At 60.4% G+C, this 52,625-nt stretch carries 40 protein-coding genes, 4 tRNA genes and 1 pseudogene (1 of these 45 only partly in view); 17 read left to right on the plus strand and 28 right to left on the minus strand.

Translation table 11 applies throughout. The annotated features are described in order from the left end of the window. From ACQQCD_RS06000 to ACQQCD_RS06045, 10 genes are all read right to left on the minus strand, one after another. Positions 1-1,927, minus strand: the 5' portion of a protein-coding gene (locus ACQQCD_RS06000) for a YhgE/Pip family protein (protein WP_430267498.1). 125 nt of this gene lie to the left of the window's left edge; 1,927 of the gene's 2,052 nt are visible here — the first part of the coding sequence; its start codon is at positions 1,925-1,927; its stop codon lies beyond the left edge, outside the window. Then, positions 1,927-2,733 (minus strand): ABC transporter ATP-binding protein, encoded by an 807-nt coding sequence (locus ACQQCD_RS06005; RefSeq protein WP_430267499.1) that lies wholly within the window; start codon positions 2,731-2,733, stop codon positions 1,927-1,929. The genes ACQQCD_RS06000 and ACQQCD_RS06005 overlap by 1 nt, the downstream gene beginning before the upstream one ends. 96 nt (positions 2,734-2,829) lie before the next feature. Then, complete coding sequence (locus tag ACQQCD_RS06010) at positions 2,830-4,293, minus strand: dihydrolipoyl dehydrogenase family protein (protein WP_430267500.1); 1,464 nt, start codon at positions 4,291-4,293, stop codon at positions 2,830-2,832. A 49-nt stretch (positions 4,294-4,342) separates the two neighbouring features. Beyond that, on the minus strand, positions 4,343-5,029 hold the full coding sequence (locus tag ACQQCD_RS06015; protein ID WP_430267501.1) for an N-acetylmannosamine-6-phosphate 2-epimerase: 687 nt from the start codon (positions 5,027-5,029) through the stop codon (positions 4,343-4,345). Next, positions 5,013-6,029 (minus strand): ROK family protein, encoded by a 1,017-nt coding sequence (locus ACQQCD_RS06020; RefSeq protein ID WP_430267502.1) that lies wholly within the window; start codon positions 6,027-6,029, stop codon positions 5,013-5,015. Before ACQQCD_RS06020 ends, ACQQCD_RS06015 begins: the two co-directional genes overlap by 17 nt. Before the next feature lies 1 nt (position 6,030). Beyond that, positions 6,031-6,960 (minus strand): dihydrodipicolinate synthase family protein, encoded by a 930-nt coding sequence (locus ACQQCD_RS06025; protein WP_430267503.1) that lies wholly within the window; start codon positions 6,958-6,960, stop codon positions 6,031-6,033. 65 nt (positions 6,961-7,025) lie between these two features. After that, a complete protein-coding gene (locus tag ACQQCD_RS06030) occupies positions 7,026-7,832 on the minus strand; it encodes an ATP-binding cassette domain-containing protein (protein ID WP_430267504.1) in 807 nt (268 codons plus the stop codon). Further along, positions 7,829-9,931 (minus strand): dipeptide/oligopeptide/nickel ABC transporter permease/ATP-binding protein, encoded by a 2,103-nt coding sequence (locus tag ACQQCD_RS06035; RefSeq protein ID WP_430267505.1) that lies wholly within the window; start codon positions 9,929-9,931, stop codon positions 7,829-7,831. Before ACQQCD_RS06035 ends, ACQQCD_RS06030 begins: the two co-directional genes overlap by 4 nt. Before the next feature lie 3 nt (positions 9,932-9,934). Next, a complete protein-coding gene (locus tag ACQQCD_RS06040) occupies positions 9,935-10,891 on the minus strand; it encodes an ABC transporter permease (protein WP_430267506.1) in 957 nt (318 codons plus the stop codon). Positions 10,892-11,007: 116 nt separating this feature from the next. Continuing rightward, positions 11,008-12,633, minus strand: a complete 1,626-nt coding sequence (locus ACQQCD_RS06045; protein ID WP_430267507.1) for an ABC transporter substrate-binding protein — start codon at positions 12,631-12,633, stop codon at positions 11,008-11,010. A 447-nt stretch (positions 12,634-13,080) separates the two neighbouring features. On the opposite strand from ACQQCD_RS06045, the gene ACQQCD_RS06050 reads away from it, so the two are divergent. After that, positions 13,081-13,815, plus strand: a complete 735-nt coding sequence (locus ACQQCD_RS06050; protein ID WP_430267508.1) for a FadR/GntR family transcriptional regulator — start codon at positions 13,081-13,083, stop codon at positions 13,813-13,815. A 165-nt stretch (positions 13,816-13,980) separates the two neighbouring features. Here ACQQCD_RS06050 and ACQQCD_RS06055 read toward each other — a convergent pair. Next, positions 13,981-14,057, minus strand: a tRNA-Arg gene (locus tag ACQQCD_RS06055). 293 nt (positions 14,058-14,350) lie between these two features. Between ACQQCD_RS06055 and ACQQCD_RS06060 the strand changes: the two genes are divergently transcribed. Both ACQQCD_RS06060 and ACQQCD_RS06065 read left to right on the plus strand, forming a co-directional pair. Further along, entirely contained in the window at positions 14,351-16,183 is a 1,833-nt protein-coding gene (locus ACQQCD_RS06060; RefSeq protein ID WP_430267550.1) for a phosphoenolpyruvate carboxykinase (GTP), read from the plus strand. A 263-nt stretch (positions 16,184-16,446) separates the two neighbouring features. Next, positions 16,447-17,832 (plus strand): FAD-binding oxidoreductase, encoded by a 1,386-nt coding sequence (locus tag ACQQCD_RS06065; protein WP_430267509.1) that lies wholly within the window; start codon positions 16,447-16,449, stop codon positions 17,830-17,832. Between the two features lie 72 nt (positions 17,833-17,904). Here the strand turns inward: ACQQCD_RS06065 and ACQQCD_RS06070 are convergent, their stop codons facing one another. From ACQQCD_RS06070 to ACQQCD_RS06085, 4 genes are all read right to left on the minus strand, one after another. Next, on the minus strand, positions 17,905-19,065 hold the full coding sequence (locus ACQQCD_RS06070) for a globin domain-containing protein (protein WP_430267510.1): 1,161 nt from the start codon (positions 19,063-19,065) through the stop codon (positions 17,905-17,907). 268 nt (positions 19,066-19,333) lie between these two features. After that, on the minus strand, positions 19,334-19,795 hold the full coding sequence (locus ACQQCD_RS06075; RefSeq protein WP_430267511.1) for an RrF2 family transcriptional regulator: 462 nt from the start codon (positions 19,793-19,795) through the stop codon (positions 19,334-19,336). A 14-nt stretch (positions 19,796-19,809) separates the two neighbouring features. Continuing rightward, positions 19,810-20,319: a hypothetical protein gene (locus ACQQCD_RS06080; RefSeq protein WP_430267512.1), complete on the minus strand. Its 510-nt coding sequence runs from the start codon at positions 20,317-20,319 to the stop codon at positions 19,810-19,812. 5 nt (positions 20,320-20,324) lie between these two features. Next, positions 20,325-21,743, minus strand: a complete 1,419-nt coding sequence (locus tag ACQQCD_RS06085; RefSeq protein WP_430267513.1) for a phosphomannomutase/phosphoglucomutase — start codon at positions 21,741-21,743, stop codon at positions 20,325-20,327. A gap of 123 nt (positions 21,744-21,866) precedes the next feature. Here ACQQCD_RS06085 and ACQQCD_RS06090 point away from each other — a divergent pair, with 123 nt between their 5' ends. Next, entirely contained in the window at positions 21,867-24,056 is a 2,190-nt protein-coding gene (locus ACQQCD_RS06090; protein ID WP_430267514.1) for a RecQ family ATP-dependent DNA helicase, read from the plus strand. Between the two features lie 106 nt (positions 24,057-24,162). Here ACQQCD_RS06090 and ACQQCD_RS06095 read toward each other — a convergent pair whose 3' ends face one another. Together ACQQCD_RS06095 and ACQQCD_RS06100 are read right to left on the minus strand one after the other, a co-directional pair. Beyond that, on the minus strand, positions 24,163-24,465 hold the full coding sequence (locus ACQQCD_RS06095) for a hypothetical protein (RefSeq protein WP_430267515.1): 303 nt from the start codon (positions 24,463-24,465) through the stop codon (positions 24,163-24,165). Between the two features lie 50 nt (positions 24,466-24,515). Beyond that, positions 24,516-24,911, minus strand: a complete 396-nt coding sequence (locus ACQQCD_RS06100) for an SRPBCC family protein (protein ID WP_430267516.1) — start codon at positions 24,909-24,911, stop codon at positions 24,516-24,518. A 482-nt stretch (positions 24,912-25,393) separates the two neighbouring features. Here ACQQCD_RS06100 and ACQQCD_RS06105 point away from each other — a divergent pair, with 482 nt between their 5' ends. Further along, the gene (locus ACQQCD_RS06105; protein ID WP_430267517.1) at positions 25,394-26,584 is read left to right on the plus strand and encodes an IS481 family transposase; all 1,191 of its coding nucleotides are present in this window, start codon (positions 25,394-25,396) and stop codon (positions 26,582-26,584) included. 47 nt (positions 26,585-26,631) lie between these two features. Here the strand turns inward: ACQQCD_RS06105 and ACQQCD_RS06110 are convergent. Continuing rightward, positions 26,632-26,719, minus strand: a tRNA-Ser gene (locus ACQQCD_RS06110). 89 nt (positions 26,720-26,808) lie between these two features. Next, positions 26,809-28,992, minus strand: a complete 2,184-nt coding sequence (locus ACQQCD_RS06115) for a prolyl oligopeptidase family serine peptidase (RefSeq protein ID WP_430267518.1) — start codon at positions 28,990-28,992, stop codon at positions 26,809-26,811. 101 nt (positions 28,993-29,093) lie between these two features. On the opposite strand from ACQQCD_RS06115, the gene ACQQCD_RS06120 reads away from it, so the two are divergent. Continuing rightward, a complete protein-coding gene (locus ACQQCD_RS06120; protein WP_430267519.1) occupies positions 29,094-31,115 on the plus strand; it encodes an FAD/NAD(P)-binding protein in 2,022 nt (673 codons plus the stop codon). Positions 31,116-31,191: 76 nt separating this feature from the next. Here the strand turns inward: ACQQCD_RS06120 and ACQQCD_RS06125 are convergent, their stop codons facing one another. From ACQQCD_RS06125 to ACQQCD_RS06135, 3 genes are all read right to left on the minus strand, one after another. Beyond that, the gene (locus tag ACQQCD_RS06125; RefSeq protein WP_430267520.1) at positions 31,192-35,733 is read right to left on the minus strand and encodes an ExeM/NucH family extracellular endonuclease; all 4,542 of its coding nucleotides are present in this window, start codon (positions 35,731-35,733) and stop codon (positions 31,192-31,194) included. A gap of 353 nt (positions 35,734-36,086) precedes the next feature. Next, positions 36,087-36,869: a VOC family protein gene (locus tag ACQQCD_RS06130; RefSeq protein ID WP_430267521.1), complete on the minus strand. Its 783-nt coding sequence runs from the start codon at positions 36,867-36,869 to the stop codon at positions 36,087-36,089. Positions 36,870-37,047: 178 nt separating this feature from the next. Continuing rightward, a tRNA-Ser gene (locus ACQQCD_RS06135) sits at positions 37,048-37,135 on the minus strand. A 197-nt stretch (positions 37,136-37,332) separates the two neighbouring features. On the opposite strand from ACQQCD_RS06135, the gene ACQQCD_RS06140 reads away from it, so the two are divergent. The 8 genes from ACQQCD_RS06140 to ACQQCD_RS06175 all read left to right on the plus strand — a co-directional run bounded on the left by ACQQCD_RS06140 (position 37,333) and on the right by ACQQCD_RS06175 (position 44,318). After that, positions 37,333-38,316 carry an NAD(P)H-quinone oxidoreductase gene (locus ACQQCD_RS06140; RefSeq protein WP_430267522.1) on the plus strand — a complete coding sequence of 328 codons (984 nt, stop codon included), beginning with the start codon at positions 37,333-37,335 and terminating at the stop codon, positions 38,314-38,316. 145 nt (positions 38,317-38,461) lie between these two features. Further along, positions 38,462-39,076 (plus strand): PadR family transcriptional regulator, encoded by a 615-nt coding sequence (locus tag ACQQCD_RS06145; protein ID WP_430267523.1) that lies wholly within the window; start codon positions 38,462-38,464, stop codon positions 39,074-39,076. 248 nt (positions 39,077-39,324) lie between these two features. Beyond that, positions 39,325-41,667: a carbon starvation CstA family protein gene (locus ACQQCD_RS06150; RefSeq protein WP_430267524.1), complete on the plus strand. Its 2,343-nt coding sequence runs from the start codon at positions 39,325-39,327 to the stop codon at positions 41,665-41,667. After that, on the plus strand, positions 41,667-41,885 hold the full coding sequence (locus tag ACQQCD_RS06155; protein ID WP_430267525.1) for a YbdD/YjiX family protein: 219 nt from the start codon (positions 41,667-41,669) through the stop codon (positions 41,883-41,885). The genes ACQQCD_RS06150 and ACQQCD_RS06155 overlap by 1 nt, the downstream gene beginning before the upstream one ends. A gap of 46 nt (positions 41,886-41,931) precedes the next feature. Then, positions 41,932-42,543, plus strand: coding sequence for a bacterial proteasome activator family protein (locus tag ACQQCD_RS06160; protein WP_430267526.1), 612 nt, complete (start codon positions 41,932-41,934; stop codon positions 42,541-42,543). A 9-nt stretch (positions 42,544-42,552) separates the two neighbouring features. Then, entirely contained in the window at positions 42,553-43,017 is a 465-nt protein-coding gene (locus ACQQCD_RS06165; RefSeq protein ID WP_430267527.1) for a hypothetical protein, read from the plus strand. 111 nt (positions 43,018-43,128) lie between these two features. Continuing rightward, on the plus strand, positions 43,129-43,374 hold the full coding sequence (locus ACQQCD_RS06170; RefSeq protein ID WP_430267528.1) for a hypothetical protein: 246 nt from the start codon (positions 43,129-43,131) through the stop codon (positions 43,372-43,374). Between the two features lie 104 nt (positions 43,375-43,478). After that, positions 43,479-44,318, plus strand: coding sequence for an aldo/keto reductase (locus ACQQCD_RS06175; protein ID WP_430267529.1), 840 nt, complete (start codon positions 43,479-43,481; stop codon positions 44,316-44,318). A gap of 134 nt (positions 44,319-44,452) precedes the next feature. On the opposite strand, the gene ACQQCD_RS06180 is transcribed toward ACQQCD_RS06175, so the two are convergent. Continuing rightward, positions 44,453-44,525, minus strand: a tRNA-Thr gene (locus ACQQCD_RS06180). A gap of 382 nt (positions 44,526-44,907) precedes the next feature. Here ACQQCD_RS06180 and ACQQCD_RS06185 point away from each other — a divergent pair. Further along, positions 44,908-45,639 carry an HAD-IA family hydrolase gene (locus ACQQCD_RS06185; RefSeq protein WP_430267530.1) on the plus strand — a complete coding sequence of 244 codons (732 nt, stop codon included), beginning with the start codon at positions 44,908-44,910 and terminating at the stop codon, positions 45,637-45,639. Between the two features lie 4 nt (positions 45,640-45,643). On the opposite strand, the gene ACQQCD_RS06190 is transcribed toward ACQQCD_RS06185, so the two are convergent. From ACQQCD_RS06190 to tmk, 3 genes are all read right to left on the minus strand, one after another. Continuing rightward, a complete protein-coding gene (locus ACQQCD_RS06190) occupies positions 45,644-47,197 on the minus strand; it encodes an alpha/beta fold hydrolase (protein WP_430267531.1) in 1,554 nt (517 codons plus the stop codon). A 73-nt stretch (positions 47,198-47,270) separates the two neighbouring features. Next, positions 47,271-48,413, minus strand: coding sequence for a DNA polymerase III subunit delta' (locus ACQQCD_RS06195; RefSeq protein WP_430267532.1), 1,143 nt, complete (start codon positions 48,411-48,413; stop codon positions 47,271-47,273). Next, positions 48,410-49,111 (minus strand): dTMP kinase, encoded by a 702-nt coding sequence (gene tmk, locus ACQQCD_RS06200; protein ID WP_430267533.1) that lies wholly within the window; start codon positions 49,109-49,111, stop codon positions 48,410-48,412. Before tmk ends, ACQQCD_RS06195 begins: the two co-directional genes overlap by 4 nt. 81 nt (positions 49,112-49,192) lie before the next feature. Here tmk and ACQQCD_RS06205 point away from each other — a divergent pair, with 81 nt between their 5' ends. Then, complete coding sequence (locus ACQQCD_RS06205; protein WP_430267534.1) at positions 49,193-50,431, plus strand: trans-sulfuration enzyme family protein; 1,239 nt, start codon at positions 49,193-49,195, stop codon at positions 50,429-50,431. Between the two features lie 27 nt (positions 50,432-50,458). Further along, positions 50,459-50,800 carry a DUF2516 family protein gene (locus ACQQCD_RS06210; RefSeq protein WP_430267535.1) on the plus strand — a complete coding sequence of 114 codons (342 nt, stop codon included), beginning with the start codon at positions 50,459-50,461 and terminating at the stop codon, positions 50,798-50,800. Between the two features lie 19 nt (positions 50,801-50,819). Here ACQQCD_RS06210 and ACQQCD_RS06215 read toward each other — a convergent pair. Further along, a pseudogene (locus tag ACQQCD_RS06215) lies at positions 50,820-51,215 on the minus strand (class I SAM-dependent methyltransferase); the annotation flags it as partial. After that, entirely contained in the window at positions 51,212-52,513 is a 1,302-nt protein-coding gene (locus tag ACQQCD_RS06220) for an ISL3 family transposase (protein WP_364275828.1), read from the minus strand. The pseudogene ACQQCD_RS06215 and the gene ACQQCD_RS06220, both read right to left, overlap by 4 nt. Positions 52,514-52,625 lie beyond the last annotated feature (112 nt).

Raw genomic sequence — 52,625 nt, forward strand, 5'->3', positions numbered from 1 at the left:
TGGAAAGGTCACCACCGTAGATCAGGTGCCTCATCCCGGTGACTACGTAGCCCATGGGCAGAATTTCATGGATCACGTGGAACGGTTGGGGTGTGGTTTGCCAAGGGAATGTTCCTCCGGAGGACACCAATTGCAGAACCAAAAGTATCAGGACCACAAATTTTCCGGGTGTGCCCAAGAGGGCGCAGATTCCTTGAATGATGGCGGTAAAGGCCATCGCGGCAAACAACAAGAACAGTATGGTGAGCCAGGGGTTGGCGGATTCAAGCTTGAGCCCAAAGGTCACTACGGCCCACAAGATTGCTGTTTGAACTGCGGAAACCACAAAGAACGGCAACCAGCCACCCATGGCGATTTTCCAACTAGGTGCATTCGAGGCCAATGCGCGGGTGGTCATAGGCCGCATGGCTTGAACCAGCATAAAAGCGCCGATCCACAAGGAAAGCGTCAAGAAGAACGGCGCCAAGCCTGCACCGTAGGAGGTGGCCTTAGCCTGGGAGACATCATTGACTGCCACCGGATCAGAGATCACCTTGGACAGGGAGGACTTCTGCTTGTCATTCGGGTTGGGGATCTCGCCAGCGCCCTTTTTGAGTTCGGTGGCTAAGGTGTGCGCACCGTCGCTGGCCTGTTTGGCGCCGTTCTGCAGGCTGGCCGCCCCGTCGTCGAGCTTCACAGCACCATCGCGCAAACTCACGGCACCGTTGAGCGCTGTTTGTTGGCCCGTAGCCAGGGTGGAGGCACCACTAGCGAGCTGGGATGAACCATCAGCGGCTCGCGAAATTCCGTCCGTCAGCGCCGGTGTTGCTGCAGCGAGTTGGCCGGCACCAGCGGATACCGCGGCGGAACCATCGGCGAGCTTTTGAATACTAGCGGCATCAGTACTGATGGTGTTTTTGATGTCCGCAACCGGGCTCGAAGCCGCGGTGGAATCAAAATCAGCAATGATTTTGTCCGCCTGAGTCTGGTCGATGACCTTTGCAGTGACCAGCCGTGCGGTTGAATCCACAACACGCTGACGCACCCCCGCATCCACGGTTTGCAACTGGCTGACGACGTTTTGAACCTTGGTGTTCAGTGTGGCGTTACCGGCAGCAACCTGGGCAGCGCCATTGGCTAGTGCAGCTGTGTCTGCCGGTAAGGTTGCGGTCTTGTTTTTGAGTTCTGTGAGCCCGCTATTCAACGAGTTTGCGCCAGCGGAGAGCTGATTGGCACCGTCGCGCAATTGGACCTGTCCATCAACAAGTTGCTGGGCACCGTTGCGCAGTTGGGTGGTTCCCGAATGTAATGTCACAGTGCCATCGGCAAGTGTGCCAACGCCGTCGGCCAATGTGCCAGCACCGTCCGCCGCCTTAACAATCTGGGTGTGAATAGTGCCGTAACCGGTGAGGAGCTGGTTGGCTGTCTCCTCACCAACCTCCTTGGCTACCGATTCGTGGACAGCCGTGGTCAACTTGCTCACAATAGTGCTCAGCAAATAGTTGTTGGCGTCATTGGTGGTGACGTTCAACATGGCCTGGTTGGCGGAATCAAAGCTCGAGGGGGAGAGCAGGTTTTTTGAGAAGTCCTTTGGGATTTTCAAGGCGAATGCGTACTCGCCGGAACGGACGCCTTGGTCTGCCTCCTCGGCAGAGCTGACCTTCTTCCAGTCGAAGACATGGCCCTCTATGAGGCTGTCCGCTACCTTCTGCCCGGCGTGAAGGGTGGTGGCTTTCTCACCATTGCTAGGGGTGCTGGTAGCGCCTTCATCTTCAACAACAAGGGCTGCTTGGATGCCATCAAGATTGCCGTAAGGATCCCAGTTCGCGTAGAGGTACACGGCGCCGTAGAGCAGCGGCACCAGGGTTAGGGCGATGATGGTGAGTTTGGGCAGGATCCCACCGGTCATGCGCTTGAGCTCGGAGCCTGCTAGTCGTAAAACAGTCACTACAGTTCCTCTAACGCTTGTGTTCTGGTTGATTCATCGGCGTGTTTCCCGTGATGCGGCGGCTCGGTGGCGGCAGTAGCCTGAGCCCCAGCGGGCGCGTCAGTCGGTGCTTCGTCGCTGGCAGCACTTTCAGCCGGGTGCTCTGATGGAGCCTCGGCCTCCGGTTCAAGGTTCGGCTCAGTCTCTGCTGCGTTTCCGATCTCCACCGAGGGGCCGTCCCACGTGCTGGGAACGGCAGAAACTGTCGCAACAATCGCTAGTGGCCGTCCGGCGTCGTACGCCAATTGCTCCAAGCGAGGGAGCCAATCCGCGGGGTGGGCGCTGTGCCGATCCGGGGAATCAACAATCAGCAAGTCAGTTGCCGGGTTGGCCAACGCAAGGGCTGTGAGTAGTTCGAGGCGCCGGGCCGGGGCCAATTGTTCAACCCACAAGCTTTCAATGTCCTCGAAGCGATTGATTTTGAGCCATGGTTTGCTCAGCAGCGCGCCACGGTAGCGGCGGGGGATGAGCGCAAGGTCTTCGGTGACGAGGTCCCGAACGCTCAGGTGCTGTTCGGGTTCGTTGATGGTGGGGGAGTCAACCAATGCGCTTGCGAGCCGGAGGGCTTTGATTTTGGGGTGACCATCCCATTGGGCGGTCCCGTTGCTGGGTTTCATCCGTCCGCTGAGTGTGAGGGCAAGCGCCGTACGTTCCTCTTGGTTGTTGCCATAGGCCAGGAGAAGTTGGCCGCGTTGGACGTCAAGTGTGGTGGCACGCAACAAATCGGTGCGGCGGCCTTTCACTTGGAGGTCAGAAGCAGAGAGCACGGCGGCCCTTTCGTTGGGGGGACACCTCAAGTCTATTCAAACTGACCGGTCAGTACAAATAGAAGGAATGTGTTGTTGCGCTCAATGCCTTCTGAGCTACAGGCCGTACTTCTCCAAGAGCCGCAACCACACTTCACTCACCGTGGGATAAGCAGGGACGGCGTGCCACAAACGGTCCAAGGGAACCTCGCCCACCACAGCTATGGTGGCGGCGTGCAGTAACTCGGCTACGTCCGGCCCGGCGAACCTAGCGCCCAGAATCACCTTCCGGTCCTCATCGATGACCAATTGAGCCCAGCCCTTGTAGTTTTCGGCGTGCAGAGCAGAGCCAGCCACTGCAATGGGCAGCTCCACGGTGGAGACCGTGAATCCCTGCTTTTTGGCGTTCTCCTCACTGAGCCCAACGCTGGCCAACTCCGGATCCGTGAACACCACACTGGGAACAGCCAGATCATTGGCAGTGTGCGCGAGCTTGGACCACGCTTTGTTCTCTGTGGGAAAATCGCCCTTGGCGCGAGCCACAATCGCATCCCCAGAGATCCGCGCCTGATACTTGCCTTGGTGAGTCAGCATGGGACCGCCGGAAGCGTCGCCCACGGCATAGAGCCACGGGGTACTAGAGGCAGCGGATTCTTCAAGAACGACGGCGCCACTAGTGTCAGTGCCTAGGCGCCACATATCGTTTTGAGGCGCAGCCAGACCCGCCACGTGCTCCAAGCCCACCCCTTCCAAAGCGGGGTGCCTACCCATGGCGACCAAAACTTTGTCTGCCGTGAGCGAGGTGCCGTCCAGCTCAACGGTGATAGTGCCGTCGTCGTTCTCTGTGATCTTTTTCGCGGCAGTACCTAGGTGAACGTCCACTCCGTCCGCGCGCAGACCAGCGGTGACCAAATCCGCCGCTGGCTTGGCGAAGCTAGTGAGCAAACCACTGCGGGCCACCAGGCTCACGCTTGAGCCGAGGCGCGCGTATGCCTGAGCGAGTTCGGAGCCTGCCACACCGCCGCCTAGGACAATGAGGCGGCGCGGGATCTCGCTGCTTGAGGTTGCCTCACGGGTAGTCCAGTAGGGGACGTCCTCAATGCCTTCAAGGTCAGGAATATTGGGGTGTGATCCGGTAGCGATCACCACTGCGTGGTTGGCGGTGATCTGGTGCTCAACGCCGTCAGTCCCGCTCACGTGAACTTCGCGCTCGCCGGTGATCCAACCATGGCCGCGGATAAAGTCAATGTTGGCGCTTTTGACCCATTCAACTTGGGAATCGTCTTGCCAATGTGAGGCGAAGGCATCCCGGCTGCGCAAAACTGCCGCTGCATCCAGGGTTTTGGTGACGGCCGCTGCGGCGCCGGGCACTGACTGCGCCGCATGCAATGCCGTGCCCGGGCGAAGCAGAGCTTTGGACGGCATACACGCCCAGTAGGAGCACTCACCACCCACTAATTCGGCCTCGACCAGCACAGCGGTCAAGCCGCCTTGGACGGCACGGTCAGCTACGTTCTCGCCCACCGCACCGGCGCCGATGACTACAACATCAAAGCTTGATTGTTCTGCATGATCGCTCATTTCCCCACACTACCCCGCGGCCTTCAACCACGGGAGAGGGGGTAGCGGGCTAGGCGTGCATAGCTCCCTTAAACCAGCCGGTAATGCTTGCGGGGTGGGTGATGGCAGTACCCACAACCACGGCGAACGCCCCGGCGTCGAGCGCCTGGCGCGCATGCGCGGGAGTGTGAATCCGGCCTTCAGCGATCAGCGGTTTGCCGAGATTCGCTTGGGCAATCTGGTTCAAAAGCTCTAGGTCAGGCCCATCAGTTTTAGGGCGCTCACCCGTGTAACCGGAGAGGGTGGTGCCAATCAGGTCAGCACCGGCCTCAACTGCTGCCACAGCATCGTCAAAGGACCCACAATCGGCCATCACCAGGGCATGGGAATCGGAGTGAATGCCCGCCACCGTCTGCGCGAACGATAGCCCGTCAGGCCGCTCCCGGCGGGTGCCGTCGATGGCCACAATGTGCGCGCCAGCATTAGCTACGGCAAGAGCGTGGCGGAGCGTGGGGGTGATAAAAACGCCGCTGTGCCCGTCCTTCCATAAACCGATGACCGGAACCTCCACGGCCGTACGGGTGAACTGAACATCCGCTATGCCTTGAACGCGGATGGCTGCCGCGCCACCTATAACAGCCGACGCCGCCACTTGAGCCATGGTGCGTGGGTCACGCATGGGCTCGCCCGGGTAAGCCTGGGCTGAGACGATCAGTTGATGGCGCAGAGCTTCAAGAGCGTCAGAGGTCAGTAGCACGGTCAGGTCCTTCGTTTTTCTTCTCAGTGATGGTGAACTGGGATGTTGTTTGCGGGGCCAGACGAGTGAACACCAAGCTGGCGGCACCCACTAGGGCTGCGGCATTACCCAAACTAGCGCGGACCACCGGAATCTGGGCCACCGGAGCTAATAATTCCGCGCGCAGTGCTCGTTCCATGGGCAGCCACCAGCGATCTCCAGCATCAGCTAAACCGCCCGAAATCACCACAACCTCGGGATCCAAGACGTTGACCAAACCGCCAATGGCCTGACCGGCAGCCCCGGCGCCCACACCGATTGCCATGTTCGCTACCGGGTCTTCGCTTGCTGCAAGTTCAAAAACTGCTTTGGTGTCAGGAAGGTCGCTATGGCCTCCAAGGCGGCGGTAGGACTCCAAGATTGCAGGTCCGGAAGCGACGGCTTCCACATGACCGGAATGGCCGCATACACACGGGATGGGGGCACCATTGTGGAAGGCATAGGGGGAAGCGAAGTGGCCTACATGCCCGCCCACAAAGTGGTGCCCCAAAAGCGGCTGGCCGTTGAGCACAAAACTGCCACCTACGCCGGTGCCAAACGCCACCATGAGTGAACTACGAGTATTGGCTGCCGCCCCGCGCCACGCCTCACCCAGGGCATGTGCGTGAACATCGTTCACCGCTAGAACGTTCGCCGGGTCAATCGCCAGCCGGCCTGCCAGGCCAGCCGTGATCTCAGTGCCGGCCCAGCCCAGAATCGCATCGGTGGCCGAAAGCACCGAGCCATTCTCGGCGTCGATCACTCCCGCGGAACCAATACCAACGCCGGAAACCTCAAGCCCTTGACCCGCAGCCTTGACCCGCAGTGAGGAGATGAGCGCCGCTGTCGCGTTGAGGATCGCTTCTCCACCACTGCGGTTCAAGGTTGGGATGACATCGGTGAACAGAACTTCACCCGCGCCAGAGATCAGCCCGGCGGCAGTTTTGGTGCCGCCTAAGTCCACTCCGATTACGTAGGTCAAACTAGACCAGGCCGTTGCGCTGCAGGATCCCCTTGATGGCAGCCGTTTCCTCGGCGTTCAAGGAGAGCATCGGGGTGCTCATGGTGTTGGACTCGATGATCCCCATCACCTGCAGAGCGGTTTTGAAGGCGCCCAAACCTGCAGCACCACCAGAAACACGACCGTTCGGGGTGTAAACGATCTCAAAGACGTCAGCAAGACGGTCCTGCTCGGCTGCAGCCTTGGCCCAGTCGCCGGCCTGTGCTGCCTCATAAAGGTTTTTGTAACCGCGCGGGTCAACGTTGCCCAAGCCCGGAACAACACCCTGAGCGCCGCCCAGAAGCGCGCCGTCCACAACTACTTCGTGACCCGTGAAGATATCAAAGTTCGGTACGTCCTTGGCAGCCAACAACAACTGACGGAAGGAAACATCATCACCGGAAGAGTCCTTCACACCGGCAATCACACCCTCTTTACCGAGCTTGACCAACAAATCGGTGGGGAGCTTGAAGTGAGTCCGGACCGGCACGTCATAAGCGAAGATCGGCTTATCGATGGCCTCGTGGATAGCCCGGTAGTGGGTTTCAGTTTCTTGGACGTTGCCGATCGCGTAGTACATCGAGGTCACCACAATTGCCTCAGCACCAAGATCAATAACTCGCTTGGCTTCTTCGATCACACGGTTGGTGGTCTGCTCGTTGGCGCCCACAATCAGCGGCACCCGTGCGTCGCCAGCGGCGTTGTTGGCCTCGGCAATGGTGGAGACCACCAAATCACGCTCGGCGTTGGTCATGTACGGAACCTCGGCGGAAGAACCTAGAACAAATAGACCGTCCACGCCGCCGTCGAGCAAGTGTTTGGTGAGGTTGGTTAGCGAGGCGGTATCGATGCTGCCATCAGGGTGGCGGGGTGTAACTACGGGAGGGATAACACCGTGGAACTGGGAAGACACAAGAAACTCCAATTGACTAGTAATGAAATCTAAAAAATGTTGTGAGCGTTAGAAGGGCAAAAGCCCTAGATGTGCAAAAGGCTCGGGGCAGCGCCCAAAAGCTTTTTGGTGTAGTCGTTGCTCGGGTTGTCGAAAACTTGCTCCGCGGGGCCCTGCTCAACAATTTCGCCGAAGTACATCACGCAAATGCGGTCAGAAACGTAGCGAACGGTTTGGATGTCGTGGGAGATAAACACCATGCCGAGGTTGAGCTGTTTTTTCAGGTCAGAAAGCAAGTTCAACACCTGGGCGCGCACTGAGACATCCAAAGCAGAGGTGGGTTCGTCGGCCACAATGATGTCCGGGGCCAACGCCAATGCTCGGGCAATCGCCACACGCTGACGTTGGCCACCGGAAACTTGCGACGGCGTGACCTCGGCTGCCGATTGCGGCAAACCAACCAGCGCCAAAAGGTCCTTAACCTTGGCGGCGCGAGAAGCCGGGGTCCCAATGCCATGAATCTGGAGTGGGTCCGTGAGGATGTCCTGGATGGTCATGCGCGGGTTCAACGCCGTTGCGGGGTCCTGGAATACCACTGAGACGGAGCGGCCAAATTCTTTGCGCATGGCTGCGTTGCGCTTAATTGCTGGGCGCCCATGGAAGAGAACTTCGCCGGAGGTTGGCGTCTGCAAACCCACCAGGACGGATGCCAAAGTGGACTTGCCACAACCGGATTCGCCCACAATTCCTACGGTCTCGCCGCGGCTGATCGTAAAGTCCACACCGTTGACCGCTTTGACGATGCCCGGTTTGAACAATCCGCCCGAACGGGTTTTGTGGAAGACCTTAACGTCCTTGAGCTCAATAACGGGCTTGCCAGTTGACTCGCTCACTTTGCGTCCTCCTTCAGGTGGCTGGCCCAGTAGTGATCCGTGCCTTCGCTGATTTTGGTAAAGACCAATTTCTGGTCCGGGTTTGCGTCCTCACGCAAGGAGCGCGGGGCAAAGCGGTCGCCGGTGGCAAAATCCCGGGGCGAGGGCACGGTGCCTGGAATCTGGTGCAGACGCACGGCATCGGCCTCGATGGAGAGCACAGCGCCAAGTAACCCGCGAGTGTATTCGTGCTTGGGATTCTGCAAGAGCTCGGAAGCCTGCGCGGACTCCACCACCTGGCCCGCGTACATCACGGTGATGCGGTGTGCCAAGGAGGCCACCAAAGCAAGGTCGTGGCTGACGAACACCATGGCAAAGCCCAGCTGTTCGCGCAGTTCGTTGAGCAGATCCACAACCTGCTTCTGAACGGTGACGTCCAAGGCCGTGGTGGGCTCATCGGCCACCACAATCTTGGGAGAACGGGAGAGTGCCATGGCAATCAGCACACGTTGGCGTTGGCCGCCGGATAGCTCATGCGGGTAACTTGCCAGGGTACGGACGGGGTCCAGCTTGACCATTTCCAGAAGCTCGGTGGGGGTTTTACGGCCGCCACGCTTGGTGAGCTGCTCCATCTGTTCCTTGATTTTCATCGAGGGGTTCAAGGAGCTCAGAGCATCTTGGTAGACCATGGCGATCTGCTCGCCGCGTAGACCTTCGTAGGCTTTGACGTCAGCTTGATTCGTGGACTGGTCCAGTAGCTCTTTGCCATCAAACTTGATGGAGCCAAAGATCTGCGCGGTTTTGGGCAGCAAACCCATAACCGCCAGGGAGGTGATGGACTTTCCGCAACCGGATTCACCCACCAAACCCATCGTTTCGCCTTCACGGACGGTGAAGGAGACATTGTCCACAATCGGGACATCACCAAAGCGGCCCGGGAAGTGGATAGAGAGGTTTTTGACCTCAAGGACGTTGCGGGCTTCGGCGCCAACCTGTGGGAGCCGGTCCGTGCGGGTGGCCTCAACAGTGGCCAAGTGCGCCAGTTCGGCGTCCAAGAGAGCGTGCGGGTTAACCAAAGCGGTCTTTACATCCTTGAGGATGTCAGTGCTTGGTGCCTCGGCCAAGGGATTCTCTACGGCTGGTAGCGCTGCGTCGAGTTCGTGAGTCTCAACCACGGAAGGCGCGGTAGGCGTCGTCGCAACTGTTTCATCCACCAAAGTGGCTGTAACAGCGGCGGCGGAACCGTCGTCGTCGTTCACTACCGGAGCCCTGCGAAGCTTGGGATTGACCATCGCATCGGTGAGGCCCTCGGCAAGAATGTTCAGCGCCAAAACGGTCAAGAGGATGATCAGACCAGCGAAGGTAGTGGCCCACCATCCGCCGGAGAGAACCAAGTTGCGGCCGTAGGAGATCACGTTGCCCCATGACGGTGCGGGGTCCTGGATTCCGGCTCCCAAGAAGGAGAGTGAGGCTTCGAGGATGATCGCATCTGCCACCATCACCGTGGCGAAAACCAGCACGGGAGCGGCGGTGTTCCGCACAATGTGCTTGAGCAAAATGTAGGTGCGGCCTGCGCCAATCACGCGCTCTGCCCGGACGTAGTCTTCGCCGTACTGGGAGAGAACGTTGGCCCTGACCACACGGGCAATCTGGGGCGAGTAAACAATCGCGATCGCCACAATAATCGTGGGGACGGAGTTACCAAAGGACGCCAACAGCACTGCTGCCAAGGCGATACCCGGGAACGCCATAAGGATGTCCATAATGCGCATGATGATCTCGTTCACGGCTTTGGACGAGGTCGCTGCGAGGGAACCAAGCGTTGCGCCGATGATAATCGCCAGGGCAACGGAGCCCAAGCCGATCATGAGTGAGGTTTGTGCGCCCCAAATGAGGCGGGCCAAAACGTCACGGCCAATGCGGTCGGTACCAAAGGGGTGATCCCCGCTTGGTGCTTGCGCGGGGATGTCATTGGCCAGCGGGTCGCGCCCCAAGAGCGGGGCGATGATGGCCATAACGGCAATAAATACCAAAAAAACCAGGGCGATCTTGGAGCCCAGGGGGAGAGCTTTAAAACGTACGCCGGGTTCGCTCAGACGTGTGGCAAGTTTGCTACGCATGACTTAGACCGTCCTGATTCGGGGGTTGATGAGCAGGTACAGCAGGTCCACCAGGATGTTCACCAAAACGAACGTCACGGAGATCACCAGAACCACACCCTGAACCAGGTTCGTGTCCTTGTTGGTGATGCCGTTGAGGATTAGCTGTCCCATTCCGGGGAGGGAGAAGATCATTTCAATCACGACGGCGCCGCCCAGCAAATAGCCAATGCGCAGTCCCAGCACGGTCACCGGAGTGACCAGTGCGTTGCGCAGTACGTTGCGGGAGACCACTTCGCGGTAGGGCACGCCGTTACCGATGGCGGTGCGGACATAGTCGCGGTCCAGTTCCTCCACCATCGAGGTGCGGACCACTCGAATCAGGGAAGCAGAAACCGGGATAGCCAGTGCCAAGGCCGGCAGTGCGATGGAACGCAACCAACCGCCAAAGCCTTCAGACGGATCAGCCATACCACCGGAGGGGAAGATTGAATCGGTTCCAAGGGCGAACCACTGGATCAGCAAAATACCCAACCAGAACGACGGCGTTGCGATGGCTGCGATGGAGAAAACACGGACGATTTGGTCAACCCACGTGTCCCGGTAGAGTGCGGCAAGCACACCAAAGACGAGTGACAAGATGACGGCGATGATCACACCAACGAAGGTCAGCTGGAGTGTCAGCGGGAAGGCTTGGCTGATCACTTCGGTGATGGGCCGGGCCGGGGGCAAAGTGTTGCCAAAGTTCAAGGTCAGCATTTTGCCCAAGTAAGCAAAGTACTGGATAAAGAGTGGGTCGTTGAGGCCATTGTCTTGGCGGTACTTGTCCAAGGCTTCGGGCGAGGCGCCTTCACCAAGGGCCGCAACCGCGCGGTCACCTGGTGCGAACTGCAGCACCACAAAGACCAACAGGGTTACACCCAGGATCATTAAGGGGAGTGCTGCGAGCCGGCGTCCCAGCAGTCGCAATAACATTGCCATTTACATCTCCGGTTTATCCGCGCGGTGTGAGCCACGTCATGATGTTGGGATTCACGTGCCGGAGGGGCCGTGGCCATCGGGCCACAGCCCCTCCGGTCTGTGAAAATTTCTAGCTGCTAGGACGTGCGGCCTACGCCCACAAAGCTCACGCCTGTGGTCGGCAGTGCCTGGAAGTCCTTGAGCTTCTTGGCATCCCACGCGGTGGGGAGCTTGCGGTGGAAGATCGGGTACAGGGGGGCTTCCTCGGCAATGATGTCGATGACCTTCTTGTACTCAGCCTTAGCCTCAGCCTCGGTGCCCTTGGTTGCAGCATCCATAGCGGCAGTGACCTTGGCGTATTCCGGGGTGGTGTTCCAGCCGAAGCGGTTCTTAGCCCAGACGTCGCCGCGGTACCACCAAGAGAGCAGGATGTCAGCGTCGTTACCGAATACCGAAGGGTCACCGGGTGCTGCGAGGACGTCGTACTTGAGTCCACCCACCTTTTCCGGCGCGTACACAGCTGCCGAAGCCAAAGACTCCAGAGTGGTGTTGACGCCGATTGAATCCCAGTACTTCTTGATCAACGGTGCAACGTCCTTGACCCACGCGGTGTCCGTGGTGGTCAACGTCAGTGAAAGGTTGGAGACGCCCGCGTCAGCGAGCAGCTTCTTTGCCTTGTCGGCGTCGAAGTTGTAGACAGTCGAGGCTTCTTGGTAAGCCGAGTGGCCTTCAGGGAAGAAGGACTTCGCTGCTGCGGCGTTACCCAAAAGTGCCGTCTTGATAATGGCATCGGTGTCCAAGGCGAAGTGCAGTGCCTGGCGGACTTCCTTCTTGTTGAACGGTGCCTTGGTGCAGTTGAACGCGAGGAACAACAGGCCGAAGGACTGCTTAGATTCAACGTTGACCTTGGACTTGAGGCTGTCAACGTCCAAGTAGGGAACGTCTTCAATTGCTTGAACGCGGCCGGACTGAACAGCTGTCACACGAGCAGCTGCGTCATTGAGCAAGAACCAGGTCATTCCCTTGGCCAGTGCTGGCTTAGGGCCGTTGTAGGCGTCAAAGCGCTCGAAGACGATCTTGTCGTCCTTAGCGGCGGAGACAAACTTGTACGGGCCGGTACCAATCGGCTTAGCGTCGAATGCGGTCTGGTCCTTGGAAGCGATTGCCTTGGGGACAATCTTTACCACTGAGATACGAGGACCAAATCCGGCGAAAGGCTGGTTGAGAGTGAACTCGACAGTCTTGGCATCGGTGGCCTTGACGCTCTTGATAAAGAAGATGAACTGAGCGAACAGGGCTTTGTTGGCCGGGTCCAGCACGCGTTCGAAGGAGTAAACAACGTCCTCGGCGGTGACCGGGGTGCCGTCGTGGAAAGTTGCGCCATCACGCAAGGTGACGGTGTAGCTGGTGTCAGAAACCTTCTTGGGGTCCGCAGCGGCGAGCGCGTTGTACGGTTCGCGAGTAGCCGGGTGCAGCTCAACGAGGCCCTCGAAGATGTGCAGGTTGGCAGCCAAAGGAGTCGCGCCTGAGGAAGACATCGGGTCAAAGCCAGTGGAAAGCGAGTAGGAGATACCAGCTTCGATGGTGAGGTCCTTGTTGACCTCGCCGGAGTTGTTGGCGCTAGGGGCGGTGCTGGAGCTGGAACCGCAAGCGGCCAGTGTGGTGGTGAAAGCTGCAGCGGCGCCCACGGCACCGGTCAGCTTCAGGAAGTTGCGGCGGCTGGCGTCTTTGACCAGCGGCAGATTCGCAAGAGTCTTGCTCATGTGGTGCCTCACCATTCAATGTAGTTATCGGACGTAGGACATCCGATGCTCGTAGTGAAACTGTAAGGGGCGTCACACATGAACGTCAAGCAAGAATTTGGTCACAAGTGGGTTACGCGGGGGTGGAGGCGAAGTGCTCGCAGGTTTGCTGGGTGGTTTGTTGCCGGCTGGTGCGCGACTGTTGCTGGGGTTCTTGCGCGTTGCTACTCGCGCGCAGGGAATAAATTCGGCCGGCTACTTTTGTGAAGGTCGGACATCCGATATCATATGACAAAGTCACGATGGCACACGGCGCCTGCGCCTGCGCTCAATATAACACCGTGCACCGTGTGGCGCAGGAACAATTGTGGGGGAGTAAAGCTTCAGAAATGAGCATTCTCGCCCCACAAAATCGCCGATCTGGCGGTGACTACCCTCGCGCTTGGGTGCTTTGGCAAGGAGTCCGGCATGAAAACCAGCGCAGTTCCGCAAGCACGATTTAGCGCCCAAGCAAGGCTCCGCGCCCTCCAAGCGGACATTATGGATCTCATCCTTGATCGTGAACTCGAAGCTGGGGATCCACTTCCCACCGAGAATGAACTGTCCATTGCCCTCGGTGTTGGCCGCAACACCCTCCGTGAATCCCTCAAAGTCCTTCAGGCGCTAGGCGTGATTGAGATCCGGCATGGCTTTGGAATGTTTGTTGCACCCAGTAACTTCGATGCGCTCGCCGATGGACTGACTTTCCGCGGCCGGCTCTCACTGCGTCACCAGGGTTTGGAAGCGCTGCAGCTCGTTGATGTGCGCCAAGCGCTTGAGTCCGGTCTGATTGGCAGCTCCATGGACGTGATGGACAAGGAGCAGTTGGCTGCCATCGAAGCAGCTGTGATCCAAATGGAAGAACAAGCCGCAGCTGGCGAGAACTTTGTTGAGGCCGACGCCGAATTTCACCACCGACTCTTTGAGCCGCTCAACAACGAACTGCTGATCAATCTGATGGGTGTTTTCTGGAAGGTGTACCGGAAAATTCACACGGAAGTTGGTGCCGGCAAGTCCGGGCGCGAGGATCTGAAAGAAACCGCCAAGATCCACCGTGAGATTTATGTAGCGGTAGCCGAGGGGGACAAGGCGCTTGCCTCAGAGCGGCTCAACCGTCACTTCGACGGCATTCGTTTGCGGATCACCGAGGCTGTTGCTGAATAAACGCAGCATCTTCTCAACGCTGTTGTGGCCCTGCCTGGCTTTCGGGTGGGGCCACGCTCGTTTTCCTCGGCCCTGTGTGAGTGATCAACGCTTGGGATGGGGAAGTGTGGGGCACTGCGCCCGGTAACGAAAAAGTCCCGCACAGTTTCCTGTGCGGGACTTGATTGGTGCGCCCAAAGGGATTCGAACCCCTGACCTTCTGTTCCGTAGACAGACGCTCTATCCAGCTGAGCTATGGGCGCATTTTGACTCGGTTGGGCTCTTCATTTCTGAAGCGTTGTTCCCGCTCGAACCTTGAAATACTTTACGCGAGATTTGCCCAGAGTTCCAAATCGGCCGCATGGTGATCTCCCTAACTAGACCGGTCTAGGTGAGCTTAGTCACAAAAATGGACCTTGCGATGGACGCTTGATCGCTAGAATCCGCGGAATTGCCACCCGCCGAGTGAAGAGGTCCCATGTCTGATCTCAAAGTTGCAAAGGTTCCCGCGCCTAGCATTTATCACACACCACTGAACCCGAAGAAGGGAACCGTAATGGGCGATCTGGCGAACCTGCCGCTGCTTGAGAAAGCACCCACCACACATGCCGGCCTGCTGGCATGGGTTGAAGAGGTCGCGGAACTGACCCAGCCGGACCAGATTCACTGGGTGGATGGCTCGGAAGAGGAGAACACCCGGCTCACGGACGAGCTCGTGGCGGCCGGAACCCTGATCCGGCTGAACGAGAAGCTGTTCCCGAACTCCTTCGCGGCATTCTCCGATCCCGCCGACGTCGCCCGCGTCGAAGAACGGACCTTCATCTGCTCCGAGAACGAGCGGGATGCGGGCTTCACCAATAACTGGATGGCGCCGGCCGAGATGAAGGAAAAGCTGCGCGGCCTGTTCAACGGCTCGATGCGCGGCCGCACCATGTACGTCATCCCCTTCGTCATGGGACACCTGGACGCCGAGGACCCGAAGTTCGGCGTCGAGATCACGGACAGCGCCTACGTTGTCGCCTCCATGCGCATCATGGCCACGATCGGCACCGAGGTCCTGGACAAGATCACCGCCACCAACGCTTTCTTCGTCCCGGCCCTGCACTCCCTGGGCGCCCCGCTGGCACCGGGCCAGGCTGACGTTGCCTGGCCCTGCAACCCGGACAAGTGGATCGTGCACTTCCCGGAGGAGCGCTCCATCTGGTCCTTCGGCTCCGGCTACGGCGGCAACGCCCTCCTCGGCAAGAAGTGCTACGCCCTGCGCATCGCCTCGGTCATGGCCCGCGACGAGGGCTGGCTGGCCGAGCACATGCTCATCCTCAAGCTGACATCGCCGGAAAAGAAGAACTACTACGTCTCCGCGGCGTTCCCTTCCGCCTGCGGCAAGACCAACCTCGCCCTGCTCGACCCGACCATCGAGGGCTGGGAGGTCGAGACCCTCGGCGATGACATCACCTGGATGCGGATCGGCAAGGAAGGCGAACTGCGCGCCACCAACCCGGAGGCCGGCCTGTTCGGTGTCGCCCCCGGCACCGGCTGGGGCACCAACCCCAACGCCATGCGCGCCATTGCCAAGGGCCACAGCATCTTCACCAACGTCGCCCTTACCGACGACGGCGGCGTGTGGTGGGAAGGCATGACCGACGAGGTCCCGGCGCACCTGATCGACTGGCAGGGCAACGACTGGACCCCGGCGTCGGACAAGCCGGCCGCGCACCCGAACTCCCGCTTCTGCACCCCGATCTCGCAAGTCGACATGCTGGCCGAGGAGTACTACAGCCCCGAAGGCGTGGAGGTTTCCGCTATCCTCTTCGGCGGCCGGCGCAAGACCACGGTTCCGCTGGTGACCCAGGCCCGCAGCTGGACCAACGGCATCTTCATGGGTTCCACGCTCTCATCGGAAACGACCGCTGCTGCCGCGGGCCAGGTCGGCGTGCTCCGCCGCGACCCGATGGCCATGCTTCCGTTCATCGGCTACGACGCTGGCGACTACCTGAAGCACTGGATCAGCGTCTCGGGCAAGGCCAACCCGGAGCGGCTGCCGCACATCTTCCTGGTCAACTGGTTCCGCCGCACGGCCGACGGTGACTTCGCCTGGCCCGGCTTCGGCGACAACGCCCGCGTCCTCAAGTGGGCCATCGAGCGCATTGAAGGCAAGGCTGACGCCGTCGAGACGCCCATCGGCTTCGTCCCGACCGGGCACTCGCTGGACATTAGCGGCCTGGACCTGACCCACGCCCACGTGGAGGACGCCGTCCGCGTTGACCGCGAGGAATGGGACGCCGAGCTGGCCTCCATCGAGGAGTGGTACGCGAAGTTCGGCGATTCGCTGCCGGACGCGCTGCGCTCCGAGCTCGATTCGCTCAAGGAACGGATGTCCGCGCACTAGCGGCTGTTGATGCAACGACGGCGGCCCCGCACCTTCGATAAGGTGCGGGCCGCCGTCGTATTCTCAACGATCGTTGTCATCGCTTGGCAGGGAGGCGGCGGCTGCCGGGACTTAGGCCCCTAGCCCGCGGTCCGGAGGTGCCCATAGGCTCATCCCATTCATCAGCCGGGCCGGCCGCTGGCGCTCGGGGATGCGGAGACATTCCGGGCGCACGCTGACGCGCCCTCCGCCTGCCGCTGCGGGCGAGATCCCAGGAGCACACCATGCTTGTCACTGACGATATTCAGGCCCTGTCCGATGTTGTCCGCGGCCCGGTCGCTTTGCCGGACAGTCCCGAATTCGCGGCCGAGACCTTCGCCTTCAATGCCGCTACCGTGCACCGGCCCGACGTCGTCCTGGGCGCCAGCACCGCCCAGGATGTCGCGGCGGGGGTCAAATGGGCGGCAGAACGCCGGCTACCGGTAGCGGTCCAGTCCACCGGACACGGCGCCGACTCTGTGGTCGAGGGCGGTCTGCTGATTAACACCAGGCGGCTGCAGGGGCTGCACATCGATCCGGTGGAACGCACCGCGAGGGTGGGGGCCGGGGTGAAATGGCGCAGCGTCCTGGAAGCCAGTGTTCCGCTCGGGCTGGTCGGACTGCACGGCTCAAGCACCGATGTTGGCGTGGTGGGATACACCGTCGGCGGCGGTCTGCCGGTACTGGGCCGGGCCCACGGCTTCGCGGCGGACCACGTCCGCAGCATGGAGGTGGTCACTGCGGACGGTGCGCTGCGCCGCATCGATGCCGAGGCGGAGGCCGAGCTGTTCGCGTTGATGCTCGGCGGCAAGGGCAACTTCGGCATAGTCACCGAACTCGAGTTCAGCCTCTTTCCGCTGGGCGAGTTCTACGGCGGCGGCATCATCTACCCGGGTGCCGATGCGGCCCTTATTCTGGCCGCGTTCCGTGACTGGCTGGCCACGCTGCCGGACGACGCCTCGCCCTCGATCTCGCTGTTGCGGCTTCCCGATATGGAGTTTGTCCCCGGCCCATTGCGGGGCCAGTTTGTGGTGCACCTCCGCTTCGCCCTGTTGGGGAATCGGGAGGTCGGCGACGCGCTGCTTGCCCCCATGCGCGCAATTTCGACCCCGTTGATGGACACGGCCGGGCCCATGGACTACCTCGACGTCGACCAGATCCACATGGACCCGGCGGATCCGCTCCCCTTCACGGCCGGCGGAGCCTTGCTGAAGGACCTCGGCGAGGAGACCCTGGCGGAGCTGTTGCAACACACCGGGGAAGGCTCGGACTGTCCGCTGCTCCTGGTCGAAATCCGGCCCCTGGGTGGAGCCCTGGCCCGCGAAGGGGCAGTGCCGAACGCCGTGTCGGGGCGGGACGCGGCATTCCTGCTCTTCCTGCTCGGCTTCAAGATGCCGCCGGTCGCCGAGGCTGTCACGGCGTCCATCCGCTCGACCCTGGCCGCGATGGCTCCGCACTCCACCGGATTTACCCTGGTCAACTTCCACGGCGAACCGGGCGATGAGGCGGACCGGGCCCGGGCGTGGGCGCCCCCAGTTTACGAACGGATGAGGGCCGCGAAGTCCAGCTACGACCCGGGTAATCTCCTGCGGTTCGGCCACACGATCACCGGTGTGCCATCCCTGGGGTGAGATGCATTCGAGTGCTCCGCAACCGCCCTTTTGACCCGTTATAAGGGCGGTTACGGAGCAACCGATGTGTTCCTAGTTGGCGAGCCAGATGTCCGGGCCGAAGACCTCGTAGTGGATCTTGGTGGCGGGAATGCCGGCGTTGATGGCCTCGTTGCGGATGTTCTTCATGAACGGCAGCGGCCCGCACAGGTACAGCGATGCGTTTGCCGGCAGGTCCACGTCGCGCAGCGACATGAAGCCCTCTTTCGCGCCCGCCTCCGGCCGCTCGAGCCAGAGCTGCAGCTCCGCCGCTTCGAGACGCTCGACGTCGTCGGTCATCTGGGAGCGAAGCGCCCAGCTGTCCAGGGTGCTTTCCGCGTGCAGGACGAGGACCTGGCGGTCCGAGCCCTCCTCCGCGAGGGAACGCAGGATCGAGGCCGACGGCGTGCAGCCGATACCGGCCGAGGCCAGGACCACGGGGCCCTCGCTCTCCTTGAGCGTGATTTCGCCGTACGGGTTGGAGATTTCGAGGATGTCGCCGACCTTGACGTGGTTGTGCAGCACGGGGGAGACCTCTCCGCCGTCGTCGAGCTTGGTGGTGAAGCTGCGGCTGGTGCCGGCATCGCCGGAGAGCGAGTACTGGCGGACCTGGCGGAGGCCCTCCGGCAGCGTCACCTTGACGCTGACGTACTGGCCGGGCAGAGCCGGGGTGATGGGGGTATCGTCGGCCGGTTCCAGCGTGAACGTCATGGAGCCGGTGCCGGCAGGGGTCTTGGCCGCAACCCGCCACGGGGTCCACATCTTGCCGTTGGCCTGCGCCGAGTAGAGGCCTTTTTCGAGCTTGATCAGGGCGTCGGCCATGAGCCAGTAAACCTCGGTCCAGGCCTCGGCAATTTCGGGGGTGATGACCTCGGCCAGGTCCTCGGCGATGGCGGCGAAGAGGTGCTCGTAGACCACCTGGTACTGCGGTTCGGTGATGCCGAGGGAAGCGTGGCGGTGCGCGATGCGCGACAGCACGGTCTCCGGGAGGGTGCCCGGGTTGCTGACCAGGTGGCTGGCGAAAGCGGCGATGCTCCCGGCCAGGGCCTGCTGCTGGTTGCCGGAGCGCTGGTTGGAGCGGCTGAACAGCCCGTCCAGCAGTTCGGGGTGTGCGCCGAAGAGCCGGGCGTAGAACTTGGGGGTGATATCGCCGATCCGGGAACCGACCAGCGGCAGGGTGGCCTCGATGACGGGGAAGGACTTGTCCGAGAGCATGCTGACTCCTGAGATAGTGGCCCGGCGTCTTCAACCGGACCGTTGCCAAATACTCGTATTTGAAATACAAGTATTTATGCCTCAGTTCTACACGTCGTAGAAAATGGTTGCAAATCGGATGAAGCCGGGGCGGGCGGCATGCAGCGTGAGGGCGTGCTGCGTGGTGGTGTGCGGGCGGGGTTGAGCGCCGGGGTGCGTGCCGGCTGGCGGCGGGATGCCGGCGCTCTATCTGTGTTCGGCCGCGAGATGCCGGCGCTCTACTCGCGTTCTACCCGCGCTGTGCCAGGCCCGGGCGCAGGCCGATAGCCGCGAAAACAGGATTCATTTGCCGCGAAGTGGGCAACGATGCGACGACGATGTCGTCAAGCTCACGGTAAAACGCTTCCCGCGCGCGGCCCAGGGCGCTCCGGAGCCGGCACTCGTTGATAAGCGGGCAGGCGCCCCCGGCAGCCACGCAGTCGGCCGGGTCGGTCCGCGTGTCCAGCGCGCGGAGCAGTTGGCCCACGGTGGCGTCGCGGCCGGCTGGGCTGAGCCGGGACCCGCCGTTGCGGCCGCGCTCGACGTCGATCAGGCCGAGTTCACGGAGCTTCGCCATCGCCTTGCTGACGTGGTTGTAGGGCGTACCCACGGCGTCGGCGATGCTCTGGGTGGTTAGCAGCTCGCCGTCGGCCGCGGCTGCGAGCACCATCATGGCGCGCAGGCTCACGTCCGCAAAGGCGTTGATCTTCATGGCACCGGCTTGGTCTAGTCCACCCAGACGGTGGGTTCGTTGGTGTCGGCGGACAGTTCGCCAAACTCCAGCTCGTTCGTCGCGGGGTTCGCGCCGTAGGGCAGCACCGCCGCGAAGACGGAACCGTCCTGGTGCTCGGCAGCCACGTGGATCGCGTCCGAATCCTCTTCCAGCAGGGTGATGTCGCAGACGATCGCGGCGGCGCGGAACTCGTCCCGGTGCTGCCGGAGCAGTTCGGTGAGGTCGTTGATCATGCCGTCGGCATCGAAGTCTGCGTCGGCGTCCTCGGCCGCGTCCGCCGGGGTGACCGCCACGAGGCGGACCTCGCCGTCGTTCTCCACCACGAGGGCGAAGGGCAGGAAGCCGCCGTTGCGCTCCAGCTGTTCCTGGGCTGCCCCCACGCCGGTGCCGAGCAGGTTCTCGAGGTCGGTGGCGCTGGCGTCCGGCACCGAGCCGCGCCAGGAGTCCTCGGCCGGATCAGCCGGTTGCAGGACGGCGTCTTGGGTCTCCGGTGAATCGGTCACGGCGATCAGCCCCGGACCAGCGCCAGGACCCGGTCGCGGATGCGCTCCATGGTTTCCTGATCCGTGGCCTCGACGTTCAGGCGCAGGAACGGTTCGGTGTTGGACGGACGCAGATTGAACCAGTAGCTTCCGTCTGCCGCGATGAAGGTGCTGCCGTCGAGGTAGTCCACCTCAACGTCCTCGTTGTGGAAGTCCGCGCGGACACGTTCCACCGCGGCGGCCTTGTCCTCGATTTCCGAGTTGATCTCGCCGGAAGACCGGTAGGGCTCATATTCGCGGCCCAGCTCGGACAGCGGGCCGTCCTGCTCACCGAGAGCCGCCAGCACGTGCATGGCGGCCAGCATGCCGGTGTCCGCATTCCAGAAATCACGGAAGTAGAAGTGGGCGGAGTGCTCGCCGCCGAAGATCGCCCCCTCGGCCGCCATCACGGCCTTGATGAAGGAGTGTCCCACCCGGGTGCGGAAGGCCCGGCCGCCGTCGTTGACGACCAGTTCCGGCACCGCCCGGGAGGTCAGGAGGTTGTGGATGATCGTCGGAGTTTCCTCGCCGTTGGCCTTTGCGCGCGCGATCTCACGGCGGGCCACCATGCCGGTGACGGCCGACGGAGAGACCGGCTCGCCCTTCTCGTCGATCACGAAGCAGCGGTCGGCGTCGCCGTCGAATGCCAGGCCGATGTCCGCACCGTGCTCGACGACGGCGGCCTGGAGGTCGCGGAGGTTTTCCGGTTCCAACGGGTTGGCCGGGTGGTTCGGGAAGGATCCATCGAGCTCGAAGTAGAGCGGGATAATCTCCAGCGGCAGCTTGGGCAGCAGCGTGTCGCCCAGCACGGCGGGGGTGGTCATGCCGGCCATGCCGTTGCCGGCGTCCACCACGACCTTGAGCGGACGTGAGCCGCTGAGGTCAACGAGGCTGCGCAGGTATTCGGAGTAGTCCTTGAGGACGTCGTGCACGCCGATCAGGCCGCGGGGGCCGTTCGCGGGGATGATACCGGCGTTGAGGTATTCCTCGGCAAGGGCCTGGATCTCCTTCAAACCGGTTTCCGAGGAGATCGGCACGGCGCCGGCCTTGGCCATCTTGATGCCGTTGTATTCGGCCGGGTTGTGGCTCGCGGTGAACGTTGCCCCCGCTGCGTTGAGGGCGCCGCAGGCGTAGTAGAGCTCGTCGGTGGAGATCAGGTCCAGCAACTGGACGTTGGCGCCGCGGGTTGCCGCGCCGTTGGCGAAGGCGCGGCTGAACTCGGGGGAGGAGGGGCGCATGTCGCCGCCCACCAGCACGGTCTGCCCGGCCAGGTCCAGGACGTCCACGAAGGCAGCCCCGACCGCTTCGACGATTTCTGCGGTGATGGATGCGCCCACAATTCCGCGCACGTCGTAGGCCTTGAAGGAAGCCGAAAGGTCAAAAGTCTTCGTCTGGTCGCTAGTCACGGCTCCTATCTTACGTGGAAGCAGCCGCGGACCGTCCGGGCTGGGCGCGTATGTGGATATCGCTTATCCACATACGACTCTGCCCGCTTCGTGGCTGTCGGAGGGGACTGGGATACTGAAGCAATGGCCAATAACCAGAATGCTGCAGTCCTTTCCGCCCCCGAGTCCCCCTCCGCCGGGGGAACCGGGACGCGTGAGCAGGCCCAGGCGGTTCTGCGCGAACTGGTGGGGAACCCCGAAGCCCAATTCCACGACGGCCAGTTCGAGGCTATCGAGGCCCTCGTCGACGGCGGCCGGCGTGCCCTCGTCGTCCAGCGCACCGGCTGGGGCAAATCGGCCGTGTACTTCGTTGCGTCCCTGCTGCTGCGCCGCCGCGGTGCCGGCCCCACCCTGATCGTGTCCCCGCTGCTCGCGCTAATGCGCGACCAGGTCGCCGCCGCAGCGCGGGCCGGGGTCCGTGCCGTAGCCATCAACTCGGCCAACCAGCTTGACTGGGACACTGTCCGTGAACAGCTCGCGGCCGACGAAGTGGACGTGCTGCTCGTTTCTCCGGAACGGCTGACCAACCCGTCGTTCCGCGAGAACCAGCTCCCGGAGCTGGTCCGCAGGACCGGACTGCTGGTCATCGATGAGGCCCACTGCATTTCCGACTGGGGCCACGACTTCCGCCCCGACTACCGGCGGATCGCCGACCTGATCACCCAACTGCCGGACACCGTCCCGGTCCTGGCCACCACCGCCACCGCCAACTCCAGGGTGGTCCACGACATTGAGGAACAGCTCGGCGAGGGCGTGCTGACCATCCGCGGCGCCCTTGGCCGCGAGTCCCTGCGCCTGGGCGTGCTGCGCCTGCCCGACTCCCGGGAACGGCTGGGCTGGCTGCTCACGCACCTGAAGGATCTGCCTGGCAGTGGGATCATCTACACCCTCACCGTGTCCGCCGCGGAGGACACCGCCCGCCTGCTGGCCGAGGCCGGCCACGACGTGCTCGCCTACACCGGACGGACCGACCCCGCGGACCGGGAACGCGCCGAGCAGCTGCTCAAGGACAACCAGGTCAAAGCCTTGGTCGCCACCTCCGCCCTCGGCATGGGCTTCGACAAACCGGACCTCGGCTTCGTGGTGCACCTCGGCGCGCCGTCGTCGCCGGTGGCCTACTACCAGCAGGTTGGCCGTGCCGGCCGTGGCGCTGCCAACGCCGATGTGCTGCTCCTGCCCGGCTCCGAGGACCGGGACATCTGGCAGTACTTCGCCACCGCGTCCATGCCATCGCCGGAGAAGGCCGCAGCAGTTTTGGACGCGCTCAGCCAAGCCAACGGGACCGTGTCCACCGTGGCGCTCGAAGCCCGAGTTGATTTGCGCAGGACGCCCCTTGAGCTGTTGCTAAAGGTGCTCTCTGTTGATGGTGCCGTGGAGCGAGTGGGCGGTGGGTGGCGTTCCACCGGGACACCGTGGGAATACGACAGCGAACGCTACGAACGCATTGCTGAGGCCCGGGTGCACGAGCAAGACCTGATGGTGATTTATCAAGACACCGCTGGTTGCCGGATGGAGTTCATTACCTCCGTGTTGGATGACAACAATGCGCATGCCTGCGGGCGTTGCGACAACTGTGCGGGGCGCTGGTTCCCCACGGACATTGACGATGAAGCCGCAAGCGCCGCAGGAGAAACTCTCAACCGGGCAGGTGTGTCCTTGGAACCCCGTTTGCAGTGGCCTACAGGCATGGACCGGCTAGGCGTTCCGGTCAAGGGCAAGATCAAGCCGGACGAGTCAGCCTCCGAGGGCAGGCTGTTGGCCAGAATGACCGATCTGGGGTGGGGAGGAGCGCTACGCGAATTTTTCGCCACGGGAGCCCCGGACCGTAGCATTGATCCATCCATGCTCCAGGCCTGTGTGCAAGTACTGCGTGACTGGGGTAGCACGGAAGGACGTGCCGTGGCTTGGAGCGGCGTTGGAAGGCCGGATGTCATTGTGGCTATGCCCTCACGCAGTAAACCCGAGCTGATCCGTTCATTGGCGCGGGGCCTATCGCAGATCGGGCGGATTGAGCTTTTGGGCGAACTTGAAGCCATTCATGGTGGGCCTGCTGGGGCTCGCGGCGGTAACAGTGCATACCGTCTTGCAGCCGTGTGGGATCAGTTTGTGGTCCCGCCGGCGATGGCTCAACAGCTTGCGGCTAGGCCAGGGCAAACCGTGATGCTCATCGATGACCTGGTGGATAGCCGTTGGACGTTCACCGTGGCAGCCCGTGCGCTCCGTCAAGCCGGCGCCGGAGCAGTCCTGCCGTTCGCCCTCGCCCAAGCAGGCTAGAAGTTTGGCAAGCTAAACGCTCGGTCGTCCACGGGTACGGAAGGGCAGATTCGCGGCGCACGTTGCGTCGTTCAGCGCCTAAGCGCCGCGAACTTTACCAAGAAGCTTAGGACTTCTTTTTAGGGGTCAGTAGCGATGCTATAGCGGTTGCTCCTGTGACAGTCCAAACGGCCGGCCAAGCCCCAATCTTCTTGGCGAGCAGGTGAGAACCACCGAACGCGCCCAAGTACAAAACCGTCAGCCCGATTGCCGCTGGTAGACCCGAATCCTTCTTCCACACGGTAAACGCACCAGCGCCAGCGGCGGCTAAAACGGCACCGCCGAGTGGGCGATTTTTGGTGGAGCGCGCGGTGGCGAAACCGCCTACGAGTCCTGCGGTGGTCAAAGCGATAGCTGGTAGGGAGGCCATGTTTTCCTTACTCGTTGAGTGCACATTTTGGCTCCTCATTCTCGCATCACTCAGCGTTCGAGGAGGTCCTTCAGCCGGGCCAAATCCGCCCGAACCAACTCTGCATCGCGATCAAATTCCTCATCCGTGACATGTGGCATCCGGTAAAGGGTGAAAACTGCTTCGCTACCGGTGCCATTAGAGAGGACGCGCAAGGGATTATGGACCGAGGTTCCGTCAGGGAGAATCACATCATGGTCAACAATGCCGTACTCAAGGGGGCCGCGAAAACGAACCTCAACGGAGCCCATGGGTGAGTCTGTGACCCACTTGCTGTCTTCATAGCGGATACCGGCGCTCAGTCCCGCGGCCCAGCGCGGAAGATTGGCTGGATTGCCCGCGAACTCGGAAACCCTAGAGGGCGGGGCCGCAATACTGATCGAAAGGTGGAGTGCGGGATAGAGCATGCCGCCAGTTCAGCACACTTCCGCCTCAAATGGTGCATACCCTGGAGACCTTTGGCCCGAAAGCCGGAATGGACCCCGCCGAGTTGGCACTTCGCGCGGGTGTTTGCGCGAAACATCCGCGCGAAGTGCCAACTCGGACCCGACAGGTGTGGCATTTCGGGTGGTTGTGGGAAAAAAACCTCAGCAAAAATTCCCAACTCGGCGGAAGGTGGGGGATCAGGAGGTGCGCGTACCAACAAAAAAGTCCTGAGCCGCGACTCGTTCGTAAACGATGTCACGGCTCAGGACCAATGCGGAGACGGGGGTGTTTGAAATCGGGACATCGTTCATATGTGTGTCGGGACATACTGCACAGTGATAGTTCATCGATGTCGCGGGACATGAAGCACACGGTGACAGTGAGTTCATCTCTCGGGTCATGGTTCTGTCGGTGGAGTTCTGGATCTCTCGCGTCATCGTTCCTATCGGTTCACGATGATTTGATGGAGAAGAATCAACTCATCATCAAGTCCATCCGCCAGGGGCAATTATCCCCGGCGCAGGCCGCTGAACACTTCGGCGTCAGCCGCCGCTGGGTCTACGAACTCATGCGCAGGTACCGTTGCGCAGGCGAGGACGGGCTAGTTCCGCAATCCAGGCGTCCTCATTCAAATCCGCGTCAGACCCAAGAGAGTGTGCGTGAGCGTATCCGTGCTCTGCGCCATGAGCTGACAGTCAAGGGCCTCGATGCCGGCGCTGAAACAATTGCATGGCACTTGGAATCCGAGGGGCTAGAAGCCCCTGCGCCGTCCACGATCCACCGTGTATTGCGCCAAGCGGGCCTCGTGATCAACGAGGTCCACAAACGTCCGCGTTCGTCTTGGCATCGCTTCGAGGCCGGTCAACCCAACGAAACGTGGCAATCAGACTTCACGCACTGGGCTCTCGCGGACGGCACGGACATCGAGATCTTGAACTTCCTCGATGACCACTCCCGTTTTCTGATTTACTGCACTGCCCACCGGCGAGTTACCGGGGCTTTGGTTCTCGAGGCGTTCATTCAGTCGGGAGAGATCCATGGATTCCCTGCCTCAACACTGACGGATAACGGGATGGTTTTCACCACGAAGCTTGCCGGCGGACGGGGAGGGTTGAACGCGTTCGAGAAAACGCTCCGGGACCTGAAGATCGTGCAAAAGAACGGCAAACCCAACCACCCCCAAACGCAAGGAAAGATCGAACGATTCCACCAAACCCTGAAGCGATGGCTCACCATCCAAAAACCAGCGACCACCCTAGGACAGCTAAATGAAGACCTCGTCAGGTTCCTGAACGTCTACAACACTGAACGCCCACACAGGGCCTTGCAACGACGCACACCCGCGCAAACGTACGCAGCACTTCCAAAAGCTCAGCCTGAAGGGCTTGCTAAAGGTGTTCATCACCGCGTCCGCACGGACAGGATCGATAAAGCGGGAAAGGTAACCGTGCGCTTCCAAGGCAGACTGCTACATCTAGGCGTGGGCCGCCGCCACAATGACGAACCGGTCACCGTCCTCGTTGCCGACAATGCCGCCACCGTCATCCAAACAAGCACGGGAGAAATTCTCGGAACCTACACACTCGACCCCATGAAGGGGTACCAAGCAAAAATGAAAAAACCCCCGGCCGAAGCCGAGGGTCCTTCCATATGAACGATGACGCGGGACATATATGAACTATGTCCCGCTACATCACAATGCGGAGACGGGGGGATTTGAACCCCCGGTGGAGTTGTGCCCCACACTTCATTAGCAGTGAAGCCCATTCGGCCGCTCTGGCACGTCTCCAATTGCTATTACTAGCCCAGCAAGAGTACCGAAGACTGGGCGGTTAGTGCAAAACGTGGGAATGCAAGGACGTTCTAGGCTGCTTTGTTTTAGTCTCCGCTCAAGGACCGCCACAGGAATTGCTGGCTCCGCGCCTGAAGAGCAGCTGCTTGTCGGTTGTCGGAAGCTCCCGAGTGCCCACCCTCAACCGCTTCATGGAACCAGACGTTGCGAATGCCCATCGCCTGCATCCTCGCAGCCATTTTGCGTGCCTGCACCGGGCCCACCCGGTCATCCGAGGTTGCCGTCCAGAAGAACGAATCTGGATATTCAACCCCGTCGCGCAGCAAGTGATACGGGGAGAAGGTTTTGATGAATTCCCACTGTTCAGGCCGGTCTGGGTCCCCGTATTCTGCGATCCACGAGTACCCTGCGGAGAGCTTGGTGTACCGGCGCATGTCCAGCAATGGAACACCACAAGAGATCGCGGAGAACAGCTCGGGGTAGTGGACCAGCATGTTTCCCACTAGCAGACCGCCGTTGGATCCACCGGCACACCCCAAATGCTCAGGGCTGGTGACACCGCGCCGGATCAGATCCGTGGCAACTGCTGCGAAGTCCTCGTACGCCCGGTGGCGGTTCGCTTGCAACGCCGCACTGTGCCACGCGGGACCGTATTCGCCGCCGCCACGAATATTGGCCACCACAAACACTCCGCTACGTTCAGCCCCCGCAGATGCTCCAGTGGTTTTGCGGCGCAGCCAGGCTCTACCAATCGTGCCGCTATAGGCGGGTGTGCGGGAGACTTCGAAGCCGCCGTACCCGGAAAGCTGGGTGGGGTTACCGCCGTCGAGCACTAGATTTTTTGGCCCCACCTGGAAGTAAGGCACCTTGGTGCCGTCTTTGGACGTAGCAAAGTGCTGTTGAACTTCAAACTCGGACTCATCAAAGAATGACGGGGCAGTTTTGATCACTGCAGCCGATGAATCAGCGGCGTCCCCCAAACGCCCGCGCAACAGGGTGCTCGGAGTCAAAAATCCGGTGACCACCAGCCAGTAGTCATTGCCAGCATTTTCAGCAGTAGTGTCCTGATCATCAACGGCAAAAGCATTGACGTCATGCAGCGGCGGGCACGCGTCCAACTGACGCCACGCCCAGCCCTTTGCCGGATCCGCGTCCGGTTGTGACGGGTCAAGAACACGAATTTGAGAGGATACGTCCGCCAAAAGGTTCAACAACAGGAAGTCCCTAGTCCAGCTATAGGACTGCAAAGAAGTGTGAGCATCCGGTTCAAAGAGCACCCGAAGCGTGCGCTCACCCGCGAGCCAATCCTCCAGCGGGGCCACCAGAAGCGATCCTGCAGCATAAACCGAGCCGGAAATTTCCCAGCTTTCCCGTGGCCGGAAGACTACCCATTCGCGGTGAATGTCCTTATCAACACTGCTGGGGGCCTCAATTTTGGCCCACTGATCATCCTGCAAAACGAACGTTGAAACGTTGAAGAAGTCGATCATGTCGATGGCGACTGTGCGCTCAAACCCTGGTGTGGAATCGTGAAAAACAGCGCCACGCATGTGCTCGGCCGGGACTTCAAAAATCTGCTCGGCATCACGCAGCGACTGCCCGCGCTTGAGCCGAACAGCGGTGCGTGAATAGGACGACGAAGTCTGCGGCAAACGCTCAGCAGTGGTGGAAACCAAGAGAGTGTCAGCATCCTCCCAAGAAATCCCGCCCTTAGCGGTGGGGATGTCAAAACCGCCGGCCGTCGGGTCAACGAAGGCGAGACGTTCGACGTCGAACTCGCGGTAGCGCACAGCGTCCCCGCCGTCTGGGGAGAGGGCGATCATGGCGGTTCGGTGAGCCTGCCCTAGGGCGGGGCGCAAGAAGTGGGCGCCGTGCCACACCCACTCGGTCCCTTCGGCAGCGGCGAGAGCGTCAATGTCCAGCAAAACATTCCATTCCGGCGCATCGCTCTGATAGCTCTGCCACGTGGTGCGGCGCCAGAGGCCTTTGGGGTGTTCGGCGTCGCGCCAGAAGTTGTAATACCACTCGCCGCGTTTGCCTACCATGGCAATCCGATCGCTCGAGTCCAAAACCTCAAGAATCTCGCCTTCGAGCGCCGCATAGTCGGCGTCCTCCAGGAGGTCTTCGGTGCGGGCGTTTTGTTCCTGGATCCAAGCCATTTGCTCCTCGCCATGGATGTCTTCGAGCCACTGATTCTCATCTGTGGGCATCGGTGCAACGGCGTTCTGCGGGGCGGCGGGATTATTTTGCTCGGCTTCAGTGGCGCTCATGGACACATCCTAGGCATGTTCGCTGTGAGTGGTCTTGTCATATCTGCACAGCCCACCCCACGCGGAATGGGATGTCGTAGCGGGGCGATAGGCTTTACGGCGTGGCGGATCGTGAAGAAATCAGTGTGGCAGTGGTGGGCGCCGGACCCCGCGGCAGCAGTGTTGTGGAAAGATTGCTGGCTAATTTTGCACGCGAGTTGCAGCTTTCCCCAGTAAAAAACCGTTCCCGTCGCTTACGCATCCACGTTATTGATCCGTATCAAGCCGGCCCAGGTCACGTGTGGCGTCCCGATCAGTCCCGTTTGTACGTGATGAACACACAGTCGTTTTACCCCACGCTCATTCCAGAAGACCCCCAGGTGGCGCCAGCGTTGACCGGGGGCAGTTTTGAACAGTGGCGTGCAGCCAACGCAAGCCAGCCCGCTCAGCACCTAACAGACGGCGAACGGGCCGAGCTGCAGACTCTGAAGTCCACCGATTTCCCCTCACGCGCACTGTACGGGCGGTACTTGGCTGACACGTTTGGAGCAGTCCTGGCCGCCGCACAAAACAATGAGGCGCTCGCCGAACGGGTAGAAGTCCAAACTCACAGCGCAGAGGCAGTAAAAGTACGACGCCGCGACCAGACTTCCGCAGTTACGCCCACCAATGGTTTCGTCGTTGGACTTTCTGACGGCACCTCCGTGAGTGTTGACCGTGTGGTGCTGGCGCTGGGGCACGTGGAATCGCGACTGAATTCGGCCCAACAAGAACTCGCCGATGCTGCCGTCAAACTGGGGTTGCAGTACTTTCCACCAGCAGTTCCAGCCGATGTTGACTGGACCCTGATCCCGGCCCGGCAGCCTGTCCTAGTGCGGGGGATGGGCCTGAATTTCTTTGACGTGATGGGTCAACTAACGCTGGGCCGCGGTGGCACTTTCCGGCCGGGCAAGAGGGCCGGGGAGACCTTAGAGTACATCCCTTCAGGCCAGGAGCCCATCCTCTACGCAGCCTCAAGGCGCGGTGGTCCGTACCGGGCCAAGGCTCGCCTTGATGCCTACTATGCGAGCTCCGTGCACTTGCGGTTCTTCACCGCGGATGCCGTAGCAAGTATCCAGGCTAATGATGCAGTTCCCGGGTTCGATCACGATTTCTGGCCGCTGTTGCACCGCGATGTTGTATGGACGTATTACTCCACCCTCGCAGCTCATCACCCAGACGCCGTGACGGACCGGGATGAGTTTTTGCAGTCACTTGACTCCGCTTTGACGGCCGATGCCCAGGTAGATGTACCCGGCAATCATTGGGAGAAGGTGGTTGCTGAGCTTGTTACCCGGCACGTGGCACCTGAGCATGCGCTTAACTTGTTGGGATTGGCTACCCCGTTTGCTGGACAGAGTTTCGCCAACCGTGAGGCGTTTGATCAAGCTGTCCTGAAGTACTTGGACGAGGACGCTCTAGGCTCCGCAGCTGGCGAAAAGGACCCGGTCAAAATGGCCATCGGCGCCCTTCACCGCGGACGTGCGCTACTGAAAACAGCAGTGGCCGACGGCGGAATCACCGAAGACTCATGGCTCGCCGAACTGCGCGGCTGGTTCGAGAGCTTTGTGGAAGGCTTGGCGTCCGGGCCCCCGGCGTTGCGCTTAGAACAGCTGGCCGCACTGGTGCGGGCCGGACTTGTTCATTTTGTGGGGCCGGATCCGAGTATTTCTGTTGACAGGGCTGCGGGGCTGTTTACCGCGAGTTCGCCGTGGGTGGCTGGTGAGGCCGTAACCGCGCGTACCGTGATTGAGGCTCTAGCGCCGAGCAACCGGGTGGCAGTGAACGAGTCAGTGCTGCTCAAACAACTTTTGGCTGATGGGCTGGTGCGCCCCCGAATGATGCTTGCAGGCGGCGGTACTCCGCTTGAAGCAACAGGCCTTGACGTGGTGCCGGGTCCGTACCGGGCTGTGAATGCACTCGGCCAGGAACAGCCAGATCTCTATGTTTTGAGTCTGCAATTGAGCGCAACACAATGGGGTACAGCCATTGCCGCTGAAGCATTTGGGCGGGACCAAACCGGAAACCCCGTTGAGGAGTACCGCAGCGGCCAACGGACCCTGCGCGACGCCGACGAGGTCGCACGGCACATCCTGGGGATCTGAACTCAGCCCGCACAACTTAAAAAAGCATGCTCACCGCTGTTACACGGTGAGCATGCTTTTTTAAGGGTGATTCAGACTAGCGGCGCAAGCAGAGCTGGTACTTCAAGAGCGCCACGCCGTATTTGATCCAACCGACCACGTCATACCACTGGGTGGGCGGAACCGGGGCAACGCACTGAACCGGAGATGGTCCAGCTTTGGCCACCGTGACAAGTACAGTGACCTTGGTTCCCGACTCGGCAGCGGTGAGCACCAGAGTACCCGTGCCAGCAGCCGCACCGTTGGGAACAGCCACGCTAACGGTGGCTGCACCTGCGCTTACCGGTACGGAACCCAGCTGGGTGACAGTCCCGGCGGCATCGGTGAACACGGCCGTGAGGCTCTTGTTCACTGGGCTACCCAGCGAGGTGAGATCCAGCTTGGACACCGTCAGGTTGATCGGGTCCTTCGGTTTGACCGTTGCTGCAGTGGTGTTGACCACGGCAACGCTGCGGCGTGCGAAGTCCGGAGAAACCGGGTTGTGAGCCTGCAGATACTTGATCCATGCGTCACGGTCAATCAGGCCGGTGTCCTTGGTGTTGGCGCCTTCCTTGAAAATGCGGAAGTTGTCGCCACCTTGGGCCAAGAAGCTGAACGTACCAATCCGGTAGGACTTCGCCGGATCAATAGCTGCACCGTTGACCAGGATCGAGGTGATGTGGTCCCCGGCCGGGCGTGCAGCATCGTAGGTGTAGTTGACGTTTTTGGACAGACCCAGCTGCAAGTAAGTGCGGCTAGGAATGGTGCCATCAGCGTTGGTTTGCCACTGCTGCTCAAGCAGAGTCTTGAACTGTGCACCGGTCAAGGACGTGGTCCACAAGTTGTTGACGAACGGCAAAACAGCGTTTGCTTCCGCGTAGGTGATGGTTCCGTCCGGAGCGTAGTACAGCTCGCTACGCAGACCACCAGGGTTGACGACGCCGATCTCGGCACCACCTAGCGTGGGGTCCTTGAGCGTGTCCACGAGTGAATCAGCAACCAGGTTACCCAGGGTTGATTCGCTACTACGGTCATCGCGCTTGGCGGCTCCACCTGCGGGGTCGGTGCTGAATGCGGTGGTGATATCGGCTGTGACCTTGCCAATCGGCTGGCTTCCCACAGCGTCAGCAGCTGCCAGTGCCTTCTTGACGATGGCGTCGACTGCTGCAACACGGGGGTATTTAGCTACCAGGTCAACTGCTGCATCCGTGATGCGTTTGACGTTTGCAGCCTTGGAAGCAGTGACTTCCTTGGTAGCGGTATCAACGGTGAGTTGGATCTGGCCGATGTTCTCACCGTAGTTACCGGTCTGAACCACAGGACGGGTTTTGCCCGGCTGGCCGGGAACAGGTGCGTTCCAGGCATATTCCTTGTGGGTGTGGCCGGTAAAGATTGCGTCAACCTCGGGAGACGTTTCGTTGACTAGCTTCGCGAAGGATCCGCCAGCTGCCAATTCCTGCTCCAAAGTGGCTCCATCGGGCGTACCGGAACCGGCGCCGTCGTGATCTTCAACAACAATCACATCGGCGAGCTTCTCTGCCGTGATCTTTGCAGCAGCACGGTTGATTGCCTCCACCGGATCCCCGAAGTCCAAGTCCGAGATGCCGCCGGGGGTTACCAATGAGGGAACTTCTTGCGTCACTGTGCCGATGATGGCCACCTTGATGCCGTTGACGTCAATCACCGTGTACTCGGGAAGGGCTGGTTCCTTGGTGCCCTTTTTGTAAACGTTCGCACCCAGGTACGGGAACTTGGCGTTAGTGCCACCGTTGATCACCCGGTCGCGCAAATCAGCCCAGCCGCCGTCGAACTCGTGGTTACCCACAGCCGAAGCTCGAGTCTCAAGCGCATTGAGGACGTCAATGGTGGGCTGGTCCTTCGCTACCGCCGAAGCGAACAAGGACGCACCGATGTTGTCACCGGCGGACAGCAGCGCAGTTGCGCCAGGTGCCGCGGCGGCACGGAGCTTCTCAACGGTTCCCGCGAAGTTGACAGTGTTTGAATCAATCCGGCCGTGGAAGTCATTGATACCCAAAAGGTTCAAGTCAACCGTGGCCGGGGTTGCTGGCAGATCCAGGCCAACCACCACTGGGTCGTGGTCGGACGCCCGGAACTGATCTGGAGCGTAGTAGTCGGTGACATTGTTGTTGTAGCGGCTGTACTCAAGGGCTACGGATTCAACTGAGTTGATGTTCCAAATGTCAGCACCGGTGACTACAGCGTTGGCTTCCGGGGAAGCCAGAATGTGGTCAAGGGATCCCACCAGTCCACCGAAGAGGTAGGAGTGCTTGGCGGAGCCGTCAGCGTTTTTGGCCTTCTCATCTTGGTTGACGTAACCAGCGGCCGTAAGGACGTTGATTGGGTCTTCCTTGGCGTAGGAGTTGAAGTCGCCAATCAGGAAGACCTTGTTGGTGCCCTTGTCCTGCTTCAACTGATCAGCAAATGCCACGAGCGCTTTGGCCTGTGCGGTGCGTGCCAGGTTGGAGTTGCCTTGGCCCTGATCGGTGTCATCGGGAGTTGCTGCGGAACCTTTGGACTTGAAGTGGTTGGCAATCGCGATGAACTTCTTGTCATCACTTGCTCCAACCGGCTTGAACACCTGGGCCAAAGGCTTACGTGCGCTCGCAAAAGCAACGGTGTCGTTAAGGATGATGGATTCGCCCACCGGCTCAGCGGCGGCCTTTTTGTAAATAAATGCAGTACGAATCATGTCTTCATCGGCCAGCGGCGGTGCGTTGGCAGGTGTGTGAACATAGTCCCAAACGCCCGGGGTCACAACATTGAGCGCCGCAACCAGTTGGGAGAGCGCGTCGTCACGGTTTTTGCCGAACTGAGCGGAGTTTTCAACTTCCATCAGCGTCACTACATCGGCGCCGGACTTGGAAATCGCTGCAACAATCTTGTCTTGCTGGCGCTTGAGGTTCTCAGCATTCGCAGCACCGCGAGCGTCACAGCCGCCCTTGATGCTGATGGGTGCACCGGCACGGTCGGTGTAGTAGGTGCAACCGCTGAGCTGATCGCCGGTGGTGGTGAAGTAGTTCAGGACGTTGAAGGAGGCAAGCTTTAAGTTGCCTCCCACGGCGGCCGGAGTCTGAGCGCGTGTATCACCAAAGCTGACCGGCTGAACGCTGGCAGCGTTGGAAGGGGTTAGCTGCGTGAGCGGCTGGAACTTCCACGCGTTGTTTGCGTAGCCCAGCACCACATTGGTTTTGACACTAACCGGTGCGCCCACACGGACGTGATCCGTGGTGGTCAGGTACGGCAGAGGCAAAGCTTTGTTCGCGGTGCTGCCCAAGAAGTTGGTGGTGGCACCGTCGTCGAGCTTGATGCCGCGCACTGCATTGTCAGCAACCGTTGCGTTGTATTCAGCCGAACCGTAAGGCGCGACGGCGGTGGGCTGCGGCAAAGCGGTGGTTCCGCCAGCCAAGCCGATTTCACCGTACTGGTTCAACGAGTAGTTATCGCTCACCGTCATAGGGCCGTGAGGTGCTAGGAGCATACCTTCAAGGGACTCGCGGACTGTCTCTGAAGCGGGCAGGGTGAAGGTGGTGGCCTTGACCTCTGGTGCGGCTTCGGTGAGTTGCTTGAGGTCCGCAGCAGCGGCGACGTTCAGCTGCGTCATACCGAAGTATTCGGCTACCGCTCCGGTGACCTGAACGTAGTCGCCGATTTTCACTGATGCAACCGTGGCGGGTGAGTAGACAAAGATGCCGTCAGATGCGGTGTGTGTGGCTGGATCCAAATCGCCACCGGTGCCGGGGGTCTGAATGTAGTAGCCGTTTATTCCGCCAGTGGGGAACGCTGCGGTGACTTTGCCAAGCGTAGAAACGGTGCTGCCGACCATGGAAGAGGCGGTGCCGGCTCCTTGGATTTCGGCAATGGGTTTGGTGCCAACCGGGTCAACGGGCGGATCTACCGGGGGATCAACAGGTGCAGTTGCCGAGCCCTGAGGGGTGATCGAAGCGTTGAGGGTGAAGTCTGCGGAGTTGTCATTCGTGTCAGCAAAGTTGGTGCGGTTCAGGCTTTTAACGTCGGTGTTTCCGGACGGGGCTGTTGCCGCCTTTGTCTCAAAAGTGTTTGAGGTTCCGTAACCGAGATTGTCTGCAACACCGTCTGGCTCAATCACCGAACCGACAGCCAAGGGGTTCACTGCGGTGGCTTGTTTGGCCAAGAGTACGGTACCGGAAGTGCCTGAGGGATTAAAGGCGGTGGAAGTAGTGTCCGCTGCGGGAAGATCAGCTGCGGTAGAGGTTGCGCTGTTGGTGGCGCCCTTGATCAGGTAGTAGCCCTTGGCGGGGATGGTTCCTGCAAGGGGAGCAACACCGTTAGGGGCCGCGGTGCCGGTGCCTGAACGGTACTGGAGTGACCAGCCGTCTAGAGAAACAGGTGCGTCAGAGCTGTTGTAGAGCTCAACGAACTTGTTTTTGTAAGCGGCCCCGGCGCTACCGCCACTGAGATAGGCCTCGTTGATAACAACTGGCGAAGTGCCTGCTGCGACTGCGGCATCTACGGCAAATGCCGGCGCCGCTGACAGCGGAGCTGCAATTAGCCCTGCCGCCAGGACTGTGCCAAGCGCAGCCCGTGTGGTGGAGTGATTCATTCGTTTACTTTCACTGTGGTGCCCCTTGGGGAGCGGGGCATTTATCCAGTGCCGGAGGGGTGCCACCGGCAGTAGGCCGATCAATGTATTCGGCCAGACGTGTCCACGGGAGATCCAAACAGCCCAGGGTGAACGCGAGATTGCCATACGGTAGGTTCTGGTGTCGAGGCCAGAGCTGCCGCGGGATTTTCGTGTCAACGGGCGATTCGGAAAGGCCGAGTTGCGCGTGTGTGAAGCGGGTCACGCCCACGATGGCTGAGCATAACGCAAAAACCGCCCAGCGCCTTGTCAACAAGAGTTGAGCTGGCGCTGGCCGGTTGAGGTCAAGCAAGTGTTGTGTTGTTCTTTGGCTATTAGCCCTGCGGCATGTTCTGAATCAGCTTAAAAACCGCACCGCTGGCATCAGCCAGTGTTGCCATCCGGCCAAAGGGAGTGTCTTCGGCCGGAGTTAGGACCTGAGCCCCGCTGTTCGTGGCCACAGTGACGCTGTCACCGGTGCTGTCCACCACAAAGTAGACGTGCCAGCTGGAGGGGGCTCCATCGGCTAGGTCAGCTGCGGCGTCGTAGATTCCGGCTACTGAGTCATTCCCGGCACCCAAGGTGGTGTATTTGAATTCGGGGGAGTCGGCCATGGTTGTGGTGTCCCAGCCGAAGGCCTTTTGGTAAAACTCCACGGCTGCCGGGTAGTTGTTGGTGTGTAGTTCGTGCCAACCTGGTGCACCGGGCTCGGCAGCAACCTCATACCCCTTGTGGGCACCAGCTTCCCAAGCGCCAATAGCCGCGCCAGAGGGGTCTCCAAAGATCGCCATCCGGCCCTGGTCGGGAACGGTGTGGGGAGGCATAAACACTTGGCCGCCGTTTTCGCTGACAGCGGCGGCGGTTGCATCAGCGTCCTCGGTGAGGAGGTATGTAGACCAAACGTCAGGCATGTCTGCCATGTCCTCTTGCTTCTCCATGAGGCCAGCAACTGATTTGCCGTCCTTAAAAGCCATCACGTAGCCGCCGTACTTCTCTTCGTCACCGCTTTGAAAAGTCCAGCCTAGGAGCTCGCCGTAGAACTCCTTCGCTTGTTCAATGTCTGAGGTCATGAGGTCAATCCAGCAGGGGGCGCCGGCATTGATCTTGGGAGAAGGCATAACTACTCACTTTCTATGGACGGCGCTGGGCGGTCCGGAGGGAAGAAAGGTTGGGCAAGGAAAAGAATGTTCAACCAAGCCTGACTTTATGCGTGGTCACTGACAGTTTCAATGGCCTTTGGCTGGCTCCGGATACAGCTCAGGCGGCCCCGTTTCCGGGGCCGCCTGAGTTTTTACGCGGAAGGTATGGGATTTGAACCCATGAGACGGGGTTACCGCCTACTAGTTTTCAAGACTAGCTCCTTCGGCCGCTCGGACAACCTTCCCTGCGCATAAGTGTTTCACAAGCCGTGCGTGCGGCAAAAACCGGCAGGTTTCGCAGACAAAATACTGCGGAGAGTGTCAAGCAAATAGAATGGAACTTTGCCGCCGTTTGCGTCGTGGCAATGTGCCCGTAGTTCTCCCGCCGATCGGTTGGGAGTGGCGGTCATGAAGCAAGCAACCCCCAATGCTGGAGTGAATGATGAAGGCTGTTTTTGTAACGGAACCGGGTGGGCCTGAGGTCCTTGAGGTGCGTGACGTTCCAGCTCCGGTTCCGGGTCCAGGTGAGGTGCTGATCGACGTCGTAGCTGCTGGGTTGAACCGTGCAGACGTTCAACAGCGCGAAGGCCACTACCCGCCGCCGCCAGGTGCCTCAGAAATTTTGGGTCTAGAAGTCTCCGGCCGGATCTCCGGTTTTGGCCCGGGCGTTGCTAAGCCGTTCTCCAAGGGGGACAAGGTTGTTGCGCTGCTCGCAGGCGGTGGCTATGCCCAGCAGGTCGCCGTCCCGGCCGAGCAAGTTTTGCGCATTCCTGAGGGCGTTGACCTGGTCACCGCTGCGTCCTTGCCGGAAGTCGCCGCCACGGTCTATTCAAACTTGTATATGACGGCCCAGCTGCAGGCTGGTGAGACCGTGTTGATTCACGGTGCCACCGGCGGGATTGGCACGATGGCCATTCAAATGGCCAAGGCTTTTGGTGCGGTGGTGGCCACGACGGCAGGTAGTCAAGAAAAAGTCAGTACCGCCAAGGCGTACCTGAACGCCGATATTGCCATCGATTACACACGCGAGGACTTTGTTGACAGTCTCCGCGCCCAAAACGGTGGCAAAGGCGCAGACGTAATCCTCGACGTCGTAGGTGCCAAGTACTTGGATAAGAACATTGACGCGTTGGAGACTTACGGCCGTCTAGTGGTCATTGGGCTCCAAGGTGGGCGCCGCGCTGAGCTGGATCTTGGCAAGCTACTGGCCAAGCGTCTGGCCGTCATTGGCACCAGTTTGCGCCCACGCGCCGTGGCAGAAAAGGGTGTGATTATGGATGCCGTGCGTGACGCCGTCTGGCCGCTGGTTGCCGATGGCACTGTGAAACCGCTGGTTGCCAAAACCTTCGCGCTGGACCAGGTTCGAGCCGCGCACCGGTATTTCGATTCAGGCGATCATGTGGGCAAGGTACTTCTACTGCTCTAGTCGGCTAGCGAATTTGGCCGGCGGCGAATCGCGTTGTGATTGATTGACGTCCTCGCTGCCACTACGCTCGATCTATACGCAGTATGCATCCGTCTTTGGGGGGCGGATGTTTGCCGCGGAATCGCTAGCCCAGCAAAAGGAACTTATGTCCATCCGCCACAGCCTGCTCGCACTCCTGCAAGATCAACGCCGCTACGGGTATGATCTGCGGGTTGAGTTTGAGGAGCGCACAGGATCAACATGGCCGTTGAACATTGGGCAGGTTTACACCACCTTGGATCGCCTTGAGCGCGACGGTTTGGTTCTTAAAGACGGGGACGACGGCGAAGGCCACGTCATCTACAGCATCACCCCGGCCGGGACTGCGGAAGTTCAAGGCTGGTTTGCCGCCCCCGTGGAGCGGAGCAACCCGCCGCGCAATGAGCTGGCCATCAAGCTGGCGCTTGCTGTAACACTGCCCGGCGTTGATGTGCCGGCAATCATTTCCGCCCAGCGTGTGGCCTCCATGCGCTCACTTCAGGATTACACCAAGGCTCGCCGGGACACTGCAGCTAACCAACGCAGTTCTGACACTGCCTGGTTGTTGGTGCTGGATTCCCTGATTTTTCAGACTGAGGCAGAAGTCCGTTGGCTGGACCTGTGCGAGGCACGCTTGGCGCAACTTGCTGCGAGCCGTGCTGCCAGCATCAATGACCCAGACCTTAATCAAGCTCCGCGCACCACGGTGACCGCTGCCCCGGTCACACGACCGGCCGAGTAGTTCTAGTGACTTCCGTAGCACGTCAGCAGGTCTTGGAACTCGCCTCCGTGAGCCGGACCTTTGGTGAGGGCGCAACGGCGCTAGCTAGGTGCCGTCGTCGTGCCAAAGTTCCTCCCGCTGGACTATGGTGCTGTGCAGGAGCGAAACGTAAACCGAACCGCTGTGGCAACATCACCGCACTCAGTAGTCATCACACGTACACTGTACGACGGCGGCACTAGAGGCTGCGGCCAACTCAAGGAGGAGACATGGGCAGAGTACCTGACGGTCAAAAACGGGTGAACCCCGAGAAGATCGGGGCCAAACCGGCGAACGACGAAAAAACCACTAACGGCGACACTTTGGTGAGTGACCCCAACTTGCCGCCGGTAGCAGTTGACCCGGAACGGTTGGACCGCGAAGACCGGGCATGGACGCCCGGCAAGATCGCTTTGTGGGTGGCCATCGCGCTGCTCGGTGGGCTCGCGTGGGTGATGATTGCCCTGGTTCGTGGGGAGACCGTCAATGCCATTTGGTTTGTTTTCGCCTCGGTGTGTACATACCTGATTGGCTATCGCTTCTATTCAAAGTTCATTGAAAAGCACCTGCTCAAACCTAATGACAGTCGCGCCACACCAGCCGAGTACAAAGCTGACGGTAAGGACTACGTTCGCACCGATCGCAACGTGTTGTTCGGTCACCACTTCGCCGCCATTGCCGGCGCCGGTCCCTTGGTTGGCCCCATCATTGCCGCCCAAATGGGTTACCTACCGGGCACTGTATGGATCATTGTTGGTGTAGTTTTGGCCGGTGCCGTCCAGGACTACCTCGTGATGTTTTTCTCCATGCGCCGCGGTGGACGTTCGCTGGGCCAGATGGCTCGCGAAGAACTTGGCGTGATCGGTGGAACTGCAGCACTGGTTGCCACCTTGCTGATTATGGTCATCATTGTGGCCATCTTGGCTCTAGTTGTTGTTAACGCCTTGGGTGAAAGCCCGTGGGGTGTGTTCTCGGTAGGAATGACCATCCCCATCGCACTGTTTATGGGCATCTACTTGCGCTTTATCCGCCCGGGCAAGGTGATGGAAGTTTCCATCATCGGTTTTGTTCTGTTGATGGCTGCCATCATTGGCGGCGGCGCTGTGGCCGGTACCGAATGGGGTGCAGCGTTCTTCCACCTGGACAAGGTCACCATCGCATGGGGCTTGATCATCTACGGTTTCATCGCTGCAGTGTTGCCAGTGTGGTTGCTGCTGGCACCGCGCGACTACCTCTCTACATTTATGAAAATCGGTGTGATTGTGATGCTCGCGCTGGCCATTATTGTGGTCCGCCCGGAAATCACTGTCCCGGCATTTAGCGAGTTCGCCAGCCGAGACAACGGGCCGGTGTTCTCCGGATCCTTGTTCCCCTTCTTATTTGTCACCATCGCGTGTGGTGCGCTCTCCGGATTCCACGCGCTGATCTCATCCGGAACCACCCCCAAACTCATCGAGAAGGAACGTCAAAGCCGCTACATCGGTTACGGCGGAATGCTAATGGAATCCTTTGTGGCGATTATGGCGTTGGTAGCTGCAATCTCCATTGACCGTGGCATCTACTTCGCCATGAACGCTCCATTGGCTCTGACCGGCGGGACCGTTGAATCAGCAGCCGCCTGGGTGAACTCCCTAGGCCTAGCCGGGGTCAACATCACCCCTGACGTTTTGGCTGAAACGGCTAAGAATGTGGGCGAGGAGAGCATTATTTCCCGATCTGGTGGTGCACCAACTCTGGCTGTTGGGTTGGCCCACATCATGCAGCAATTTATTGGTGGTACAGCCATGATGGCGTTCTGGTACCACTTCGCCATTATGTTTGAGGCGCTCTTTATTCTCACCGCCGTTGACGCCGGAACGCGTGTGGCCCGCTTTATGCTGCAGGACTCTATTGGCAACTTTGTTCCCAAGTTCAAGGAAGCCTCATGGCGTCCGGGGGCGTGGCTGTGCACCGCAATTATGGTTGCGCTCTGGGGGGCTGTGCTGTTGATGGGTGTTACCGATCCGCTCGGTGGCATCAACACTCTGTTCCCGCTGTTTGGTATCGCTAACCAGCTGCTCGCCGCAATCGCCTTGGCTGTGTGTATGGCCATTGTGGCTAAGCGCGGCACCTTCAAATACTTGTGGATCGTGGCCCTGCCGCTTGCCTTCGCTGCAGTGGTAACCATCTCGGCGAGTATGTACAAGATCTTCTCGCCCGTACCCGCGGTGGGCTACTTCGCTAACAACTCGGCGTTTGCCAAGGCGCTCGCTGATGGGAAGACGTCCTTTGGGACGGCCAAGAATGTGCCGGCCATGGAGGCTGTTGTTCGCAACACCATGATCCAGGGATGGCTCTCGGTGATCTTTGTGACGCTTTCCATCATTGTGATCATTGCGGCGATTATTGCCACCATCCAGGCCTTCAAAAATTCGCGGGCGGGAATTGCCAACGCAAATAATGAGGACCCGGCTGTGGCGTCCAAGGTATTTGCCCCGGCAGGGCTGTCCAGCACTGCGGCGGAGAAGGAAATCCTGGCTCAGTGGGCCGCGTTGCCAGCGGAGAAACGTTTGCACAAGGCCGGGCACCACTAATGAAAGTGGCCGCCTCACCCGTCACGCTTGGAGCTTTGCGTGGAGGGTTCAAGAAGTTCAGTGCCTATCTTGGTGGCGTGATGGGGGCTGACGCTTACCAGCGGTACCTCGAGTTCCATCAAGAGGCCCAGTGCAGCGGCGAGCCGTTGACGGAACGTGAATTCTGGCGGGACAAAACGGCACGGCAAGAGGCAAACCCAGAGGGCCGCTGCTGCTGATGTAGGTGCGGGGCTCCTCAGCTGTGGCTCGTGAGAGTATGGGGCTATGACTGAGGAGAACCGCACCGCACCACGCCAAGGGGAGGACGTCCCGGTGGAGGGAACCACTGTTCCGGAGGCTAAGTCCAAAGCATTGAACCTGAGCGATTTGGTGGATGAGCCTGCCAAGGTGATGCGCATAGGGACCATGATTCGTCAGCTGCTTGAGGAAGTGAAGAGCTCCCCGCTAGATGATGCTGCCCGTATTCGCCTAGCTGAGATCCACACACGATCCATCCGGGAGCTGGAAGACGGGTTGGCACCGGAACTCGTCGAAGAACTTGAACGGCTTCGTTTGCCGTTCCCGGAAAATGCTGCGCCCTCCGATGCTGAGCTGCGGATCGCTCAGGCCCAATTGGTGGGTTGGCTTGAGGGACTGTTCCACGGCATTCAGACGGCCATCGCTGCCCAGCATGCCGTCCGGGAGCAGACCGCCGCACAGATTCAATTGCGCCAATTGCCGCCCGGTACGGTGATTGCGCCCGGGGTGATCATTGGTGAGAACGGTGAACCGCAACGTGCACCAAGCCCAACCGGTGCCACGGACGCCGGTGCGCCTCAAGACCCAGCCGCGGGCCGCCGTCGTGATCCTGACCACGGCCCAGGCCAGTACTTGTAGGCCGAACTGATGGGGATTTTTTCTGTGGCACGGCAGGGCAAGCGGGACGATAAAGAGCTAGGCAAAGGTTTGTGGCGGCGCGCTCACGATCGTTTTCAGCGTGGTTTGGACAGGTATCACCAAGTCCTTGAGGGCGTTGAGGACGATGCTCTCTACAACGAGTTGGTGTTGATCGCGAACGATCTCTCGCAGCTATTGCCACGGGTCCGGGCAGTGTGCGCCGCGGCCCAAAAGCAGCATCCCAGTGAAGAGCTAGAGGTGCCGATTCAGCTGGCAGCCGTGCACCGGGCGCTGTCCAACGCGGGCAATGATTTGGCCACAACCGCCCAAGCAGCGGCGATGCTTCGGCTCGCTGTGGGGCCCGGTAAAGGGCCGGTGTCAGACACGGCGGTGTCAGTCCGGCGCCGTGCGGAGGCTGTTTCCGCCCACGTGCACGACGCCGAACGGCAGCTAAGCGAGCAGGCCCAGCTGTAGTTTTTGGTTGAGTTTTAACGTGAGGAGTCACCATGGGCATCGAACGAATCAACGAGGGGCTGGATCTTGGCGTCCGAACCGTCATTTCTGCCGCACGTGCCAAGGTGTGGCGTGCGTGGTCTGATCCTAGCGAGTTTGCCACGTGGTGGGTTCCGGCTCCCGAGGCGTGTCACTACCCCGTTTATCACAGGTGTTTTTACGTTTGAAGACCACCCGGACGGCACGCTTTACACGGCTAGAGCGCTTCATAAGGACAAGGCTGACCGGGACAATCACCTGGAACTCGGATTCTTTGAGGGCTGCGGCGCAGTGACCGAACAGCTGGCCGAACTAGCTAGCAGCTACTCGCGAGACTAAGAGCGTTTTATTCCTGCTTTGAGGCAAATTTTTGAGGTTACGCATATAGCGGATGCAGCTGCTTTTGCCTGTAATTTGCTGTGTTGCTTTGGCAGGATGGAACCATGACTTCTTCACCGAATCTGACATTCAATGACGGCAACACCATCCCGCAGCTCGGCTACGGCGTATGGCAGGTAGAAGACGATGTCGCTGAAAAGGTTGTGGGTCAGGCTTTCAAGGCTGGCTTCCGGCACATCGACACCGCCAAGATTTACGGCAACGAGGCAGGCGTAGGCCGCGCCATTGCGTCCTCCGGGTTGGACCACAAGGACATCTTCATCACCACCAAGTTGTGGAACGCTGACCAGGGCTACGAGTCCACACTGGCGGCCTTTGAGGCTTCCATGGAGCGACTGGGTCTGGAAACTCTTGACCTGTACCTCATCCACTGGATGCAGCCGAAGCAGAACAAGTACGTTGACACCTGGAAAGCACTCATCGAGCTGCAGAAGCAGGGCCGGGTCAAGTCCATTGGTGTTTCCAACTTCACCAAGGAAGGCCTGCAGGAAATCATCGACGCTACCGGCGTTGTTCCGGCCATCCACCAGATCGAACTGCACCCGTTCTTCAACCAGAGCGAACTGCGTGAATTCAACGCTTCTAAGGGCATCCTGACTCAGGCTTGGTCCCCGCTGGGTCAGGGCGGTGAGCTGCTGAGCAACGATGTTGTCACCAACATCGCTGAGAAGCACAACGCCACTGCCGCTCAGGTAGTTATTGCTTGGCACTTGGCTATCGGCAACGTGGTGATCCCCAAGTCCGTGACCGAATCCCGCATTCAGGAGAACTTCGCTGCTTTGAACGTCACCCTTGACGCCGAGGACATCGAAGCAATCACCGCACTGGACAAGGGTGCCGAAGGCCGCATCGGGGCCGACCCGGCAGTCTCTGACTTCCAGTAGGCAACTCGCCACATAAGCGCTACAAAATAGGACATCCGCACCCGGGATTTTGGGTGCGGATGTCCTATTTTGTAGCGGAAGTCTCCAGGCAAAAAAGTAGCCCCGCAAAATCCGTGGATTCGCGGGGCTTTTCGAGCTTCCTATCAGAATCGAACTGATGACCTTTTCATTACGAGTGAAACGCTCTACCGACTGAGCTAAGGAAGCAACACGAGGTTCATCCGGGCGAGCGGATGAATCACGCAAGAATCAACTGTAGTGGAGGCCCGGCGTTACGGTCAAAACGCAGCCCCAGCCGAGGATAAACCAAGGGCTGGAGCCGCCCCCATATGACGGTTCCAGCCCAGCTATGCAGAGACACGGCACGGCACTTTATGACGCGAAAACCTACAGAATTCCAAAAAAGTTTGATGAGCCAGGATACGGCTGTTCATCTTGCGGTCGGTCAGGGTTTAGGAGTTGGTTTTGCAGATCCGTCACTCTGGTGTTCAGATGGGCGGCCAAAGTGCGCCGAGCCAGAACTTAACTGCGATATTCGTGGCAACAATGGCGCTGCCGCGGGATCGCTTGACCTTGGGAGAGCAACACCATGAGCGTGGACAACAGTACAACAGGCCAGCAGACCCCTTTCATCACACCGGTGCGGAACCTTCGCCTCGCCATTTTGGACATGTCCGGCACCACCATCACGGATGACGGCATCACTGAGCAAGCCATGGCCCGGGCCCTCCAGGAACAGGGAATCGGCGCAGGCAGTGCGCAATATGACTCCATGCTCGGCTACGCGCGCGACACCATGGGCATCTCCAAAATCACCGTCTTTGAGCACCTCTTTGAGCACAATCCGGGTCAAGCAGCTGCGGCCAACAGGACCTTTGAAACCGTTTACGACGAGCTGGTCAAAGACGGGGGAGTCCGCGCTATTGACGGTGCAGCGGATACCATCGCATGGCTCCGTGAGGCAGGACTGCAGATCTGCCTGGCCACGGGATTCGGCCGGCACACCCAAAACACGATTCTTGAGTCTTTGGGCTGGATGGGAATGGCGGATTTGAGCCTGTGCCCGGCAGACGCTGGCCGCGGCCGCCCGTACCCGGACATGATCCTCACAGCAGTGCTAGCCCTAGACCTCGACGACGTCCGCGAGGTTCTTGTAGTTGGCGATACCACCTCGGACATGCTGGCAGGGTTACGCGCCGGAGCCGGTGTGGTGACCGGAGTGCTCACCGGCGCCCACACTGAGGCGGCCCTGCGAGCAGCAGGTGCTGGCGTCGTCGTTCCTTCCATTAAGGAACTGCCGGCGGTCCTACAAGGCCGCTAAAACGCTAGCAAGTTGTGCCGTCCTTGGGCGTTTTACCGTCCACTAGGTAACCGTCCACCGCATTGCGCACACACTCATTGGAACGGCCGTAGGCGGTGTGACCTTCGCCTTTCCACGTCAGCAGACTCGCGTTGCCCATTTCTTTGCGCAGCGCGCCAGCCCAAGCGTATGGCGTGGCCGGGTCCCCGGTAGTTCCAATCACGACGACGGTGTTCTCACCTGTGTAGCTAGCCGGGGCGGGGGTGCGCAGCGGCTTGTACGGCCAACCCACGCAGTTGGATCCGCCGTAGGCAAAGAATTCCCCGAAGGTCGGTGAGGCCTGCTTGAGGACTTCAGCGTCTTGGCGCATGGTGGCCACATCGCTGACCATCGGGTAGTCCAAGCAGTTGATTGCGTTGAAAGCGAAGGTGCTGTTGGAGGTGTAGCTGCCATCAGCGGAGCGGTCCGCACCCAAGTCTGCAAGGTACATCATGGCACTGGGATCTCCGCTGATCGCTAAGGACAGGGCGCTCGTGAGCATGGGCCAGTTGGCGTCGTTGTAGAGCGGAAGAATCAGGCCGCTCACAAAACTGCTGGCTGTAACAACACGACCGTCGGTGTTTTTCTGCGGGCTGGCCACAAAGCTAGCGATCAGATCCCGGATCTGTTGCATACCTTCATCCGGCGTACCGCTGAGGGGGCAATCGCTGCCTTGGAGGCAACTGGTGACGTACGTCTTCAACGCGGCTTCGAATGCCTTGGCCTGCCCCAGAGTCAGCTCTTCGTTGCTCAAAGCCGGGTCCAGCGCACCATCCAGTACTACCCGGCCCACCTTGTCCGGGAAGAGCTGGGCGTAAGTGGAACCTAGGAACGTTCCGTAGGAGTAGCCCACGTAGTTGAGCTTGGCGTCGTTAGACGTTGCGCGCAGAACATCGAGATCCTTAGCGGCGCTTACGGTGTCCACATGGCCCAGGATCTCGCCGGTCTTTTTCTGGCACTCGGCGATGATCTTTTTGTTGTCCGCCTGGGACTTGGCTAGGCCAGCATCGGTGTCCAACTTGTAGTCGATGGCACGGTATTCGTCACGTTCTTTATCCGTCAGGCACGTCACCGGAGCGGAAGAGCGCACACCGCGCGGGTCAAAGCCCACGATGTCGTAGGACGCGCGCACCTTTGCGCTGAAGTTGGTCATTCCGGCGTCGCGAACAAACTCAATTCCGGAGCCGCCTGGGCCGCCGGGGTTGGTCAGCAAGGAACCGATTTTTTTGCCGGTGGCCGGGATTTTGATGGCTTGGATGTCAATTGTGGCACCGTCTGGTTTGGCATAGTCCAAGGGCACCATAATTTTGGCGCAACTCATGCCAGCTTCGTCTTTTTCCTTGCACGGCTCCCAAGCCACGGACTGTGTGTAGAACTTTTTCAGTTCCGGGGCAGAGCCAGCAATCGCCGTTTCGTTGGCTTGCGAAGTTGCCGACGGTGCAGCCGATCCCGGCTGTTGCCCCCACGGTGTGCAAGCCGAAAGTAGTGCCACGCAAGCGAGTGCGGCAACGGATGCACGCAGACGGTGGGCAATTCTCATGCGTAACTCCTCGAACGGCGCGCAGAAAGCGGGCAGATTTGGTCGGCGGTCTCCACACCGACTGATTCAGTACTCAAATTAGGCTAGCTGCCATGGCCTCTACAGCCAGTAACGGCGCCACGTTGCTTGTGACAATACGACGGCGTGTGGTGTTGATCGCGTCCATTCTTGCCAGTGTTTTCTCTGGGCTGGAGTTGTTGGCGAACTCTTCAATTTCGGCGCTGAGCTCAACGTTGACTAACTCCACTCCGTGCCCCAGCTGAACCATCAGCACATCTCGGTAGAACGAGAGTAGATCAGTGAGCGTCCGGTCCAGAGAGTCGGTGATGGACCTTTTGGCGCGCCGTTTTTGATCGTCCTCAAGCTGTTTAAGTTGGGCTCGCATGGCCGGTGGGAGTGTCCCTGTTTCCGGAGCACCCAGTGAGGCCAGCAAAGCAATCTTTTCTTGAGCGTCCCGTTCGTCATTGGAGCTTTGCGCCTCATCGGTAGCAATGCTGGTCAGCTCCTCTGCCATCAGAACCGCTGCCGTAATCCCACGCAATGCGAGCGGAAGCCTTACTGTGGCGGTCCGGCGTTCGCGAGCGTTAGGGTCTTTAGCCAGACGGCGGGCAATACCAATATGGCTTTGCGCGGCACGTGCCACGGTCTGCGCCAAAGCTGGATCCACGCCGTCGCGCTTTATTAACAAAGCCGCAACGTCGGCAGCTGGCGGCAGGCGCAAACCCACTGGCCTGCAACGCGAACGGATGGTGACCAAAACATCGGCAGGCGAGGGCGCGCAGAGCATCCAGATGGTGCGGGGTGTGGGCTCTTCGATGGCTTTGAGGAGCACGTTGGTGGTGCGCTCGGCCATTCGGTCGGCGTCTTCCACCACAATGCTCCGCCAGCGCCCCGTTGCGGGGCGATTACCTGCTTTGGCCACCAGCTCACGCGATTCATCAATGGTGATGGTGACCTTTTCGGTGCGCACAAAAGTCACGTCAGGGTGCGTTTCGCCCAGAATGGTTAGGCAGGCAGGGCACTGCCCGCAGCCGCGTTCGGCAACGTCTTCGCGTTCGCAATTGAGGGCGGCAGCGAATGCTTTGGCGGCGTTGGAACGCCCGGAACCTGGCGGTCCTGTGAACAGCCAAGCGTGTGAGAGCCGGTCACCGTTGACTGCCTGTTTTAACTGCTCGACGACGGCGGGCTGGCCTCCGAGCTCGTCCCAGACACTCATTGCCGCTCACCAGCAGGCTGTGCTCGGCGGTCTGCAAAAACACCTTCCACGCGCTCAAGAATCTGGGCCGAAATGGTCTCGATGGGTAGTGAAGCGTCGATGACCAGGTACATTTCGGGGCGTTTCGCGGCAACGTCCAAAAAGGCTTGCCGGACCATGGCATGAAAGGTATCTGGTTCGGATTCCAGCCGGTCCTCCACTGCAGCTCCGGCGGTACGGCGTGCACGGCCGTGTTCGGGGGAGACGTCCAAAACCACTGTGAAATCAGGCCAGAGCGAATCGGTTGCCCATTCGTTGAGCCCGCGAATTTCTTCGCTTCCCAGTCCGCGTGCCACACCTTGGTAGGCCACGGAGGAGTCAATGTAGCGGTCGGTGATAACTGCCTCGCCGCGGTCCAGGGCCGGCTTGATGAGTTGTTCGGCGTGAGCGGCTCGCGAGGCCGCGTACATCAGTGCTTCGGTGCGGGAATCGATGGTGCCATGCCCGTGTTCGAGTACTAAGGAACGGAGCTTTTCGCCGATGGCCGTTCCGCCGGGTTCACGGGTCTGAACCACCGTCATTCCGCGCTCACTCAGTGCCTCGGCTAGGAGCCGTGACTGGGTGGACTTGCCGGCACCGTCGCCGCCTTCGAAGGCAATAAACAGCCCTGTGCGCGGCCCGGATACGGTGCTGGGGCGTACATGCTTCTGCTCGGTCACTGCTCCAGCCTACCGGGAGGGTGGGACAGAAAAATTCTTAACAGTTAACGGCCCGCACTTCTGGAGCCTTAATGTTGGCTTATGACACTCTCGGACCATGGCGCGCTTTCTCCTGACACTGTTGTTGTTGCTGCGGGACGCCCGCCCCGAGAACGCGATCAGCCGGTTAATCCGCCCATCGTGTTGTCCTCCACCTATTTTGGAACCGGTTCTTTGGGTGATGGTGACCGTGGTTACGGCCGCTACGCTAACCCGTCGTGGGAGCCGTTTGAGGACGCGCTGGCTCAGCTTGAAGGCGCCGAATTACCGGGGCTTTTGTACTCCTCAGGATTGGCTGCAGTGAGCTCGGCTCTCTCCTTGATCCCGGCCCAGGGTGTGCTGGTGATGCCCTCGCACAGTTATGCGGGCTCGTTGCAGATGGCCAGCGAACTTGCCGAGAAAGGCTTCCTGACTTTGCGGACCGTGGACATCGCTGACACGGATGCCGTTTTGGAAGCACTCACGGCGGACGGTGTTAACGCCGCAATGTTGTGGCTTGAAAGCCCTACTAACCCCATGTTGGGCATCGCGGACATTCCTACGCTGGCTGCTGCTGCCCACAAAATTGGTGCCATTGTGGTCACGGATAACACTTTCTCCACGCCTCTTGTGCAAAAGCCTTTGTCCTTGGGTTCTGACATTGTGCTGCACTCGGTGACCAAATATTTGGCTGGCCACTCGGACGTGGTGTTGGGAGCACTTGTGACGAGTAACCCGGAAGTACGGGCAGATCTCCTTCACCACCGAACCATTCACGGAGCCATCGCCGGCCCCTTTGAGGCATGGCTTGCGCTGCGCGGTTTGCGCACACTGGCCTTGAGGATTGAGCGCTCTCAGGCCACGGCAATGCTCTTGGCTGATCGGCTCAAAGACCACCCCGCAGTTGAGGCCATCCGATTCCCGGGTTTGCCCACCGATCCCGGTCACGAGCGCGCCAAAAATCAAATGTCCGGGTTTGGCTCGGTGCTGTGTATTCAAGTCCGGGCCATCGATTCAACCAGCACCAGCAGTGAAAGCACGACGTCGGCCCAAGACTCCGCAGAAAGCCTCACCGGCGGTGCGGCTGCTGCGGACGCGCTAGTTCGTTCACTCAAGCTCTGGTTGCCAGCCACGTCCCTTGGTGGGGTGGAATCGTTGGTGGAGCGCCGTCGTCGTCATAAGGCAGAGCCGGAAAGCGTCCCGGAGAACCTGATTCGGTTCAGTGTGGGGATTGAGAACGCCGAGGACTTGTGGGCAGACCTAGCTCAAGGCCTCGACTCTTTGGCTTCATTAACCTCCTAGCGTGCGTTGGTAGCTTAGGCTGAGATGGTGACTGGCGCAGCGATCGTTTATTACTCCACATCATTCGTATACCTCGTCCTGGGGGTAGTGGCACTTGGCCTAGAACTGTGGGCTTTTGTTGATGCCCTGCGCCACAAACCTGCCGCTTACACAGCAGCGTACAAACGGACTAAAACGTTTTGGATGGCTGTCACCGGCGCTGCCGCATTTGTTGGTGTGCTCTCCATCGTCACCGGCGGTGGGACCTTGGGTCTCTTTGGCCTGGCGGCGGTTACTGCAGCTTGTGTGTACCTTGCGGACGTGCGCCCCGAGGTCAAGGAAACCGGCAAGGGGCGCCCGGGCAACATGGGCCCATACGGCCCCTGGTAACAGCCCCTGGTAATCGGCCCTAGAAACTAAAGTTTTCCGGCGCTACGGCGTCCCAAGCCACGGTGAGTTCCCCAAGACGCCAGCGGGAGACGCCGTCGTAAATTGGCCAGCTCTCCGCGCGAAGTTGTTGGCACATCCGTACCCAACGCTGCCGGTTCCCAAAAGATGCAAGCGGCGCTGACTCGAGCCAGCAGCGGTCCATGGCTTGAAAAAAAGTGTGGATCTGCTCGCCGGGGACGTTGCGGTGAATAAGCGCTTTGGGCAGGCGTTCGGCCACCTCTGAAGGCAGCGTAAAAGTACCGAACCGCATGGAGAAGCTAAGCGTTTGCGGGCCGGTGGCATCCACCGCCACCCAGCTGGCCCGGCGGCCCACTTCGTCACACGTGCCCTCCACAAAGAGGCTCTTCGGAATCAAGGGTGTAGCGAGGGTCTGAAACCTCCGGCCTCGAGCAGGCTCCTGGCTGTGTAGTTCGCGAGGTTGCGGAAGCCGAGCGCGGAGCCGCGGAGGTGCTCGAGTCGGCCGTTGATCGCCTCTGTCGGACCGTTGCTCGTGCCGGGCAGGTCGAAGAACGCGAGGACGTCCGCGGCGCGCTGCTTCAACGTCCGACCGAGCCGGCGAATCTCGGCCAGCATCGCGGGGACGCCGCTGCTGACGGAATCGATCACCGACCGCATCATCTCCTTCGCCTTCTTCTTGTCGGGTTCGCGGTAGGCGGCGACGATGCGCTGGTAGATGCCCCAGGTCGCTTCGACCTCGACGTGCTCCTCGACCGCGAACACCGCGTCCAGCCGTGCGGTCTGCTTCTCGGTGAGGAAGCTCACGCCGGTGTGGAGGGTGCGGCGGACCCCGTAGAGCGGGTCCCCGGCGTGACCGCGGTGCCCGAGAGTGTCCTGCTGAACCCTCTGCCGGGTCCGGTCCAGGGCGTCACCGGCGAGCCGGACGACATGGAACGGATCCATCACCGGGACCGCGTCGGGGAGTTCCTCGGACGCGGCGGTCTTGAACCCACTGAACCCATCCATCGCGACCACTTCGATCTGCTTCGACCACTCCTTGGGCCGGGCGGCGAGCCACTGCTTGAACACCGCCTTCGACCGACCCTCGACCATGTCCAGCAGCCGTGCGGGACCTGTCTTGTTGCGGGCGGGCGTGAGGTCGATGATCACGGTCACGTACTTGTCACCGAACCGGGTGTGACGCCAGACGTGCTCGTCGACGCCGATCGTGGTGACGCCGTCGAACCTGGCCGGATCGTCGATCAGCCGCCGCTTGCCCTCGGCGAGGATCGCGGTGTTCGCGGTGTGCCACGACACACCCAGGCCTGCCGCGGCGCGGGAGACGGTGAGGTGGTCGACCACGATCGCCTTCAGCGCCCACCCGACCCCGCCGCGGGAGATCTTCGCCCGCGGCGCCGCCGCGTTCGTCGTGTCCTGCCGCCAGGTGCGGCGGCAGTGGCCGCACCGGTAGCGGCGCACCCGCACCAGCAGCGTCGTGGGCCGGTGCCCGAACGGCTCGTGCGCGAGCGGACGCGTCACGGTGTCGCGCGGCACGCCCTCGGCGCCGCACTTCCGACACCACGGGTCATCGTCAACGACGCGGCACTCGAGTACCGCCCGGTCGGGCTCGATCAACTGGCCGATGGCTTCGAGGCCGAGCTCATCGAGACGGCAGAACGTGGTGAGGTCAGGGGTCGCGAACGTAGGGTGGTGCAAGTCGAGGTCTTCCGGCAGATGGGCAGTGTGAGAACTTCCATCCTGGAAGACCTCGACGTCTATCCACGAACCAGCCGCCGACCCTCGACTACACCCTCAACTGCGAAGAGCC

It is taken from the genome of Pseudarthrobacter sp. J1763, assembly GCF_050490295.1.
Classification (GTDB): Bacteria; Actinomycetota; Actinomycetes; order Actinomycetales; family Micrococcaceae; genus JBNPEO01.

Excerpts from the sequence above, each read along its gene's own strand:
- ACQQCD_RS06010 (WP_430267500.1), bottom strand. The coding sequence starts at position 4,293 with ATGAGCGATCATGCAGAACAATCAAGCTTTGATGTTGTAGTCATCGGC.
- ACQQCD_RS06035 (WP_430267505.1), bottom strand. The coding sequence starts at position 9,931 with ATGCGTAGCAAACTTGCCACACGTCTGAGCGAACCCGGCGTACGTTTT.
- ACQQCD_RS06040 (WP_430267506.1), bottom strand. The coding sequence starts at position 10,891 with ATGGCAATGTTATTGCGACTGCTGGGACGCCGGCTCGCAGCACTCCCC.
- ACQQCD_RS06045 (WP_430267507.1), bottom strand. The coding sequence starts at position 12,633 with ATGAGCAAGACTCTTGCGAATCTGCCGCTGGTCAAAGACGCCAGCCGC.
- ACQQCD_RS06050 (WP_430267508.1), top strand. The coding sequence starts at position 13,081 with ATGAAAACCAGCGCAGTTCCGCAAGCACGATTTAGCGCCCAAGCAAGG.
- ACQQCD_RS06060 (WP_430267550.1), top strand. The coding sequence starts at position 14,351 with ATGGGCGATCTGGCGAACCTGCCGCTGCTTGAGAAAGCACCCACCACA.
- ACQQCD_RS06065 (WP_430267509.1), top strand. The coding sequence starts at position 16,447 with ATGCTTGTCACTGACGATATTCAGGCCCTGTCCGATGTTGTCCGCGGC.
- ACQQCD_RS06070 (WP_430267510.1), bottom strand. The coding sequence starts at position 19,065 with ATGCTCTCGGACAAGTCCTTCCCCGTCATCGAGGCCACCCTGCCGCTG.
- ACQQCD_RS06075 (WP_430267511.1), bottom strand. The coding sequence starts at position 19,795 with ATGAAGATCAACGCCTTTGCGGACGTGAGCCTGCGCGCCATGATGGTG.
- ACQQCD_RS06090 (WP_430267514.1), top strand. The coding sequence starts at position 21,867 with ATGGCCAATAACCAGAATGCTGCAGTCCTTTCCGCCCCCGAGTCCCCC.
- ACQQCD_RS06095 (WP_430267515.1), bottom strand. The coding sequence starts at position 24,465 with ATGGCCTCCCTACCAGCTATCGCTTTGACCACCGCAGGACTCGTAGGC.
- ACQQCD_RS06100 (WP_430267516.1), bottom strand. The coding sequence starts at position 24,911 with ATGCTCTATCCCGCACTCCACCTTTCGATCAGTATTGCGGCCCCGCCC.
- ACQQCD_RS06105 (WP_430267517.1), top strand. The coding sequence starts at position 25,394 with ATGGAGAAGAATCAACTCATCATCAAGTCCATCCGCCAGGGGCAATTA.
- ACQQCD_RS06115 (WP_430267518.1), bottom strand. The coding sequence starts at position 28,992 with ATGAGCGCCACTGAAGCCGAGCAAAATAATCCCGCCGCCCCGCAGAAC.
- ACQQCD_RS06125 (WP_430267520.1), bottom strand. The coding sequence starts at position 35,733 with ATGAATCACTCCACCACACGGGCTGCGCTTGGCACAGTCCTGGCGGCA.
- ACQQCD_RS06130 (WP_430267521.1), bottom strand. The coding sequence starts at position 36,869 with ATGCCTTCTCCCAAGATCAATGCCGGCGCCCCCTGCTGGATTGACCTC.
- ACQQCD_RS06140 (WP_430267522.1), top strand. The coding sequence starts at position 37,333 with ATGAAGGCTGTTTTTGTAACGGAACCGGGTGGGCCTGAGGTCCTTGAG.
- ACQQCD_RS06145 (WP_430267523.1), top strand. The coding sequence starts at position 38,462 with ATGTCCATCCGCCACAGCCTGCTCGCACTCCTGCAAGATCAACGCCGC.
- ACQQCD_RS06150 (WP_430267524.1), top strand. The coding sequence starts at position 39,325 with ATGGGCAGAGTACCTGACGGTCAAAAACGGGTGAACCCCGAGAAGATC.
- ACQQCD_RS06155 (WP_430267525.1), top strand. The coding sequence starts at position 41,667 with ATGAAAGTGGCCGCCTCACCCGTCACGCTTGGAGCTTTGCGTGGAGGG.
- ACQQCD_RS06160 (WP_430267526.1), top strand. The coding sequence starts at position 41,932 with ATGACTGAGGAGAACCGCACCGCACCACGCCAAGGGGAGGACGTCCCG.
- ACQQCD_RS06165 (WP_430267527.1), top strand. The coding sequence starts at position 42,553 with ATGGGGATTTTTTCTGTGGCACGGCAGGGCAAGCGGGACGATAAAGAG.
- ACQQCD_RS06175 (WP_430267529.1), top strand. The coding sequence starts at position 43,479 with ATGACTTCTTCACCGAATCTGACATTCAATGACGGCAACACCATCCCG.
- ACQQCD_RS06185 (WP_430267530.1), top strand. The coding sequence starts at position 44,908 with ATGAGCGTGGACAACAGTACAACAGGCCAGCAGACCCCTTTCATCACA.
- ACQQCD_RS06190 (WP_430267531.1), bottom strand. The coding sequence starts at position 47,197 with ATGAGAATTGCCCACCGTCTGCGTGCATCCGTTGCCGCACTCGCTTGC.
- ACQQCD_RS06195 (WP_430267532.1), bottom strand. The coding sequence starts at position 48,413 with ATGAGTGTCTGGGACGAGCTCGGAGGCCAGCCCGCCGTCGTCGAGCAG.
- ACQQCD_RS06205 (WP_430267534.1), top strand. The coding sequence starts at position 49,193 with ATGACACTCTCGGACCATGGCGCGCTTTCTCCTGACACTGTTGTTGTT.